The organism is Patulibacter minatonensis DSM 18081 (assembly GCF_000519325.1).
Taxonomy (GTDB): domain Bacteria; phylum Actinomycetota; class Thermoleophilia; order Solirubrobacterales; family Solirubrobacteraceae; genus Patulibacter; species Patulibacter minatonensis.
Map to the genome: position 1 here is coordinate 1,651,252 of NZ_KI912613.1, position 56,319 is coordinate 1,707,570.

General features: G+C 74.6%; 49 protein-coding genes. 26 read left to right on the forward strand and 23 right to left on the reverse strand.

Annotation, left to right across the window (positions count from 1 at the left end):
* Positions 1–2,223: RecQ family ATP-dependent DNA helicase (locus tag PATMI_RS28225; RefSeq protein WP_342673037.1), on the forward strand; the 2,223-nt coding region annotated here is incomplete at its 5' end.
* A gap of 1 nt (position 2,224) precedes the next feature.
* Here the strand turns inward: PATMI_RS28225 and PATMI_RS0107455 are convergent.
* Both PATMI_RS0107455 and PATMI_RS0107460 read right to left on the reverse strand, forming a co-directional pair.
* A complete protein-coding gene (locus PATMI_RS0107455; protein WP_245604130.1) occupies positions 2,225–2,584 on the reverse strand; it encodes an ArsR/SmtB family transcription factor in 360 nt (119 codons plus the stop codon).
* Positions 2,581–3,045 carry an SRPBCC domain-containing protein gene (locus PATMI_RS0107460; RefSeq protein WP_026910432.1) on the reverse strand — a complete coding sequence of 155 codons (465 nt, stop codon included), beginning with the start codon at positions 3,043–3,045 and terminating at the stop codon, positions 2,581–2,583. The genes PATMI_RS0107455 and PATMI_RS0107460 overlap by 4 nt, the downstream gene beginning before the upstream one ends.
* A 217-nt stretch (positions 3,046–3,262) precedes the next feature.
* Between PATMI_RS0107460 and PATMI_RS0107465 the strand changes: the two genes are divergently transcribed.
* Entirely contained in the window at positions 3,263–3,931 is a 669-nt protein-coding gene (locus PATMI_RS0107465; RefSeq protein ID WP_026910433.1) for an SDR family NAD(P)-dependent oxidoreductase, read from the forward strand.
* Positions 3,932–3,934: 3 nt separating this feature from the next.
* Here the strand turns inward: PATMI_RS0107465 and zwf are convergent, their stop codons facing one another.
* Complete coding sequence (gene zwf / locus PATMI_RS0107470) at positions 3,935–5,440, reverse strand: glucose-6-phosphate dehydrogenase (RefSeq protein WP_036725426.1); 1,506 nt, start codon at positions 5,438–5,440, stop codon at positions 3,935–3,937.
* A gap of 202 nt (positions 5,441–5,642) precedes the next feature.
* On the opposite strand from zwf, the gene PATMI_RS28230 reads away from it, so the two are divergent.
* Together PATMI_RS28230 and PATMI_RS0107485 are read left to right on the forward strand one after the other, a co-directional pair.
* Positions 5,643–6,095 carry a PaaI family thioesterase gene (locus PATMI_RS28230; protein ID WP_084269765.1) on the forward strand — a complete coding sequence of 151 codons (453 nt, stop codon included), beginning with the start codon at positions 5,643–5,645 and terminating at the stop codon, positions 6,093–6,095.
* Between the two features lie 98 nt (positions 6,096–6,193).
* Positions 6,194–7,261 carry a sigma-70 family RNA polymerase sigma factor gene (locus PATMI_RS0107485; RefSeq protein WP_084269766.1) on the forward strand — a complete coding sequence of 356 codons (1,068 nt, stop codon included), beginning with the start codon at positions 6,194–6,196 and terminating at the stop codon, positions 7,259–7,261.
* Positions 7,262–7,312: 51 nt separating this feature from the next.
* Here PATMI_RS0107485 and PATMI_RS0107490 read toward each other — a convergent pair whose 3' ends face one another.
* Positions 7,313–7,783 (reverse strand): pyridoxamine 5'-phosphate oxidase family protein, encoded by a 471-nt coding sequence (locus tag PATMI_RS0107490; RefSeq protein WP_026910437.1) that lies wholly within the window; start codon positions 7,781–7,783, stop codon positions 7,313–7,315.
* Between the two features lie 93 nt (positions 7,784–7,876).
* Here PATMI_RS0107490 and PATMI_RS0107495 point away from each other — a divergent pair, with 93 nt between their 5' ends.
* Positions 7,877–8,980 (forward strand): helix-turn-helix domain-containing protein, encoded by a 1,104-nt coding sequence (locus tag PATMI_RS0107495; protein WP_026910438.1) that lies wholly within the window; start codon positions 7,877–7,879, stop codon positions 8,978–8,980.
* Between the two features lie 54 nt (positions 8,981–9,034).
* On the opposite strand, the gene PATMI_RS0107500 is transcribed toward PATMI_RS0107495, so the two are convergent.
* Positions 9,035–10,189 (reverse strand): N(5)-(carboxyethyl)ornithine synthase, encoded by a 1,155-nt coding sequence (locus PATMI_RS0107500; protein ID WP_026910439.1) that lies wholly within the window; start codon positions 10,187–10,189, stop codon positions 9,035–9,037.
* Between the two features lie 333 nt (positions 10,190–10,522).
* Here PATMI_RS0107500 and PATMI_RS0107505 point away from each other — a divergent pair, with 333 nt between their 5' ends.
* From PATMI_RS0107505 to PATMI_RS0107520, 4 genes are all read left to right on the forward strand, one after another.
* Complete coding sequence (locus tag PATMI_RS0107505; protein WP_157260664.1) at positions 10,523–12,889, forward strand: Ig-like domain-containing protein; 2,367 nt, start codon at positions 10,523–10,525, stop codon at positions 12,887–12,889.
* Entirely contained in the window at positions 12,886–16,107 is a 3,222-nt protein-coding gene (locus tag PATMI_RS34090; protein ID WP_026910441.1) for a M14 family metallopeptidase, read from the forward strand. Before PATMI_RS0107505 ends, PATMI_RS34090 begins: the two co-directional genes overlap by 4 nt.
* Positions 16,108–16,342: 235 nt before the next feature.
* The gene (locus PATMI_RS36540; RefSeq protein ID WP_157260665.1) at positions 16,343–16,507 is read left to right on the forward strand and encodes a hypothetical protein; all 165 of its coding nucleotides are present in this window, start codon (positions 16,343–16,345) and stop codon (positions 16,505–16,507) included.
* A 59-nt stretch (positions 16,508–16,566) separates the two neighbouring features.
* Complete coding sequence (locus PATMI_RS0107520) at positions 16,567–16,908, forward strand: hypothetical protein (RefSeq protein ID WP_026910442.1); 342 nt, start codon at positions 16,567–16,569, stop codon at positions 16,906–16,908.
* Positions 16,909–17,059: 151 nt separating this feature from the next.
* On the opposite strand, the gene PATMI_RS28240 is transcribed toward PATMI_RS0107520, so the two are convergent.
* The 4 genes from PATMI_RS28240 to PATMI_RS0107545 all read right to left on the reverse strand — a co-directional run bounded on the left by PATMI_RS28240 (position 17,060) and on the right by PATMI_RS0107545 (position 21,141).
* The gene (locus tag PATMI_RS28240) at positions 17,060–18,544 is read right to left on the reverse strand and encodes an alpha/beta hydrolase (RefSeq protein ID WP_245604131.1); all 1,485 of its coding nucleotides are present in this window, start codon (positions 18,542–18,544) and stop codon (positions 17,060–17,062) included.
* 65 nt (positions 18,545–18,609) lie between these two features.
* Positions 18,610–19,209: a PRC-barrel domain-containing protein gene (locus tag PATMI_RS0107535; RefSeq protein WP_026910443.1), complete on the reverse strand. Its 600-nt coding sequence runs from the start codon at positions 19,207–19,209 to the stop codon at positions 18,610–18,612.
* A 29-nt stretch (positions 19,210–19,238) separates the two neighbouring features.
* On the reverse strand, positions 19,239–20,684 hold the full coding sequence (locus tag PATMI_RS0107540) for an MFS transporter (protein ID WP_036725433.1): 1,446 nt from the start codon (positions 20,682–20,684) through the stop codon (positions 19,239–19,241).
* An 88-nt stretch (positions 20,685–20,772) separates the two neighbouring features.
* A complete protein-coding gene (locus tag PATMI_RS0107545) occupies positions 20,773–21,141 on the reverse strand; it encodes a hypothetical protein (protein ID WP_026910445.1) in 369 nt (122 codons plus the stop codon).
* 35 nt (positions 21,142–21,176) lie between these two features.
* On the opposite strand from PATMI_RS0107545, the gene PATMI_RS0107550 reads away from it, so the two are divergent.
* On the forward strand, positions 21,177–21,668 hold the full coding sequence (locus tag PATMI_RS0107550; protein WP_026910446.1) for a hypothetical protein: 492 nt from the start codon (positions 21,177–21,179) through the stop codon (positions 21,666–21,668).
* Between the two features lie 4 nt (positions 21,669–21,672).
* On the opposite strand, the gene PATMI_RS0107555 is transcribed toward PATMI_RS0107550, so the two are convergent.
* Positions 21,673–24,141 carry a hypothetical protein gene (locus tag PATMI_RS0107555; RefSeq protein WP_157260666.1) on the reverse strand — a complete coding sequence of 823 codons (2,469 nt, stop codon included), beginning with the start codon at positions 24,139–24,141 and terminating at the stop codon, positions 21,673–21,675.
* Positions 24,142–24,229: 88 nt separating this feature from the next.
* On the opposite strand from PATMI_RS0107555, the gene PATMI_RS28245 reads away from it, so the two are divergent.
* The gene (locus PATMI_RS28245; protein WP_051471182.1) at positions 24,230–25,459 is read left to right on the forward strand and encodes a LuxR C-terminal-related transcriptional regulator; all 1,230 of its coding nucleotides are present in this window, start codon (positions 24,230–24,232) and stop codon (positions 25,457–25,459) included.
* Positions 25,460–25,500: 41 nt separating this feature from the next.
* Here the strand turns inward: PATMI_RS28245 and PATMI_RS28250 are convergent, their stop codons facing one another.
* Both PATMI_RS28250 and PATMI_RS0107570 read right to left on the reverse strand, forming a co-directional pair.
* The gene (locus PATMI_RS28250) at positions 25,501–27,075 is read right to left on the reverse strand and encodes an MFS transporter (protein ID WP_051471183.1); all 1,575 of its coding nucleotides are present in this window, start codon (positions 27,073–27,075) and stop codon (positions 25,501–25,503) included.
* A gap of 11 nt (positions 27,076–27,086) precedes the next feature.
* A complete protein-coding gene (locus tag PATMI_RS0107570; RefSeq protein WP_026910448.1) occupies positions 27,087–27,524 on the reverse strand; it encodes a hypothetical protein in 438 nt (145 codons plus the stop codon).
* A 347-nt stretch (positions 27,525–27,871) separates the two neighbouring features.
* Between PATMI_RS0107570 and PATMI_RS34095 the strand changes: the two genes are divergently transcribed.
* The gene (locus tag PATMI_RS34095) at positions 27,872–29,146 is read left to right on the forward strand and encodes a GGDEF domain-containing protein (protein ID WP_157260667.1); all 1,275 of its coding nucleotides are present in this window, start codon (positions 27,872–27,874) and stop codon (positions 29,144–29,146) included.
* Positions 29,147–29,331: 185 nt separating this feature from the next.
* Positions 29,332–30,537, forward strand: coding sequence for a hypothetical protein (locus tag PATMI_RS0107580; RefSeq protein ID WP_026910450.1), 1,206 nt, complete (start codon positions 29,332–29,334; stop codon positions 30,535–30,537).
* Positions 30,538–30,592: 55 nt separating this feature from the next.
* Here the strand turns inward: PATMI_RS0107580 and PATMI_RS0107585 are convergent, their stop codons facing one another.
* Entirely contained in the window at positions 30,593–31,135 is a 543-nt protein-coding gene (locus tag PATMI_RS0107585; RefSeq protein WP_026910451.1) for a cysteine hydrolase family protein, read from the reverse strand.
* A gap of 553 nt (positions 31,136–31,688) precedes the next feature.
* Between PATMI_RS0107585 and PATMI_RS0107590 the strand changes: the two genes are divergently transcribed.
* Both PATMI_RS0107590 and PATMI_RS0107595 read left to right on the forward strand, forming a co-directional pair.
* Positions 31,689–31,943, forward strand: coding sequence for a hypothetical protein (locus tag PATMI_RS0107590; RefSeq protein WP_026910452.1), 255 nt, complete (start codon positions 31,689–31,691; stop codon positions 31,941–31,943).
* Positions 31,944–32,191: 248 nt separating this feature from the next.
* Positions 32,192–33,460 carry a hypothetical protein gene (locus tag PATMI_RS0107595; RefSeq protein WP_026910453.1) on the forward strand — a complete coding sequence of 423 codons (1,269 nt, stop codon included), beginning with the start codon at positions 32,192–32,194 and terminating at the stop codon, positions 33,458–33,460.
* Positions 33,461–33,716: 256 nt separating this feature from the next.
* Here the strand turns inward: PATMI_RS0107595 and PATMI_RS0107600 are convergent, their stop codons facing one another.
* The 3 genes from PATMI_RS0107600 to PATMI_RS28260 are packed head-to-tail and all read right to left on the reverse strand — an operon-like array spanning position 33,717 to position 36,420.
* On the reverse strand, positions 33,717–34,565 hold the full coding sequence (locus PATMI_RS0107600; RefSeq protein ID WP_026910454.1) for a MetQ/NlpA family ABC transporter substrate-binding protein: 849 nt from the start codon (positions 34,563–34,565) through the stop codon (positions 33,717–33,719).
* Positions 34,566–34,585: 20 nt separating this feature from the next.
* Positions 34,586–35,266 (reverse strand): methionine ABC transporter permease, encoded by a 681-nt coding sequence (locus tag PATMI_RS0107605; protein ID WP_026910455.1) that lies wholly within the window; start codon positions 35,264–35,266, stop codon positions 34,586–34,588.
* On the reverse strand, positions 35,263–36,420 hold the full coding sequence (locus tag PATMI_RS28260) for a methionine ABC transporter ATP-binding protein (protein WP_084269768.1): 1,158 nt from the start codon (positions 36,418–36,420) through the stop codon (positions 35,263–35,265). Before PATMI_RS28260 ends, PATMI_RS0107605 begins: the two co-directional genes overlap by 4 nt.
* 133 nt (positions 36,421–36,553) lie before the next feature.
* On the opposite strand from PATMI_RS28260, the gene PATMI_RS34100 reads away from it, so the two are divergent.
* Positions 36,554–37,084: a hypothetical protein gene (locus PATMI_RS34100; RefSeq protein WP_051471184.1), complete on the forward strand. Its 531-nt coding sequence runs from the start codon at positions 36,554–36,556 to the stop codon at positions 37,082–37,084.
* Positions 37,085–37,385: 301 nt separating this feature from the next.
* On the opposite strand, the gene PATMI_RS0107625 is transcribed toward PATMI_RS34100, so the two are convergent.
* Positions 37,386–38,405: an MsnO8 family LLM class oxidoreductase gene (locus PATMI_RS0107625; RefSeq protein ID WP_026910457.1), complete on the reverse strand. Its 1,020-nt coding sequence runs from the start codon at positions 38,403–38,405 to the stop codon at positions 37,386–37,388.
* Positions 38,406–38,530: 125 nt separating this feature from the next.
* Between PATMI_RS0107625 and PATMI_RS28270 the strand changes: the two genes are divergently transcribed.
* The 5 genes from PATMI_RS28270 (at position 38,531) to PATMI_RS0107650 (ending at position 43,959) form a co-directional block, all read left to right on the forward strand.
* A complete protein-coding gene (locus PATMI_RS28270; protein ID WP_051471185.1) occupies positions 38,531–39,478 on the forward strand; it encodes an LLM class flavin-dependent oxidoreductase in 948 nt (315 codons plus the stop codon).
* A gap of 34 nt (positions 39,479–39,512) precedes the next feature.
* Positions 39,513–40,832: an LLM class flavin-dependent oxidoreductase gene (locus tag PATMI_RS0107635; RefSeq protein WP_026910458.1), complete on the forward strand. Its 1,320-nt coding sequence runs from the start codon at positions 39,513–39,515 to the stop codon at positions 40,830–40,832.
* A gap of 37 nt (positions 40,833–40,869) precedes the next feature.
* Positions 40,870–41,631 (forward strand): SDR family NAD(P)-dependent oxidoreductase, encoded by a 762-nt coding sequence (locus PATMI_RS0107640; RefSeq protein WP_026910459.1) that lies wholly within the window; start codon positions 40,870–40,872, stop codon positions 41,629–41,631.
* A 146-nt stretch (positions 41,632–41,777) separates the two neighbouring features.
* On the forward strand, positions 41,778–42,215 hold the full coding sequence (locus PATMI_RS0107645; protein ID WP_036725437.1) for a MarR family winged helix-turn-helix transcriptional regulator: 438 nt from the start codon (positions 41,778–41,780) through the stop codon (positions 42,213–42,215).
* Between the two features lie 229 nt (positions 42,216–42,444).
* Complete coding sequence (locus PATMI_RS0107650; protein WP_026910461.1) at positions 42,445–43,959, forward strand: hypothetical protein; 1,515 nt, start codon at positions 42,445–42,447, stop codon at positions 43,957–43,959.
* Positions 43,960–43,982: 23 nt separating this feature from the next.
* On the opposite strand, the gene PATMI_RS0107655 is transcribed toward PATMI_RS0107650, so the two are convergent.
* The 4 genes from PATMI_RS0107655 to PATMI_RS37885 all read right to left on the reverse strand — a co-directional run bounded on the left by PATMI_RS0107655 (position 43,983) and on the right by PATMI_RS37885 (position 50,907).
* Positions 43,983–45,560: a helix-turn-helix domain-containing protein gene (locus tag PATMI_RS0107655; protein WP_026910462.1), complete on the reverse strand. Its 1,578-nt coding sequence runs from the start codon at positions 45,558–45,560 to the stop codon at positions 43,983–43,985.
* Between the two features lie 195 nt (positions 45,561–45,755).
* The gene (locus tag PATMI_RS0107660; RefSeq protein WP_026910463.1) at positions 45,756–47,573 is read right to left on the reverse strand and encodes an NAD(P)/FAD-dependent oxidoreductase; all 1,818 of its coding nucleotides are present in this window, start codon (positions 47,571–47,573) and stop codon (positions 45,756–45,758) included.
* Positions 47,574–47,663: 90 nt separating this feature from the next.
* Positions 47,664–47,840: a hypothetical protein gene (locus PATMI_RS36545; protein WP_157260668.1), complete on the reverse strand. Its 177-nt coding sequence runs from the start codon at positions 47,838–47,840 to the stop codon at positions 47,664–47,666.
* Between the two features lie 52 nt (positions 47,841–47,892).
* A complete protein-coding gene (locus PATMI_RS37885; protein ID WP_026910464.1) occupies positions 47,893–50,907 on the reverse strand; it encodes a DEAD/DEAH box helicase family protein in 3,015 nt (1,004 codons plus the stop codon).
* A 153-nt stretch (positions 50,908–51,060) separates the two neighbouring features.
* Between PATMI_RS37885 and PATMI_RS28275 the strand changes: the two genes are divergently transcribed.
* The 3 genes from PATMI_RS28275 (at position 51,061) to PATMI_RS0107685 (ending at position 53,027) form a co-directional block, all read left to right on the forward strand.
* On the forward strand, positions 51,061–52,263 hold the full coding sequence (locus PATMI_RS28275; protein ID WP_051471187.1) for an acyl-CoA dehydrogenase family protein: 1,203 nt from the start codon (positions 51,061–51,063) through the stop codon (positions 52,261–52,263).
* 81 nt (positions 52,264–52,344) lie between these two features.
* Entirely contained in the window at positions 52,345–52,686 is a 342-nt protein-coding gene (locus tag PATMI_RS0107680) for a hypothetical protein (RefSeq protein WP_026910465.1), read from the forward strand.
* Positions 52,687–52,748: 62 nt separating this feature from the next.
* Positions 52,749–53,027 (forward strand): hypothetical protein, encoded by a 279-nt coding sequence (locus PATMI_RS0107685; protein WP_026910466.1) that lies wholly within the window; start codon positions 52,749–52,751, stop codon positions 53,025–53,027.
* Between the two features lie 19 nt (positions 53,028–53,046).
* Here the strand turns inward: PATMI_RS0107685 and PATMI_RS0107690 are convergent, their stop codons facing one another.
* Complete coding sequence (locus PATMI_RS0107690; RefSeq protein WP_036725442.1) at positions 53,047–54,039, reverse strand: NAD(P)H-dependent flavin oxidoreductase; 993 nt, start codon at positions 54,037–54,039, stop codon at positions 53,047–53,049.
* Between the two features lie 157 nt (positions 54,040–54,196).
* On the opposite strand from PATMI_RS0107690, the gene PATMI_RS28280 reads away from it, so the two are divergent.
* The gene (locus PATMI_RS28280) at positions 54,197–55,303 is read left to right on the forward strand and encodes a sensor histidine kinase (RefSeq protein WP_051471188.1); all 1,107 of its coding nucleotides are present in this window, start codon (positions 54,197–54,199) and stop codon (positions 55,301–55,303) included.
* 130 nt (positions 55,304–55,433) lie between these two features.
* Complete coding sequence (locus PATMI_RS0107700) at positions 55,434–55,628, forward strand: hypothetical protein (protein ID WP_026910468.1); 195 nt, start codon at positions 55,434–55,436, stop codon at positions 55,626–55,628.
* Between the two features lie 22 nt (positions 55,629–55,650).
* On the opposite strand, the gene PATMI_RS0107705 is transcribed toward PATMI_RS0107700, so the two are convergent.
* Entirely contained in the window at positions 55,651–56,307 is a 657-nt protein-coding gene (locus tag PATMI_RS0107705; RefSeq protein ID WP_026910469.1) for a response regulator transcription factor, read from the reverse strand.
* Positions 56,308–56,319 lie beyond the last annotated feature (12 nt).

A 56,319-nucleotide genomic window follows, 5' to 3' on the forward strand; every position in this document is an offset into this window, starting at 1 on the left:
GCGCGCGACGCGGAGCGACCCGCCCCGCCGTCCCCCGCCGTCGACGCCCGACCGGCCGCGGCGCCGCCCGCCCCCGCGCTGCCCGTCCCCACGCCGTCCGCCCCCACGCCGCCGTTGCCGCGCGCCCCCGCACCCGCCGCGTCGTCGCCCGACCACGACACCCTCTCGCCCGCCGAGGAGGCGTACCTCGCGTCGCTCGACGCCCTCGACGGGGACGACGCCGGGCCCGCGCGGTCCGGGGACGACGGGGCGTTCGACCCGGGCTCGTACGACGCGACCCCGAACTTCGACGATCCCGGCTCGTTCGACGACACGCCGGTCTTCGACGACCCGGGCGGGTTCGACAGCACGCCCGTGTTCGACGACCCCGGTGCGTTCGGTGACGCCCCCGGCGGCGGGCGGTCCTCGTTCTCCGCGACCGGCTCCGGGGCGTCCGCCTCCACCGGGTCCCGGTCCACCGCTTCCCCCGCCGGTCCGGCGCCCGACCGCGCTCCCCTCGATCACGTCGACCCGGACTCGCTGCTGCACCTGCTCGGGCTCGAGTCCTTCCGGCCCGGCCAGCGCGAGGCGGTCGAGGCCGCGCTGCACGGCCGCGACTCGCTGGTCGTCATGCCCACCGGCGGCGGCAAGAGCCTCTGCTACCAGCTGCCCGCGCTCGCCGGCGACGACCTGACGGTGGTCGTCTCGCCGCTGATCGCCCTGATGCGCGACCAGTGCGCGCGGCTGACCGACCTCGGCCACCCGGCGGTGATGCTCGCGTCGGGCGGCGACGGGGCGAGCAACCGGCAGGCGATCGACGAGGTCCGCGACGGCACGGCGAAGGTCTGCTTCGCGGCACCCGAGCGGTTCGCGTCCGGCGTGTTCCGGAACGCGCTCCGGACGAGGGCGATCGCGCTGTTCGTCGTCGACGAGGCGCACTGCGTCAGCGAGTGGGGGCACGACTTCCGGCCCGACTACCTGCGGCTCTCCGCCGTCATCGAGGAGCTCGGCCGGCCGCCCGTGATGGCGTGCACCGCCACCGCGACGCCGAAGGTCGCGGACGAGATCGTCTCCCGGCTCGAGCTGCGGACGGCGACCCGCGTGCGCTCCGGCTTCGACCGGCCGAACCTCTCCTTCGACGTGCTGCCGTTCGACGGCCAGGGGTCGGTGGCGAAGAAGAAGGCCACGCTCGTCGCGGGCGTGTCGGACCCGGCCAACCGTCCCGCGATCGTCTACTGCGGCACCCGCAAGAGCACCGAGGAGGTCTGCGACCTCCTGAACGCGACCGGCGTGACCGCCGTCGGGTACCACGCGGGCATGTCCGCGGACGTGCGGGCGAGCCGCCAGGACGCGTTCATGCGGGGGCAGGCCGAGGTCGTCGTCGCGACCAACGCGTTCGGGATGGGCGTCGACAAGGCCGACGTGCGGTCCGTCTGGCACTGGGCCCTGCCGTCGTCGCTCGAGGCGTACTACCAGGAGGCCGGCCGCGCCGGGCGCGACGGGGCGCTGTCCCGCGCGGTGCTGCTGGCGTCCAGGTCCGACCTCGGGCGGCTCGTCCGCTTCATCAACGAGGCGGAGGTCACGGTCGAGCAGGTCGGAGGGCTGGTCGGGCGCCTGCGCGCGCAGGCGGACCAGGACGGCGTGGTCGACGCCGACGCGGGGCAGGACCGCGACCGGATCGCGCTGGCGATCGCCGAGCGCGCGGGAGCGATCGAGCTGGCGCCGGGGCCGGGCGGCCGCCTCCGGGTCCGCGTCCATCCGGGCGGCCTGGACCACGGGCGCGTCGCCCAGATGTGCCGTGCGGCGAAGGACCGCCGCTGGCAGGCGTACCGCTCGATCGAGAAGTACGCGGCCGGCGACAACGAGGTCTGCCGGCGCCGGCAGCTGCTCGACCACTTCGGCGATCCCGAGGACGGCGCGCCGCTCGGCCGCTGCTGCGACGTCCACGACCCCGTCGACTGGCTGCCGCCGATCCAGGTCGCTTCGGGGCGCTCGCGCGGCGGGTCGAGTCAGGCGGAGGAGACCGGCCGCCCCGTCTCCGACGACGAGCTCGCGCCGCTGAAGGCCTGGCGCCGCGAGCGCGCGGACGGCAAGCCCGCCTACACGGTGGCGACGGACAAGACGCTGCGCGAGGTCGTCCGGCAGCAGCCGTCGACCCCGGACGAGCTCGGTGCGATCAGCGGCATCGGTCCGTCGTTCCTGCAGAAGCACGGCGACGCCCTGCTGGAGCTCCTGCGGGGCTGAATCACGTCGGGTTCCGGCGCTGGATCGCTTCGGCGATCGCCTTGATCCGTCGCAGTCGGGCGTCCCATCCCGACCCGACCAGCGCGAGCTGCGCGGTCGCGTCGGCCATGCGTCGCGGGTCCGCCTCGTACCGTCGCTCCCGGCCGACCGTGGTGCCGTGGACGAGCCCCACGCGGTCGAGGACCGCCAGGTGCTTCGCCACCGCCTGCCGGGTCACGGGCAGCTGCTCGCTGAGCGTCGTCGCCGTCCCGCCACCGTCGGCGAGCAGCAGGTCGAGCATGCGCCGCCGGGTCGGGTCCCCGATCGCGGACCACAGGTCGTCGTCGACCTCGTCGGCCACCCGGTCGACCGCGGTGCTCACGACGCCGTCGCGAGTCGGCCGGCGTAGTCCGCGACGCTCGGTACGAAGCGGGCCCAGCCCTCCTCGTGGGACGCGTAGGTCGCCTCGAGCTCCTCGACGCTCCAGTCCTTGCCCTGGTAGCCGGTCTCCGAGAAGCGGATCGTCGTGCCGGAACCGGTCGGGACGAGCTCGAACGTCGCCAGCAGCGAGTTCTCCGCGGTGGCCGGGGCACCGCCGTCGGCGACCCAGCGGAACGAGAACAGGCGGTGCGGGTCGGCGTCGACGACGGTGAGCGTCTCCACGTGTGGCTCCGGGGACTCACGGCCCCAGGCGATCTCGGTGACCTGCCCGGGCGTCGCCGACAGCCCGGTCTCGGCGCCGTTCCACCACTCCAGGATGTGCTCCGGGCTCGTGATGACGTCGAAGACGATCTCGGGGCTCGCGTCGACGTGGATCTCGTGGGTGATGCTCTCGCGGGTCATGCCTGCTCCTTTGTGCAACGTTCGGTTGCGCAAGCGTAGCGATGGTCGGCGAGATGTGCAACTGCATGTTGCGTCCTGTCGCTGCGGTGCACGCCCCGGCGCTGCGCCGCGGCGTGCGGCCCGCTGTCCGCCGGCGTCGACCGCCCAGCCGGGCCGGTCCGCGTCCTGCCCGCCCCGCCACCGTGTGCGGGGGTCGTTCACGGGGCAACGGTTGGGTATGACCACCATCGCGATCATCGGTGCCGGACGCGGTCTCGGGGCGGCCGTTGCCCGCCGCTTCGGCAAGGAGGGCTTCGCCGTCGCCCTGATCTCTCGCAACCAGGACCGCGCGGAGGGCCTCGCCGCCGACCTCCGCGGCGAGGGCGTCGAGGCGAAGGGCTTCGCGGCCGACGTGCGCGACCCCGACTCGATCGCCGCGGTCCTGGAGTCTGCCACCGAGACCCTCGGCCCGATCGAGGTCCTCCAGTACAGCCCGCTCCCGCAGAAGGACTTCATGCGCCCGGTGCTCGAGACGACGCCGAAGGACCTCGTCGGCCCGGTCGAATTCTCCATCTACGGCCCGGTCGCCGCCGTCCACGCCGTCGTTCCGGGCATGCGTTTCCTACCGGGCGAGAACCGCGGCACGATCCTCTTCGTCAACGGCGGCTCGGCCGTCAAGCCCGGTCGCAACGTCACCGGCACGAGCGTCGCCTTCGCCGGCCAGGCCGCCTACGCGGAGCTCCTCAACGAGGTCCTCGGCGAGGAGGGCATCCAGGTCTCGCAGCTGATCATCGGCGGCCGGATCGTCGAGGGCGACGAGGAGAAGGGCCCGGACGTCCTGGCCGAGAAGCTCTGGGACCTGCACGTGAAACGCGACCGCTTCCGCGTGCAGGTCTCGAGCGACTGACGCTCAGCCGCCGTCGGGCAGCCGCCACCCGCGCGGGTGCGGCAGCGCGACGGCCTCCTCCGGGCCCCACGAGCCCTGGGCGTAGGGGAGGGGCGCCGGTCGGTCGTCGCCCTCGAGCACCGGCGCGCAGACCTCCCACAGCCGCTCGATCTCCTCGGCGCGGGTGAAGAGCATGTGGTCGCCCTTCATCACGTCGTGGAGGAGCCGCTCGTAGGCCTCCAGGCCGTGGCGGTCGTAGAAGTCCTGGTCGATGTCGAGCTTCATCGACACGGCGCCCAGGTCCATCGTCGGACCCGGGACCTTCGCGAGCATCTCGATCGAGACCGTCGGGTCCTCCGAGAGCTCGAAGACGATCTCGTTCGGCCGGGCCCGCTTGTGGCCGTCGAAGTCGTTCACCACCGCGCCGTCCCCGTCGTGGTCGACGTCGCGGTGCAGGGGGAACATCCGCATCGGCGGCTCGTGGAAGCCGACCGTGACGACGCGGCGGCCGTCGGCGAGGGCCTTGCCGGTGCGCAGGAAGAACGGCACGCCCTTCCAGCGCCAGTTGTCGACGTGGGCCTCGAGCGCGACGAACGTCTCGACGTCGGAGTCGTCGGCGACGTCGTCCTCGTCGCGGTAGCCCTCGTACTGCCCGAGGACGGTGCGCTCCGGATCGAGCGGACGCAGCGACTGGAAGACCTTCGTGCGCTCGGCGTGCAGCGCGTCGGCGTTGAGCGCGACCGGCGGCTCGAGCGCGACGAACCCGAGCAGCTGCAGCAGGTGCGTCGTGATCATGTCGCGGAACGCGCCGGTGCCCTCGTAGAACGCGGCGCGGCCCTCGATCGTGAGCTTCTCCGGCACGTCGATCTGGACGTAGGCGATGTGGTCGCGGTTCCAGATCGGCTCGAAGAGGCCGTTGGCGAACCGGAAGGCGAGGATGTTCTGCGCGGCCTCCTTCCCGAGGAAGTGGTCGATGCGGAAGATCTGCTCCTCGCGGAGCGTCTCGTGCAGCGCGGCGTTGAGCGCCTTCGCGCTCGCGACGTCGTGGCCGAACGGCTTCTCGATGACGAGCGCGGCGTCCTTCGCGATCCCGGTCTCGCCGAGCATCCCGACCATCGACTCCATCGCGGACGGCGGGACCGACAGGTAGACGAGCCGGGAGCCCGTCGCCCCGATCTCGTCCTCGGCGTCCTTCACGGCCTTCGCGAGGTCCTCGCCGTCGTCGGCGGAGGAGACGACGAACGAGAGCCGCTCCGAGAACGCCTCCCACGTCTCGTCGGTGAGCTCCTTGCGCCCGAACTCGGAGAGCGCGTCGTGGATCCGCTCCCGGAACTCCTCGTCGGTGCCGGGGGAGTGCCGGCCCGAGCCGATGATGCGGAAGTCCTCCGGCATCAGGCCGGCGAGCATCAGGTGGAAGAAGCCGGGATAGAGCTTGCGCTTGGCGAGGTCGCCCGTCGCGCCGAACAGGACCAGCACCCGGTTCTCGGGGCGCTGCGCCCTGGTGGTCTTCGCGTCGCGCTGGTCGGGCATCGGTGTCCATGTTCCCGATCGGGGCGCGCGCGACGCAGGGGACGGGCGATCGGCGGGGCGCGGGCGTCAGGTCGCGGAGCCTGCTCGCGTCCGGTGCGGCTCCGGTGCGGTTCCGGTGCGGCGTGCGCCTGTCGATCCCGACGACCCCGCGCGACGTCGTGCCGGGCGTCCCGCCGCCGGCGAGGTAGCGTCCCGGGAACGTATGGACGATGCAACCTTGCGGGCCCTCGCGGAGCACAACCCGTACTGCCTGGGCTGCGGGAGCGACACCCCGGCCGGCGTCGGGTTCCGGATGATCGGGCTCGAGCCGGGGAGCCTGCGCGGGACGGTGTCGTTCTCGCGGATCCACGAGGGCGCGCAGGGCCGGACGCACGGCGGGGCGATCGCGACGGCCCTCGACGAGACGGTCGGCCAGCTCGCGCAGATCGAGTTCGAGGGCGGGTGCGCGACGGGCGAGCTGACCGTCCGGTACCACCGGCCCACGCCGGCGGACGGCAGCGTCTACGACGTGACCGCGCGGGTCACCGGTCGCGAGGGGCGGAAGATCTTCATGGCCGCCGAGCTCCTGCTGGGCGACGAGGTGCTGGCGTCCGCCTCGGCGGTCATGTTCTCGATGACGGGCGCGGGGGCCGGCGAGGGCGCCCCGGTCGCCTGATCCGCCCATCACGGGCGCCGGGCGGTCCGCCGGTCGGCCGGCCGGCGCCGGCCCCCCGCACCTGGCGCCCCGCCGCTCGCGCTGGCAGCATCACGGCGGTGAGCCCCGGCCCCGTTCCCCCGACCGCGCTGGAGCGCCGCACGCTGGCCGCGGCCAAGGGCGGCGACGAGCACGCCTACCAGCGGCTCGTCGCACCGTTCGAGAAGGAGCTCCACGCGCACTGCTACCGGATGCTCGGCTCGGTCCACGACGCCGACGACGCGCGGCAGGACGCGCTGCTGCGGGCGTGGCGGTCGCTCGGGCGGTTCGAGGGCCGCAGCTCGCTGAAGTCGTGGCTCTACCGGATCCACACGAACACCTGCCTGGACGTGCTCGCGAAGCGGAAGAAGCACCGCGTGATGCCCGCCGAGCACGGACCCGCCGGCAGCGCGGTGCCTGGTCCGGGGACGCCGCTGGCCGAGTCGGTCTGGATCGAGCCGTACCCCGACGAGCGCTACGTCGACGAGGACGCGCTCGCCGGTCCGGACGCGCGGATCGAGCAGCGCGAGGGCGTCGAGCTCGCGTTCGTCGCGGCGCTCCAGCACCTGCCGGCCCGCCAGCGCGCGGTGCTGATCCAGCGCGAGGTCCTCGGCTTCTCCGCCAAGGAGGTCGCCGCGTCGATCGAGACCACCGTGCCGGCCGTCAACAGCGCGCTGCAGCGGGCCCGGGCGACGCTCGACGACCTGCTCCCCGAGCGCACGCAGCAGGCGACCCTGCGCTCGCTCGGCGACGACGAGCTCGAGCGGATGGTCGGCGACTACGTGACGGCGTGGGAGCAGGGCGACGTCGAGGGGATCGTCCGGATGCTGTCCGAGGATGCGACGCTCGCGATGCCGCCGATGCCCACCTGGTACCGCGGCGAGGACGTCGTGATCTTCCTCCGCGACTGGGCGTTCTCCGGTCGCGCGTACGACGCCGAGGGTCGGCGGCGCGTGAAGGTCCTGCCGACCCGCGCCAACGGCCAGCCCGCGTTCGGGACGTACAGCTGGGCCGTCGACCGCGGCGTCCACCTGCCGACGGTGCTCCAGGTGATCAGCCTCGACGGCGACCGGATCAGCGAGATCATGGGCTTCGTCAGCCCCGCGCTGTTCCCGCACTTCGGGCTGCCCGAGTCCCTGCCCGCGTAGGGCGCGCACCCGGCGGATCGAACACCGCGACGACCCGGGGCAGGCGGTCGCTCACGCGCGCTCCAGGGTGCGCAGGCCGCGGTCGGGCGTCCACGAGGTGATCACGACCGCGGTCCCGTCCGCGTTCGCGACGACGGTCGACGCCTCGCGGACGTCCAGGCAGAACAGGTGCGTCGGCCCGAGGTCGGCGATCTCGCCGTTGATCTCGCGGACCCGCACCGGATCGGTGATCTCCTCGACCACGCCCGCGACCTTCGTGTCGCCGGCCCAGTCCGGCGGGTCGATCGAGCCCGAGTGCAGCGCGTACCGCGGGTCCCGGCGCAGGTCGAGCGCCTTGCGGGCCTCCCACATCGAGCCGATCCAGAGCTCCCCGTCGACGACCCGCGCCTCCGTCCCGCTGATCCGGGGCGACCCGTCCTTCCGGATCGTGGCGATCGTCTTGTGGACGTGCGCGTCGAGCAGCGCGCGCACCTGCGCGGCGAGCTCGGGGGCGGCGGACTGGAAGGCGGACCACGACGGCATGGCCGGACCATCGCGCGCCGGCGGCGGCGGGGCGAGCGACGTGTCGAGGACGATCAAGCGGCGGGTGTGGCGATCAAGCGCGAGGATGTCGCCGTGGCCGACCGCCTCCGCGACCTGATCGACCTCGTCGCCGGGTCCCTCGACGATCCCGAGGGGGACGGCGCGACGCTCGCGCGCGCCGCCGGGTTCTCGCGCGACCACCTCGACCGGCTGCTGTCGGCGGCGACGGGGGAGACGCCGGTCGCGCTGCGCCGGCGACTGCTGCTCGAGCGTGCCGCGTGGCGGCTGCGGGACGGGGCGTCGGCGTCGGAGGCCGGGACCGAGGCGGGCTACGGGTCGCTCGCCGCGTTCTCCCGCGCGTTCACGCGCGCCCACGGGGTCGCCCCGAGCACCTTCGCCGCGTCGGGTCGGCCGGTCGAGCTCGACGCGCCCAACGGCGTCCACGTCCTCGGGCCCGCCGGCCTCACGGTGCCGGGACCGCGGCGCGGTGGCGCGGCGCCGCGCCCGTCGGCCGGACCCGGCGCGCCCGGCCCACCGACCGGGTCCTCCTCGCGGGCCGTTCCCGCCCCGTCGGCCGTGCTTCGCCGACCCGCCCCCGCACCCCGCGACCTGACCGAGCGGATGGTCCTGCACCACCTCGCCCGCGTCGGGGAGCTGCTCGACGCCGCCGCCCCGCTGAGCCGGGAGGACCTGGCCCGGCCGCTGCGCCCCGGGTTCGTGGCCTGCGGGTTCGAGGGCGAGGAGGCGAGCGCCGGGCTGATGGCCGAGCGGCTCGTCTTCACGCTCGAGGTCTGGGTCGCGGCGATCCTCGGCGAGCCGGCGCCCGAGCCCGGCCCGTCCCCGTCGCCCGCGGACGCGACCGCGGCCGCCGCGATCGCCGGCCGGGCCGCGTCGGGCCCGGGCGCTCTGCTCGCCGACCGCTCGGTCCCGGACCACGCCGAGCTCCGCGCCCGGTTCGACCGCGCCGGGCGCGCCTTCTCCGCGATCGCCCGCCGGGTCCGCGACGAGGACGCGTGGGACGACGGGTTCGTCGACGCGCTCTGCGAGCCGCCGCAGGCGTTCACGCTCGGCGGGGTGCTCTCGCACGTCCTGACGTACGGGGCGGTCCGCCGCGAGATGCTCGCCTCGGTCCTGCGAGAGCTCGGCGCCGAGGTCCCGTCGTCCGGGGACCCGATCGAGTGGGAGGCGGGGAGGTAGCCGTCGGACCCCGGGCCCCGACCGGCGCGTTGCCCCGCGCGGGCGTCCCGCGACTCAGGCCACCGCGTGCGGGTACTCCGCCGCGCGCCCCTGGAAGGACAGGATCCGCGGGTTCCGGATCACGCCGTCGCGGATCTCGATCGCGCGGCGGATCGTCTCGCTGCGGTCCCACGCGTCCGGCCCGCCCATGACGACGGGGAGGTACTCGAGGAGGGCCTCGCTGTTCTCCCACGTCGCGCTGTCCCACAGGAACGACGGGCTGTGGTCGACCGCGTAGTGGTGGACGCCGTCGCCGACCTCGTACATCGGGTCCGCGAATGATGTCGGCCGCGCCCACGAGAAGCCCATGCCCTCGTCGCACGAGACGTCCACGATCAGGGTGCCCGGCCGGAACAGCGGCAGGTCGGCGTCGGTCGCGAACATCAGCGGGTCGTCGGTGTCCTGGAGGATGCAGTTGACGACGATGTCGTAGCCGGCGAGCTCCTCGGCCAGGGGCCGCGGGCCCGACGGGTGCAGCAGGACCATGCCGCCGGGGCCGGTCCCGGCGACCTCCTCGCCGCGCGCGAACTTCTCCATGCGCACCGAGGCGAACGGCGACGCGACCGCGTTGCTGCTGCGCTGGGTGAGCACCGTGACGTCGGAGACGCCGAGTGCGGAGAGCCCGCGGACCGCCCCGCGGGCGGTCGCGCCGAAGCTGATGACCGCCGCCCGCAGGCGCCGGCCGTAGTCGCCCGTCGCCCCGCGCAGCTGCATGGCGTGCAGCACCGAGCAGTAGCCCGCGAGCTCGTTGTTCTTGTGGAAGACGTGGACGCTGAAGGAGCCCTCCTTCGTCCAGTGGTTCATCGCCTCCCAGGCGATCAACGTGGCGCCACGGTCGATCGCGAGCTGCGTCAGCGCGGTGTCCTGGACGCAGTGCGGCCACCCCCACACGACCTGGCCGGGACGCAGGGTCTCGAGGTCGGCCGCCAGCGGCTTCGGCAGCAGGACGATGTCGCTCTGCGCGAACAGCTCCTCGCGGGTCCGCAGGCCGGCGACCAGCGGGGCGATCTCGGCGTCGGGACGACCGAAGCGCTCCCCGTACCCGTGCTCGACGAGCATGCGCGCGCGGAGCCGCTCGTCGATCCGCTCGAGGTGCGCGGGGTGGATCGCCACCCGGTGCTCGTCGGCCTTTCGGGAGGAACCGACGACACCGATTGAGAGTTGTGGCACCCGACGAGTCTACGGGCGCCGCGTGGCGACCCTCCCGCGTACGGCGGAAAGCGACGGGTGTACGGCGGATCGCGTCGAGGGACGTTGTACACGGACGGTCCTGTTGTACAGCGGGCCTCCCGGGTGTCCTCCGGACTTGTACGAGGTGGCGCCCGGACGAGCTTATGCCCGCATTAGCTTGCTCCTCGGCGCTTGTCGCGCGTCTGCACCGGAGCCTCACCGGTGGCGCGACGCGGCGTCCTCCGCGCGTCACCGCACGTCGACCTCGCGCGCCCCGACGGGGCGCGCGGCGTCGTCGTGCGCATCCGAACCACCGACGAGGGACCTCGTTTCGTGAACACCAATCCCCTGCGGCCATGCGTCGCACTGATGGCGGTCGCCGGGAGCCTCGCGCTCGCGTCATCGGCCGGAGCGGCGACGCTCGCGGTCGACGACGACGGCAGGGACTGCCCCGCCGCGACCTACTCCTCGATCCAGGCGGCCGTCGACGCGGCGGCCCCGGGCGACACGGTCTCCGTGTGCGCCGGCGCCTACGCCGAGGGCACCGGCGAGGTCGGCACCAACGCCCTGACGATCGCCAAGGACCTGACGATCAAGGGTGCCGGCGCGGACCTCGTCACGATCTCCCCGAAGGCGTCCTCGCCCTCCGGCGGCCGGATCATGGAGACCACGCCGGACCTCCGCAACGGCCTGGGCGACGTCGTCGCGGTCGTCGGCGCGCCGACGAAGCCGATCGACGTCGCGATCAGCGGCGTCACGGTCGACGGCTTCGCGCCCGGCGACAAGCCGGTCGTCGTCGAGGCCGGCGTCGTGTACCTCGACGCGAAGGGCTCGATCGTGAAGAGCCGCGTCACGAACACGGTGACCTCCGAGGGCGACGCCGCGTACACGAAGCCCGGCGGCTACCGCCACCCCGACGCGATCGGCATCGGCATCGCGCAGACGTCGCAGACGCTGATCCAGCCCGTCGACGGCACGCGCACGCTGACCATCGAGCTGACGCGCGTCGACAAGTACAACAAGTACGGCGTCCTGATCGACGGCGCCACGAACGACGCCCCGCCGTTCACCGCGTCCGGCGTCATCGACCGCGGCGTCCTGTCGGCGTCGACGATCGTCGGCCGCACGCAGTGCAGCAACTTCGCCGGCTCGGGCAACTGCTCCGTCGTCGGTCCCGTGACCACCGGCCCGCTCTTCGGCCAGGACGGCGTCCGCGTCACCGCCGGCGCCCGCGCCCAGATCGCGGACTCGCAGATCACGCAGAACCTCGTCAACGGCACCGGCGCCCCGACCCGCGGCAACGGCACCACGACGGGCACGAACAACCAGAACCTGAACCTCGCCGCGGGCATCCGCCTGATCGGCGCCCGCATGACGACGGCTCCGGTGTCCACCGGCCTGCCGCGGACCTACAACACGTCGGTCACGCGCTCGAACATCGTCGACAACGGCTACGGCGCGATCAACGTCGCGGCGGACGGGGTGACGCCGAACACCGGCGTCGCGAACGTCTTCCTCGCCGAGAACAACTGGTGGGGCCTGCGCATCGCCGCCGGCGCGACCACGAACCCCGGGCCGCTCGTCTCGCCGACGATCAACCCGCCGTGGCCGGAGAACCCGGTCAACGGCACGGTCGCCGCGGACGCCACGGTGCCGACCCAGAACACCTCCTCGGCCGTCGACTACTACCCGTTCCGCAACGGCGTGCAGTCCGACCCCGACGCCGGCATGTACACGATCGCCGACGCGCCGCTGCCGATCGCCGACGCCGCACCGACCGACGTGACGATCGCGCCCGACGCGAGCACCGTCGCCCCGGGCGGCACGGTCACCCTGACGGCCGGCGCGACCGACGACTTCGGCGTCGCCCGCGTCCGGATCTACGACGGCGGCACGCTCGTCGGCGACCTGGCGAAGCCGTCCTACGTCCAGGCCGTGACGCTGCCCGCCGACGCCACCTGCGGCGCGACGCACAGCTACACCGCGCTGGCGAGCGACTCGCTCGGCCAGACCACCCGCAGCGCGCCGGTCGTCGTGACCGTCGCCTGCCCGGTCCCGCCGGTGACGACGCCGACCACGCCCACGACCCCGACCACGCCGGCCCCGCCGGTGACGCCCGCGCCCGCCGCTCCGACCGTCGCGTTCAGCGGCAAGCCGGTCACGATCTCGGGCTCGTCGAAGGTCCGCCTGACGGTCAACGCCGCAGCGGGCGTGCAGCGCGTGACGGTCCGCCTCGGCGACCGCCTCGTCTGCACCCAGGTCAAGGCGCCGTACGCCTGCACGGTGAAGGTCACCGGTGCGGACGTGGGCAAGCAGGCCCTGACCGCCACCGCCACCGTCACCGACGCCGCCGGCTCGACCGCCGTCACGTCGACCACGGTCACGGTCGACAAGTTCAGGCCGACGCTCGGGCTGAAGGTCAGCACGAAGCGCACGGGCAGCCGGACGACCCGCACGATCCGGGGCACGCTGAAGCTGCCCACGGGCGTGACGAAGGCGCAGGGCTGCAAGGGGACCGTGACCGTCGTCATCAGGCGCGCGGGCCAGTCGGTCCTCAACCAGCAGGTGAAGCTCGGGAAGGGCTGCACGTTCAGCCGCTCCGTCACCGCGCCCAGGTCCAAGCAGAGGTTCACGGTGAGCGCGCGCTACGGCGGGTCCGCCGTGCTGCGCTCCAACTCGATCAGCCGGAGGTTCTCGTGAAGACCCGTCGATCCCAGGTCGCGCGGGGCATCCTCGCGACGGCCGCGACCGTGACCGCGCTCTTCGGCGCGGCCGCGATGCCGGCCGGCGCGCTGGCGGCGGACGATCCCGCCGCGCAGTGCTCCGCCGGCGTCGCCTACGACCCGACCGTCCTCTCGTGGGACGCCTTCTGGACCGCCGTGAAGGCCGGCAACGCGCCGGCCGGCACCCCGGCCGCCGACGTCGCGCTGGCGTCGAAGGCCGTCGTGCCGCTCGGCTTCGGCGCGGCCACGGCCGGCGGCGGCGCGACCGCCGGCGGCGTCGGCTCCGATCCCGCCAACCCGCAGGGCCGCAACCAGAGCGACGTGCTCCTCGCCTACGGCGACTACCTCGTCCGCGCGACCGCGCTGAACCCGCGCGTGCGCGTCGTCCCGAAGGAGATCGGGACCTCGTCGCTCGGCAAGCGGATGGCGTTCTACGCCGTCGGCACCCCGGTCAACATGGGCAACCTCGACGGCCCGTCGGGCGACGCGGCCTACTGGCGTGGCGTCCGCGCCGGCGACATCCCGGAGGCGGACGGCCTCGAGGCCGCGATCACCCGGCCCGCGTTCGGCTGGATCACCGCCACCCCGCACGGCGGCGAGTCCGCGGCCGGCGAGTCGATCGCCCGCGAGCTCTACGAGCTGGCGGCGCGCACCGACTGCGGCAACCTGCAACGCATCGGGACGATGGACCTGTTCCTCCAGCTCGTCCGCAACCCGGACGGCCGCGACGCGGTCACCCGCACGACGGCGTTCGCGTTCGACCCGAACCGCGACTTCGGCACGCGGAACTACGTCGAGAACGGCGACTTCATCCCGAAGATGAACGAGTACCCGGGCCTGTTCTTCATCGACGCCCACCAGCAGGGCGGCTCGGCGTACTTCTTCCCGCCGAACGAGGACCCGGTCCACCACGAGATCTCGAGCTTCTCGCTCGACACGATCCAGAACAAGATCGGCCCGGCGCTCCAGAACGCGTTCAACGACACCTCGACGCTCTACCAGAACTACAACCAGTACGACCTGTTCACGCCCGAGTACGGGGACACCGTCCCGTCGCTGATCATGGGCGCGGCCGGGATGACGTACGAGAAGGGCAACGCGGAGGCCTACTCGAAGCAGGTCTACGACCACTTCCTGGCGATCGACCAGACGATCAACACGATCGCGAAGGACAAGATCGCGACGACCCGCGACTGGGTCCGCCAGTGGAAGCAGGCCGTCGACCAGGGCCAGGCGTGCACGCTCCAGCCGAACAAGCTGGTCTCGCCGCTCCACGACGAGCTGACCCCGGTCCCGGCCGACAAGCGCGTCTGCGGCTACTTCTTCCGGCCCGGCGCGCACGCCGGTGACGTGGCGAAGCTGCTGACGGAGATGCAGGAGGTCGGCGTCAAGGTGTTCCGCCTGAACTCCGACACGGCGCTCAAGGGCGTCCGGGAGTACGGCAAGGACGCGTCGTCGACGACGCTGCCCGCCGGCACGCTCTACATCCCGATGAACCAGGGGATGAAGCACTGGATCCAGGCCGTGATGGGCGAGAACCCGTTCATCCCGTACCCCTTCTACTACGACGTCGTGACGTGGTCCTACGGGCTGCAGCGCGGCCTCGCGGGCGACGGCTTCCTGACGGACTCGACCTCGGTCCCGACGGACCTGACGCAGATCGGGACCCCGGACCTGGGCGGCGCGCCGAGCGCGACGTCCGCGGTCTACGCGTTCAACACCGACTCGGTCAAGGGCCTCGCGCTGACGGCCGACCTCCTGGACAAGGGCGTCGACGTCTCCCGCGCGACGACGGCGTTCACGTCGGGCGGCACGAAGTACTACACCGGCGCGGCGCTCGTGAACGGCCCGTCGCTGGCCTCGGCCGGCGTCGACCTGAACGCGCTGGCGAAGAAGCGGCAGACCCCGGTCGCCGGCCTCGACCGCTACCCCGTCGCCCGCAAGCGGATGACGACCCCGAAGATCGGCCTCTACACCGGCGGCACGGGCATCCCGTCCAACCCGCTGAACGTGTCGGGTCCGAACGTGACGGGGCCGGCGTCGACGCCGGGGACCCCGGGCGTGCCCGGCCACTGCGCCCTGGTGACGCAGTCCGGCGCCGCGTCGTTCTGCGAGGCGTACTTCACGCTCCGCGAGAAGGACGAGCTGCCCGCGTCGGTGGTCGTCCCGATCACGTCGACCGAGGTCGCCGCGGGTGACCTCGCGTCGAAGGGCTTCACGGCGATCGTGAACCCGGGCACGACGATCACGGGCGCCACGGCCGACGCCGTCAAGGCGTTCGTCAACGGTGGCGGCCGCTACGTCGGCTACGGCACGAACGGCGCCGCGACGGGCCGCAACGCCGGGCTGACGAACCTGAACGTCACCGCGGTGCCCTCGTCGATGAAGACGCCGGGCTCCACGTACGACGCGACGTTCGACACGACCGACCCGGTCGCGTGGGGCTTCGACCTCGGCGGCTGGATCTACCGCTCGTCGAGCACGGACCCGATGTTCGATCCGGCGACGCTCCCGGGTGCGGGCGCGGTGCCGGCCTCGAAGGCGGCGGTCAGCTACGCCGACGACCTGAACTCCGCGAAGTCGCTGAACGGGCAGAAGTACGGCCTGTCGGTCAACGCGACCGGCCCCGGGCTGCTCGACGGCCGTCCGGCGGTCGTGAGCTCGGACCTCGGCGCCGGTCACTCGACGGTGTTCGGCTTCAACCCGTTCTTCCGGGCCTGGAAGGACCAGGACGAGCGGCTGGTGCTGAACGCGGCGATGTACCCGACGACGGCCGACATCCCCGCCGACGCCGCGCCGGCGCCGAAGGTGACGCCCGCGACGGTCGCGGCCGCCCCGGACGCGCTGACGGCGCGGACGACCACGGAGGAGACCCCGGCCCTGCTGGCCAAGAAGCTCCCGGTCGTGAAGAAGAAGACGGCGCCGAAGGCGGTCCACGACGTCACGAAGGACCTGGTCGTCGTCGTCAAGGCCCGGTACGGCACGAAGCTCAAGCTGGCCGTCAAGGCGGCGAAGCTGCCCAAGGCGGTGCGCAGGAAGGTCACCTTCAAGACCTCGGGCAAGAAGGTCAAGCTCGTCACCCTGACGATCAGGAACGCCCGCACGGACGACTTCCACGACCGGCAGGAGTGGGTCTCGAGCCTGATGCAGCAGGTGGAGAAGCGGAAGATCAAGGTGAAGCTCGGGCAGATGTAGCCCGCACCCGGGCGCAGGTCGCCCGGCACCACGCAGCACCCGACGCCCCCGGCCGCCCCGCGCGACCGGGGGCGTCGGCGTCCCGGCCGCGCCGCAACCACACACACCCCGCGCGCACCATTCCCAGCCCTCGTACATACGCGATCCAGAAATACGCGCGCAGAACCAACGCGATCCCCCCGCGCTGATACGAACCCGATCGAACCACGGTCCCGACCTGATCCACGACCGCCGCATGATCCATCACATGGTCATCGCGCTCGTCCTCCTCACCGCCTGGGTCGTCCTGAACGTCGCCCTCCTCGGTGCCGTGGCCGCCGCCCACCACCGCGGCACCAAGAACGCCCAGCAGACCACCCCCGCCCGCCGCACCCCCGTCTTCGCCGCCACCACCGCCTGAGGCCCGGGCCGCCGCACTCCGCCCGCCCGCCGCACACCGCCGCACACCCGGATCCGCCCATGTTCCACGCACCGCACGACCCCGCCCAGCACGACGCCGCGATGGCGCACTACGGGTCGCGCGTCGCCCGGGCGCTCCTGCGCGACGAGCCCGGCGACGCCGAGGGCGGCTCCGGCTGGCGCGGACACCTCCAGATCGCCGCGGACCGCAGCGGACAGGACGCGGGGATCCTCCAGATCGCCGACGACGTCTACGCCGCCTCCACCCGCCTCGCCGGCCAGGGCGTCCTCCGCGCCTACGGCGAGGTCGCGCTGATGACCGTCGGGACCGTCGCCGGCGAGTCCTTCCTCCGCGGCCTGCTGCACCGCGCCGGCGTCGTCGGGCACGAGTTCACCCGCTGAGTCCGGCGGGCGCCGCTCCGGCCGCCGCCGCCACCGCCGTCGACCGCCGGTCGCCCGCGCTGGGCCCGCGCCGGGCCGCGGTCGCCCGCGTCGTGCCGCGCTCGCCCGAGCCGGGGTCCGCCCGGCCCGCGTCGAACCGCCCGCCCCGCCCTCAGGCGCCCTGGTCCGTCAGCCAGCGGTCCATCGCCCGGCGGAACGCCTCGTGCGTCCGGCCGAGCGTCACCGCGTGGCCGGTGTCCGGGAGCTCGACCGACGAGACCTCGCGCGACCGGGGGTAGGCCGTCGACGCCTGGATCCGGTTCGTCGGCGGGGAGAACAGCGCGTCGTCGGCGCCCGAGATCACCAGGACCGGCGCGGTGATCGACGTGCGGGTCGCGACCTGGTCGACCGCCAGGGCCTGGAGCGCCGAGAGCAGATCGCCGCACGGATCGAGGTTGTGCCGGCGGAGGACGTCGCGCGCGACGACGGGATCGATGTCGTGGAAGTGCCCCGCGGCGAAGTCGGCGTCCGTCCGGCCGAAGGCCGCGTACCCCGGGGCACCCGTCGCGCCGTGCGACCGCTGCGGGTTCAGCGCACAATCCGCACCGGCGTTCGCGAACGTCCCGAGCGCCAGGCCCGAGGGCACGTCCGTGTAGCCGATCACGGCGAGCGCGTCGCCGCTCCCGAAGCTGTACTGCGCCACCTGCGCGATGAAGCCGCCGAGGGAGTGCCCGGCGAGGACGACCTTCTTGAAGCGCGGCGTCTCCGGGATCCCGGAGACCCGCCCCGTCCGGAGGCCCCGGACGACCTGGTCGACCATGTCCGCCTGCGCCGGGATGCACGTCGCGTTCCCGTCGGGCAGGTCGTCGTGCGCCGGGTTGCCGAGCCGGTCGAGGACCACGGATGCGTGCCCGGCGCGCGCCTGCGACAGCCCGTAGTCGTACCCGGGGACGTCGCCGAACCGGAAGAAGAAGGACGAGTACCCGAGGCCGTGCACGTAGACCGAGACCGCCGGGTTGCCGGCGGTCAGCGCGCTCCGCGGGGCGACGACGCTGCCGCGCACCGTGTACGTCTTCCCGTCCGGCGCGCCGAGGCACGGGATCGCCGTGCGGTTCTGGTTGACGACCTTCACGGAGATCGGCACGTCGACGATCTCGCCGACGCCGATCCGGGCGTAGACCGGGGTGCCGGTGCGCCCGGCCTTCGTCCGCGAGCGGACCCGCAGGTCGCCGGTCGCCTCGGTGCCGGTGACGATCCCCGCCGACAGCGCGCGCCTCCGGGCCCCGAGCGTGATCGTCCGCAGCGGCTTCCAGACGCCGTTCTCGCACCGGTCGACGACGACCGCCGATCCCTTGCGGGCCGTCCGCGCGGCACGCGACCGCGCCGCCGGGGCGACGAGGCGGAGCGCGCCGCCGGTGTCGACGCGGTGCACCGGTGCGGTCCGCCCGCAGACGGGGAGCGACGCGACGGTGCCGCCGTCGAGGGTCACGCGCGGGGCCGCGCCGGCCGTCGGGACCACGACGCCCGCGGCCGTGAGCGGCAGGAGCAGCGCGGCGGCGCGTCCGGCGAGGCGCGGTCGCACGGCGCGGCGCGCGGTCGTGACGGCCACGCCCCGGCGGACGGGCAGGGCGCGGAGGACGGACGACGGGCGGCGCACCGGACGACCCTACGCCGCGCGCTTACCCGGGACGGTGTGTCGGGGCGACACGCGCCGGCCGGCGGTCAGTCCTGGACGCCCGAGGGGATGGAGGCGCGGGTCTCGGGGACCTTCGCCGCGTCGGCCTTCGAGCGCAGGTCGCGGGCGTGGGCGGCGGCGTCGACGCTGCGCTGCTTCGCGGCCTCCGCCTCGGCGATCGCGGCCTCGGCGCGGTCGGCGGCCTCGGTCGCCGCGACGGCCTGCGCCTCGGCGTCCTGCTCGGCCTTGTCGGCTGCGGCCCGGGCCTCGCGGGCCGCCCGGATCCGCGCCTGCCGGGCGTCGCCGGACTCGAGCTCGGCGTCCTGCGCGCCGTCGACGTCGACCCCGTAGTACGCGATCACGGCGGCGAGCTCGTCGGCGGAGAGCCGCGCGTCGTCGTCGTTCTGCGGGGCCCCGGAGACCTGGTCCTCGGTGAACGCGACGCGCACGAAGGACCGGGTGACCGTGGAGCCCTGCAGCGGGACCAGGTGCCGCTTGCGCCCCAGGAGCCCGCTCTTGACCGAGATCAGGACCGGGTCGGCGGCGTCGGCGCGGAACCAGACGTCCTCGAGCTTGCCGACCTTCTGCTCGGCCACGTCGACGACGTCCTGGCCCTTCCAGTCCTCGATGGCCTCGATCTCTTGCATGCCGCGTCTGTACCCCGTGACGGGAGGCCTCACCCCCGGTGACGGCGCAATCCCAGCGCGAGGAGCCCGACCAGCACGGACTGGCCGACGAGGCACCAGGAGGCGACCGCGAAGGCGTGGGCGACGTCGCCGCCGGTGCCCAGCGCGCCGTAGAAGACGATCGCCAGGAGCGCCACGCCGACCGCGCCGCCGATCTCCTGGACGGTGGTGATGACGCCGGAGGCCTCGCCGGAGCGTCCGCCGTCGGTCTCGGCCAGGGCCAGGCTGACCGACGGCGCGAAGACCATGCCCATGCCGATCCCGGCGACGACGAGGCCTGGGATCAGCGCGGCGGCCGAGCCTCCGGCGTGCACCTCGCCGGCGGTCAGCGCCAGGGCGGCCTCGCCGACGGCCGACACGGCCGCCCCGCCGAGCAGGATCCCGCGACCCCAGCGCGCCTGCAGCGCCGGCGCCGCCATCGACGAGGCGACGTACCCGACCGCGAGCGTCGTGAAGACCAGCCCGGACTCGAGCGGGTCGAGGCCCAGGCCGCCCTGCAGCGCCAGCGCGAGCACGAAGAACGACGACGCGATGCCGGTCTGCACGACGAAGCAGACGACCGTCCCGACCCCGAAGGTGCGGTCGCGGAGCATGGCGAGGTCGACGAGCGGGTCGACGGCGCCGCCACGGGCGAGCGACCGCTGCCGCAGCGCGAAGTCGAGGAGTAGCACCACGCCGGCGACCATCGCGACGACGCACCAGAGCGGCCAGCCGCGCTCGCGGCCCTCGGCCAGCGGCAGGACGACGAGGCCGAGACCGAGGGCGAGCATCGCGACGCTCGACGGGTCGATCGACAGGCGGCGGGCCGCGCGGGTCTCGGGCACCGCGCGGCCGGCGAGGACGAGCGCGACGATCCCGACCGGCACGTTGACGAGGAAGCACGCGCGCCAGCCGAGCCCGAACAGGTCGACGTCCAGGAGCACGCCGCCGAGGAGCTGGCCCGAGACGGCGGCGAGGCCGGCGGTCAGGCCGTAGATCGTGAGGACGCGGACCCGCGCCTCGCCCTCGGTCGTCGCCGTCAGCGTGCCGAGCACCTGGGGCGTCAGCAGCGCGGCGCCGAGACCCTGGGCGATCCGCGCGACCGAGAGGGTCGTCGGATCGGGTGCGGCGCCGCACGCCGCCGACGCGAGGGTGAACGTGGCGAGGCCCCACAGGAACATCCGGCGTCGTCCGAGCCGGTCGCCGAGGCGCGCCCCGAGGACGAGGAAGGCGCCGAGCGCGATCGCGTACCCGGCGACCCACACGGTCAGCGCGCCGCTGCCGGCGGTGAGGTCCGCCTGCATCGACGGGAGCGCCACGTTGACGATGAAGAAGTCGAGCGTGACGACGAAGAACGCAGCCAGCAGGACGACGAGCCCGAGGCCGGTCGTGGCGTCGGGCACGGGGCCGCTGCGGGCGACGCCGGCGATCTCGCGGGTGGGTGCGGTGGTGCTCATGCGGGGCTCCTCGATGGGTCGGTGACCCGAGGGACCCTGCTCCGCGGAGCGCTCCGGGTCGATGACCCGTGGGGTAATGCTCCCGCCGTCAGATGGCGCCGAACTCGGCCGTCGCGCCGATGCGCTTGAGCTGCGCCTGCAGGTCGTACTCGACCCGCTTGCGGCTCGTGAAAAGCAGGCCCAGCTTGGCCGTGAACGTCTCGGCCGTCCGCGACTTCGAGGCCCGGATCAGCGTGCCGGCGCCCTCGGGCTCCAGCGTCAGCTCGAGGCCGTCCTCGAACCGCACGTACGTGTACGCGCGGTCCTCGACGACCTCGCCGTGCTTCTCCCAGCGGTCGCGCCACTGTCCCTGCTGCGCGGGGTCGGCGAGCATCTCGAAGATGTCCCACGGGGTCGCCGCGATCACGTGCTCCGCGGCGTAGGTGCGCGTGTACGGCTTGCTCTCGGCGTCGGCCATGCGGTACGCCGAGCATAGACGGGTACGGTTGACGCATGGCTTCCCTCGACCCGGCGCTGACCCCGATCCTGATCCGCATCGCGGACGCGGACGGCGGGGCCGGACACCGCTTCGCGCCGATGTTCATCGCGACCAACCCCGGCCCGATCGCGATCGCGCCGTACGTGCAGGACCCGCAGGACCTGCTGCCCAAGCCGATGCAGGCGCTCGCCGGGCTCGGCTACCTCGCGCTCGAGGAGCCCGCCCCCGGCAAGGGCGGCTACGGCCCGTTCCAGCTGACCGACGCCGGGCGGCAGGCCGCGAAGGAGGCCGCCGCCGCCGAGGCCGCGGGCCAGACGGCGGAGCAGCGGGCGGCCGACGAGCGCACGCTGCGGCGGTTCCTCACCGCGCTCGGCGCGGCGGCGGAGGCCACCGGCGACGCGGGGGACCAGGCGCGCCTGCAGCGGATCGCGGAGTCCGCGGAGGGCGTCGCCCCGTCGGTCATCGCCGACGTGATCCGCGACGCCGTGGCGGCGTCGAAGGGCTGAGGCCTCAGCGCCCGCGGCGCCGCGCGTAGGTCGCCTGCAGCGCGGACCGCACGCTCGCGGCGTCCGGTGCGTGGCGGACCGCGGCGCCGGTCCGCCACCGCATCCGGAGCGTGCCCGACCGGGCCTTCAGGACGACCTCGCGCCGGCCCGTCGGCACGCCCGGGATCCGCACCGCGGTCGTCCCGGCGGGGGCGCGGAACCGGAGCGGCACGCTGCTCGGCACGTGCGCGTTCCAGCGCAGCGTCGCGCCGGTCCGGGTCGCACGCAGCTCGGCGTCGACGCTGCCCTGCTCGACCCGCGCGCCCCGCACCTTCGCGACCTTCCCGGGCCGGAGCCACGAGCGCGGGACGGCGTCGAACAGCCGGACGGCGTCGCCGTCCTCGCGGACGAGCACGTCGTGCACGAGCGACAGGAGGTCCGCCGCCGCCCAGGCGTGCGGGCCGAGCGCGCGGTAGACCTCGCGCGACCCGTTCGGCGACGACGCCTGCTCCCAGGTGCCGCCCGTCGACGTCAGGTGCGCGAGGGTCGCGTAGAGCCCGTCGACGACGTCGTCGCGATGGCCCGCAAGGAGCTCGGTGTGCAGGCGGCGGAGGCCGAGGTACAGGTGCAGTCGGCCGCCCCAGAGCGCGAGGCCCTCGCGCTCGGCGACCTTCGCCGCGGCCATCGTGGCCCGCACGAGCGGGTCGTGCGGGGAGTACAGCCGCGTCGGCCACGCGATCCACTGGTCGCCCCAGCGTCGGCCGGCGGGGTTGTCGAGGACGGGCGGCACGACGCCCGCGACCGCGGCCTCGGAGATCCGGGCCTTCGCGACCGCCGCGACCCGGTCGGCGAGCTGCGACCAGCGGGCCGCGCGCTCCGGGTCGTCGAGCAGCCGGGCGATCGAGCCGATCCGCCGCGTGCCGCCGGCCAGCCACGCCAGGTCGCCCGCGGCGTGGCCGGGTGCGTGCTCCTGGTCGTCCTTCGGGTCCGACGGCGGCATGATCCACCGCGGGTCGGCCTCCAGGCGCTCGGCGACCCACCGCATCGCGGCGTCGGCCGCGGGCAGCAGCCGCTCGGCGAGCGCGCGGTCGTGGCTGCGGGCGACGTGGTCGCCGAACGACCACAGCGCCTGGCCCATCCCGTCGCCCTGACCCGCGCGGGACTCGAGCAGCCCGCTGCCGTCCTGCCACCGGGTGAGGAACTCGACGTCCTCGCCGGCCTCCTGCCGGAACCCGAGGAGGTCCAGGGAGTGGGCGATCATCGCGGTGTCGCGGATCCACGACGCCTGGTACTGGAACTTGTTCGCGGTCTGCACCCAGCGTCCGTCGGGCAGTCGGTACCGCGAGACGAGCATCGTGAGGATCCCCGACCGCACCGCGGTGTCGAGGTCCGGGTCGGGGGTGCTGACGCGCATCCCGCGGCGCAGGACCGGGCGCCACGTGGCGGTCAGGCGCCGCAGCCCGGCCTCGAACGTGTCGCGCAGCGCGGGGTGGTCCGCGGCGACCGTGCGCAGCGGGACGACCAGGTCGATCGTCCGTCGTGCCCCGGGCGCGAGCGTGCCGCGGATCCGCACGGCGCCGGTCGGGGCGTCGGGGGTGGTGGTCGGGGCGGCCGTGCGCAGGACGGTGACGCGTGTCCCGGTCGACCCGGGGGCCCTGGCGGCCGGGCCCGGTCCCAGGCGCGCCGAGAGCAGCGGCGAGCCCGAGCGCAGCAGGACGTTGCCGGTCCAGCTCGTCGACCACGTGGGGTCGAACGGCTCGCCCGGCTGCTCGAGCAGGCCGACGCCCTGGCTGGGGATGCCCCGCGGGAACCGGAACGGGGCGCGCAGCAGCCCGGCCTTGGGCGTCTCGGCGAGCCCCCTGCCGAGCCAGCCGACGTCGAGCCCGACGCCGAACGGCAGCGCCTTCCGGGTCGGGTTGCGGACCGCGAGCCGGACCTGCACGGTGGGGACACCGGAGGAGGCGACGGCGAAGGCGGTGGCGCGCACCGCGACCCCGCGGACGTCGCCCTCCCAGCGGTAGACCGGGAGCCCGCCGTCGTCGAGGCGCCGCGGGCCGCCGGTCCATGGCTTCATCGCCGTGCCGACGCGGAACGCCGCCTCGAGCCGGCCGGTGAAGAGGCTGCCGTTGGGCGTCAGCTCGCCGGTCTCGATGTCGCCCGGGACGCCCAGCTGGTCGGTCGGGTAGCGCAGGAACCACGGCCCGCCGTCGGTGTACGGCGACGGCGCGCCGGCGGGCGGCGGGGTCGGGGCGGTGGTCCCGGGGACGGCGGGCGTGGTGGTCGTCGGCACCGCCGGGGAGGTCGCCGTCGGCTCGGCGGGCGTGGTGCCCGGTGCGACCGTCGTGGGCGGGGTCGCGGGGACCGGTGGGTCCGCGGCGCGGGCGCCGGCGGGGACCGCGAGCAGCAGCGCGACGAGCGGCAGCGCCAGTCCGGGGACGACGGTGCGGGGGGCAGGACGACGGCCGGATGCCGATGGCCGGGGGACGGGGGACACCACGGCCATGCAAGCAGGTCCGTCCGCACGACGAGCCGGACGGGCGGGAGGGGCCACGCGGACCGGTCCGGCGGCGTAGTGTGGGCGGATGATGCGCGAGGTCGCGACCACGGACGAGGACTGGAGCGTCAGCGCCGAGCCGATCCGCGACGTCGAGTTCCGGAGCGCCGTCGAGGACCTCGCGACGCGGAGCGCCGAGCTCCTGCGGGAGGACGCCCCGGGCGGTGCGGTGGCCCTCGACGTCGTCGGCGCGGCGGAGTTCCTCGAGGCCGCCGGCGCACGGCTCACGGCGACGCTGCGGACCGGCCGGTCCGGCGAGCGGGCGCGCGGCTCGAGCCGGGACGACGTCGTCGACCTCCTCGACGAGCTCCGCGACGCCACCGGCCGGCTGCGCGGGCTGCAGGAGGCCGCGCGGATGTCGGCGTTCTCGAGGGTGCGCGAGGCGATGGGCCTGCTGCGCGGCGTGTCGACGGTCGAGCAGATGCTGGCGCGGGCCCCCGTCGCCGCGGCCCGCCTGGGGTTCGACCGGACGTTCGTGTCCGCCATCGAGGACTCGTACTTCGTGCCCCGCACGTGCTTCATCGACGGGGACACCGAGTGGGAGCAGGCGGTCGTCCGCGCCGGGCGCGAGAAGCCCCGGCGCCTGGATCGCGACCTCCTCGAGACCGAGATGCTCCGTCGGCGGCGACCGATCCGCGTCCTCGACGCGCAGAACGACCCGCGCGTGCACAAGGAGATCGCCGAGGTCTCGATGTCCCGGTCCTACGTGGCCGCGCCGGTGATCGTGCAGGACAAGGTGATCGGCTTCATCCACGCCGACTACTTCGGGCAGCGCAAGCTCGTCGGCCCGATGGACGCCGACGTCCTCTGGATGTTCGCCGAGGCGTTCGGCTTCGCGTTCGAGCGGATCGCGTACGGCGAGCGGATCACGTCGCTGCGCTCGTCGTTCTTCCAGACCATGGCGCTCGCCGAGGAGCAGTTCGCGCGCGCGACCGACGGCGAGATCTCGTTCGACATGGGGAGCGCCTCGGCGACGGTGCCCGACGGGCCGGTCGTCCCGCGGCGGGCGCCGATGCCGGTCGCGTCGATCGGGCACGGCCGCTCCGAGCTCGCGGACCTCCTGACGAAGCGCGAGCTCGAGGTCCTGCGCCTGATGGCCGCCGGCGCCACGAACGAGGGCATCGCCTCGCGCCTCGTGATCTCGCACGGCACCGCGAAGACGCACGTCAAGCACATCCTGCGGAAGCTCCGCGCGGCCAACCGCGCCGAGGCCGTGTCGCGCTGGTTCCAGCTCGAGCGCGGGGCCGGCGGCGCCTGAGCCCGCGCGCGCCCGGCGGCGCGCGCGGCCTCCCGGTGCGGTCAGTCCCCGGAGCCGACCGGCGTCGGGCGACGATCGACCGAGGAGCCCGGGTAGTCCGAATGGCCCTTCGGGTCGTTCGGCAGCCCGCGGATCGCCGCGGCCAGCGCGGGGGAGTCGAACGCCGGCTCCTCGCCGCCGAGCCAGCGGTCGATGTTCGGGTGGTGCGGCTTCGCGCGCGCCAGGACGAACAGGTAGACGGCGACGAACGCCCCGCCGACGGCCAGGCCGAGGCAGATCCAGATCGCCGTCCGCGTGCCCGTCGCCGGATCCCCGCCGGTCGTCAGGGCGACGTGCGCGAGGATCGGCGCGACGCTGAACGCCGCGACCGCGCGCAGCAGCTCGATCAGGGCGAAGATCTGCGGCACGTTGTTCGACGGCAGGGAGAAGCCGGCGATGAACAGCGCGGGGGCGACCGAGGCGCCGACGCCGAAGCCGAGGAGCCCGGAGCCGACCCACACGAGGCCCTCGCCGCCGTTGGAGACGCCGGTGAGGATCGCGGCGGCGCCGGCGACGCAGACGAGGCCGGAGAGCGCGATCACCTTCGTCCACTTCGTGTGGAAGAGGACGCCGAAGAGGCCGGCGGCGACGACGGCGCCCACGAACTGCGGCCAGAACAGCGTGCCGACGTGCCCGGGGTCGGTGCCCTTCGCGAGCAGCGCGCTCTGCGTCAGCTCGATCACCGCGACCGACGACGCGCCGGCCGTGATCGCGACGATGATGCCGACCACCGGGAACGTGCTCGACAGCTCGCGCACCGGCATCAGGGGGCGTTTCGCGTGGTACTGCTGGAGCACCAGGAGGACGATCAGCGAGATGCCGAGGATCAGCGGCAGCAGGACCCAGGTGCTGACGAACGCGTGCGACGTCAGCTCGGCCGAGCCGAAGAACGTCGCGCCGCATCCGGCCGCGGCGAGCAGCAGCGCACCGGGCGCCCACGGCGCCTGTGGGTTGGCGGGGTCCTGGTCGTGGAAGGTCAGCAGGGTCAGCAGGAACGCGCCGAGCCCGAAGCCCGCGACGATCCAGAACAGCGGGCGCCACGCGTGCTCGCCCGCGCCGGCGACGGTGCCGCCGATCACCGGGCCGAGGGCCACGGCGCCGAAGATCCCCATGTTCATGACCATCGCCGTCGACGTCAGGCGGGCCGGCGGCCAGCCGATCACGAGCGGCGGGACGGCGGCGATCAGCATCAGGCCGGTCGTCGCGCCCTGCAGGATGCGCCCGAGGACGAACAGCCCGGAGGTCGGGGCCCATGCGGCGAGCACGGACCCGATGACGAACGTCGCCGCGTAGGTGACGAGCAGCCGGCGGCCGCGGAGATGGACCGTCAGCTGCAGCGCGACGACGGCGCCCACGGCGTAGGCGGCGTTGCTCATCCCGTTGGTCAGGGACATCGCCTGCTCGCCGAGCCCGACGTCGCGGCCGATCGAGGCGCCGACGGCGCCGACGGTCGTCGAGAGCACGAGGTACGGCACGAGGGCCAGGACGACGAGGATGGCGGCCGACCAGTAGCTGTCGGCGAGGAAGCCCCGGACCTGCCAGCCGGTGGAGTGGTGGCGGTCGGGTGGGGAGGGCATCGTGGCGGTGCTCATGCGGCGACTCCCGGGTTCGGCACGGCCGAGCGGGCGCCCGTGCCGTTGCGGTGCTGGTCGGCGCGGGGGTCCGCGGCGGCGATGAGGGCGGCGAGCCGCGCTTCGCGGTCGCGCTCGTGGAGGATCAGGCCGAGGGCGGCGAGGACGACGAAGGCCCCGCCGGACCCGAACGAGAGCCAGCGCAGCGTCTCGCCGTCGAACACGCGGGACTCGACGACGGTCCAGGCGCCGACGACGGCGGTGAGGGCGTCGAGGCGGCGCTGGGCGGACCCGCGGGTCAGACCGGGGAACCCGACGGCGGCGATCGCGAAGGCGACGGCGCCCGCGCCGAGGGCGATCCACGACGCGTTCGCGAGGCCGAACGTGAGCGCGGCCGTCAGGAGCAGGCCGCCGACGACGGCCAGGAGGAGGTTCGTGGTGAAACGTGCGTGCATGCAGGTCTCCGGTCGGGGTCGTTCACGCGGGGGCGACGGGGGAGGAGGAGCGGAGGAGCGACCTCCGATTACTGGTTGTACCCCACATGCACCCTGGGCACGCGTGAGACGGCGCTCACGACGGGTCGTCCGGCGGCGTCCGCGTCGGGGAAGGTGGCGCGCAGGAGCGAAGTTGGCGTCACGGCGGCCGCGTGCGGTGTCCGCGTCGACGTTCGGGCCCGCGGCGACGGGTGCCGCGCGGCGGAGGCCGTCTGGACGCCTGGCGACGGTCGGTCTCGGCGGACGGTCGAGGCGTGGTGCGAATCCCCCGCGCGTCCGGGCGGTCGACGATGATGTCGGTCCGCCCGATGTCCGCCGCCGACTCCCCGATCGGACCCCTTCCCGGATCGACCGCCGACGACGTCATCGCGTCGACGCTCCTCCTGATCCCCGATGCGGCGCTGTGGATCGCCGCCGACGGTCGGGTTCGCGCGGCCAACGCGCGCGCCGCGGCGATGTTCCGCGGCGACGTCGTCGGGACCGCCTACGCGGAGCTCGTCGGGCCGGCGGGTGGCGACGGTGGCGACGGTGGCGCGGGTCACGTGGACGGCACCGGTCACGGCACGCCGGGGCGGACGGCCGGCGGCGGAGCGCGGGACGGCGCGACGCCCGGGGGCGAGATCGCGGGACGTGGCGTCGGGGTCCGGCTCGACGGCATCCCGTTCGCGGTCGACGCCCGCATCGGCGACGCACCGGGCGGGGCGCTCTGCACGTTGCGCGAACCACCGCCCGACACCGTCCTCCGGTTGGCGGAGCAGCACTTCGACGTGGCGTTCGACTCCGCCCCGATCGGCATGGCGCTGTTCAACCCGGACGGCGAGTACATCCGGGCCAACGCGGCGCTCGGCGCGCTGCTCGGCGAGGAGCCGGGCGCGCTCCTCGGCCGTCGCGACCAGGAGTTCACGCACCCCGACGACCGCGCCGCCGACGTCGCCGCCGCGTGGGAGATCCTGCGCGGCGAGCGCAGCACCCACCAGTGCGAGAAGCGCTTCGTCCGTGGCGACGGGACCGTCGTCTGGGTGATCGCGAACATGGCGTTCCTCCGCGACGAGCTGGGCCGGCCGATCAGCTGGGTCGGGCAGTTCCAGGACATCACGGAGCGCCACCGCGCGGCGGAGGACCTGCAGGAGATGGCGGACCGCGATCCGCTCACCGGGCTCCTGAACCGCCGGGCGTTCGACCGCGAGCTGCACCGGCACCTCGGCGCCGACCCCGACGGCGTCAGCGGCCTGCTGGTCCTCGACCTCGACGGGTTCAAGGCGATCAACGACGCGCACGGTCACCGCGCCGGCGACGACGTCCTCGTCCGGTGCGCGGAGGGCCTGCGCGAGGCCACGCGGTCGGGCGACCTCGTCGCGCGACTGGGCGGCGACGAGTTCTCGATCTTCGTGCCGGGCGTCGACGGCCCGGGGCTCGCGGCGCTCTGCTCGCGGGTCGAGGACGCGGTTCGGCAGGCGTCCGGTGCGCTCGCCGTGACCGCGTCGATCGGCGCCGCGAGCACGTCGGAGGTCGGGGCCTGCGCGGACTCCCTCCTGGCCGAGGCGGACCGCCGGATGTACGCGGTCAAGGCGTCGGGGCGCTGAGGGCGCGCGTCGATGGACGGTGCACACGCGCGACCTGGACGGACGGCCGATGTCGTCCCGGGGTACCGACGCAAGCGCACGTTCGGGCGGGTACAACATCGCGCATGTCGCGTGTGACACCACCGTCCCGTCAAACCCTCCGTCGCCGGGTCGGGTCCGTCGCGGTCGCCGGATGCGCGGCGGCCGTGATCGTGCCGCTCGGCATCTCGTCGGCCGCCGAGCCGGCCGGATCCGCCGCCCCGCCGGCGTCCGCGTCCGTCGTCGACCAGTCGCTCCTGCGCGGCAAGTCCGGTCGCTGTGCCAAGTCCTACTCGAGCGGCCGCAACCTCCAGGCGAAGCAGCGCATGATCGCCCGCACCCCCACCGGTGGGGTCCCGGACGGTGTCGCCTCGGAGCCCGTGTTCTCCCGCGACAGCCGCCGCAACAAGTTCGTCGCGTACACGTCGACGACCACGAGCACCGCCGGCATCGTCACCCCCGGCAAGCGCAACGTCTACACGGTCGAGCGCACGGGCAAGATGACCCGCTTGGCGAACAACTGGAAGGTCGGGCGGCAGCACCTGCTCTCTGACGGCCTCGGCGGCGCGCCGGCCAACGGCGACTCGTACTCGCCGTCGATCTCCGGCTTCACCGGCCGCAACGACCGCCCGAGGGGCCCGCGCCAGGTCGCGTTCCTGTCGAACGCGACGAACCTCGTCGGCGCCGGCAACCCGACCGGCACGAGCGCGTTCGTCACGGGGACGCGCGGCGGCAAGACGCGCCGCGTCGACGTCCCGGGCGCCGCGCAGAGCGTCGCGATCTCGGGCGACTCGAAGGTCGTCTACGTCGCCACCGATCGCGGGCTCTACCGCGAGGACGAGGGCAAGGTCAAGCGCCTGGTCCTCGCGCCCGGGATCACGAACGTCACGACGACGCTGAACGGCGTGCAGGCCGCCTACGAGCGGGGCGGCTACATCTACGTCGTGAACATCGGCGGCGGCGTCAAGGGCGTCGTCGCGGGCCACGAGCCGCGTGCCGACGGCGGCGTGCCGAACGGCGGCCCGCGTCTGGGCTTCATCCGCGCGATCGCCTACCAGGCGGGCAACGGGGCCTTCCGCGCCGCGCTCGACGGCAAGAAGCGCAACATCCAGCGGATGGGCACCTCGACCGGCACGTCGGTGGCGACGAACGTCGGCGGCAACGGCGTCGTCTTCGGCAACAAGGGCTACCTCTGCCTCGAGGTCAGCCTGCTGGACTCCACGCACCGCCGTGGCGGCTACAACATCCCGCAGGGTGCGTGCCCGGCCGGGCAGGGGAACGTCGCCGACGTGACGGTCTCCAGCCGCTACAACTACACCGCCTTCAGCTGCACCGGCGGCGGCCTGTTCCTGCACTACGTCGGGCCGAAGTAGGCGGCGGCTCCGGGCCGGCGACGGCCCGGGCCTCGGCCGTCTCCCGCGGCGGACGTCAGCCCGCCAGCACCGCGTCCGCGTCGACCACCGTCGCGTAGGCGCTGCCGAGCGCGCCCAGGAACGCGGCCTGGACGTCGGCGGCGGCGACCTTGCGTCCCGCGTGCTCGAGCGCGGGGCAGGCGCAGGCATCGGCGACGACCGTGACGTCGTACCCGAGGTCCGCGGCGGTGCGGACGCTCGCGTCGACGCACATGCTGGTCATCATCCCGGCGACCACGAGCTCGCGGACGCCGTCGTGCCGCAGCCGGGCGTCGAGGTCGGTGTTCAGGAAGGAGTTCGGCGCCTCCTTCACGACGACCTCCTCGTCCTCGGTCGGCGCGACCGACGGGTGGATCTCGGCGCCCGGGGTGTCCTTCACGAGGAAGCCGCCGGACGCGTCGCCGGCGTGCCGCACGTGGAAGACCGGGTCGCCGGCGTCGCGGAACGCCGCGAGCAGCCGGGCGGCGTTCGCCGCGGCCGCGTCCGGGCCCTCCAGCGGCAGCGCACCGCCCGGGAAGTAGTCCTGCTGGATGTCGATCAGGAGCAGCGCGCGGGTCATGCGGGCAGCCTATGTGGGCGCGCGGGCCGGGCGCTCCCGGCGCCGGGTGCGACCCGGGCGGCGTCCGCCCCGAACTACGCGGATCGCTAAATGTGTAAATACGGATCAAATATTTGCACATTGAGACGTCCGGCGCTATGGTTCTCGCCGTGGTCCGCTCCCCCGACACCCGACCGACGTGTGCGCTGCGGTGGCCGACGTGCGGTGGAGCGGGCCACGCTCCTCGATGTCGGTGCGCCGCGTAGGAGTCGGCCGCAGGGCCGGGGGATCGAGCGCGGCGTGTCGTGAGGGGCGCGCCGCCGTCTGCACCCCGACCTCCTCGGCCCCCGGCCGTCCTCCTTCACCCCGCGTGCTCCACGGTGCCGGACGCCGAGGTCACCGCCCACCGAGACCGCCCCGACGGGTACTCCGCCGCGGCGGTGGCGGGCGGCCCACGGCGACCGCGCCGGGGGCCCGCACGCCCGGCGTCCGCCGGGCCGCACCCACGCCCACAGGAGACGAACGACATGCACACCGCAGTGCCGCCCACCGACCACCGATTCCCCGCCGACCGATGAGCCAGGGCCGCCGTCCCCGCGGAGCGTGGCTCGGCGGGGTCCGCGACGGCGACGACCTCGTCGCCGGCCGCCCCCTCCGTGACCGGCCGGACCGGACGACCGGCCGGTACTTCGACGACGACGAGCCGGCGGAGTCCGTCGTCCGGGCCTCGCGCTCACGCCGCGAGGGCTGGAACCGCCACGTGCCCTCCGGCCCCGCGGTCCGCGCCACCCCGCGCGGGCGGGCCCGCAGGGCCAGAGCCGCCGACTGACCGCCTGCGGCGCGAGCGCCGCGACCGAGCGTCCCGGCCCGTCGTCCCCCGGACGGGACGGGACGCTCGTGCGGACCACGGCGACCGCACGGGTCCGAGCCCCACCGGTCGCCGTGGGTGCACGTCCCGGCGCCGCCACGGAGCCGGAGGTGGGCGACGACGCCCCGTCACGCGTCGATGGCGGGAGCAGGTGGTCCGATGGCCTCCCTCGCGGGTTAGGGGTCGTGTCGTCCCGACCAGGAGCTCCCGTGCACCCAGACCAACGTCCGAGGACCCGCCGTCGGAGGACGGTCGTCCTGTCGCTCGCCATCGCGCCGGTCGTCGCCGCGTCGGCGGTCGGCGAGGCCTCCGCAGCGTCGCTGTCGAGCTGGTCGGCGTCGCCGGCGACGTTCTTCCAGGACTCCTTCGAGGCGTCCACGACGACCGTGGCGAACGGCCGCGTGTGGCAGGTCTCGTTCGACCGGCTGACGAAGCCGGTGCTGCGCTCGCGGCGCCTGGCGGACGGCCGGGCCGCGGCGGTGCCGGTGCGGATCCCGCGCCCTGCCGGCGGCGAGCTGGTCTCGGCCGGCGACTCCCTGCTCGAGGACGAGGCGGACGGGCGGGACACGACCCTGTTCGTGGCCGGCCGTCGGGGCTTCGTGGCCGGCGACTGGTGCACCGCCCAGAACGACGACGGCGACTGCGAGGCCTCGCGCGGGTTCGAGGTCCAGTTCGACGTCCGGACCGGGAAGGTCCTGCGGTCGTCCCGGCCACGCAGGTCCCCGGTCCTCGTCGGGGGGACCCGCGTCTCGTACCTCGAGGTCCCGAAGGCCGGATCGATGCTGCTCCGCGACGCCGTCACGCGGCGCGTGGTGCGCCGCCTCCCGCGGCAGGCACGGGAGGTCCAGGGCGCGGGGCCGTTCGTCTCCTGGAAGGACCCCGACGCCTACGAGCGCGAGAACGGGCGGCGGGGCGAGGTCGACATCGGGCCCGGTTGGAGCGCGATCCACGTCCGCAGGCGGGCCACCGGGCGCGTCGTCTACGACCTGCGCGAGAGCACCGTCATGAACGCGATCCAGCGCCGCGGCGCGGGCGGTCAGGACGCGGACCTGCGGCCCGACGGGTCGCTCCGGCTCGCGATCGACCTGGACTTCGAGCGTCCGTTCCGCCCGGTCGTCGTCGACGGGCGGGGTCGCGTCCTGCGGGTCTCGGAACGGCCGATGCGGAAGCCCGGGCAGTTCTGGTCGGAGATCCGAGGCGGTCGCGTGTCGCTCCAGGTCTCGACGAACTTCGGGACGTGCGGGCCCGAGGCGGGCTGGCTCACCGACGTCGGTGGTCATCACGGGACGATCTTCCGGGACCTGCCCCACAGCGGCGGCTACGTGATCTCCTCCGCACCGGAGCTCCTGACGCCCACGACGATGGCCTGGGGCGAGCGGCCGACCGACCCGGAGATCCCCCGGGCGCGCTCCCGCGTCCGCGTCGGCCGCGACCTCCGTACGCTGCCGTTGACCACGAAGGACCGCCCGCGCTGCTGACGGGCCCGTGACGTCGGGGCGGTGTCCCGCTCGTCGCGGCCGACCGTCACGCCCGGCTCGGCGCCGGCGGCAGAAGGCGCTCTGCGCCGCCACCGGGTGGACGCAGAGCCGGATGTCGAACCACGGGGGGCGCATGGAGCGCCGCGAGCTCGTCGTGCGCGACGTGGACCTCGAGACCGGCGACCTGCGCATCCGCGTCACGGACGAGGGGCACCGGCTGCTCTCGCTGGCCGTCGGACGACGCGCCCGCGTCCGCTCAGAACGAGGGGATCACGGACCCCTGGTACTTGTCCTCGATGAACGTCCGGACCTCGGGCGAGTGCAGGAGCTGCTCGAGCTTCACGACGCGCGGGTCGTTCCGGTTCTCGTCCTTGACGACCACGAGGTTGGCGTTCGGGTTGCCGTCGGCCTTCTCGAGCACGAGCGCGTCCTTGGCGGGCGTGAGCTTCGCCTCGATCGCGTAGTTGCCGTTGATCACCGACAGGTCGGTGTCGTCGAGCGTGCGCGGCAGGTTCGCCGGCGCGATCGTCGTGAACTTCAGCTTCTTCGCGTTCGTCTCGATGTCACGCGGGGTGGCGTTGTCGGGGGCGTCGGCCTTCAGCGTGATGAGGCCGGCCTGCTGCAGGAGCTTCAGGCCGCGGGCCTCGTTGGCCGGGTCGTTCGACAGCGTCACGGACGCACCGTTCGGGACGGCCGCGATGTCCTTGATCTTCTTCGAGTAGATGCCGAGCGGCTCGAGGTGGACCGGCTGCAGCGACACGAGGTCGGAGTACGACGGGTTGTCCTTCTTCTGGGCGTCCAGGTACGGGACGGTCTGGAAGTAGTTCGCGTCGAGCTTGCCCTCCTGGAGGGCGACGTTCGGCTGGATGTAGTCGTCGTAGGTCTTGATCTCGAGCTGCAGGCCGGCCTTCGGGGCCAGGTCCTTCTTCACGTACTCGAGGATCTCGGCGTGGGGGACGGGGCTGGCGCCGACGACCAGGGGCTTGGACGCGTCTGCCGTGCCGGAGGACGAGTCCTTGTCGTCGTCGCTGCCGCAGGCCGTCAGCCCGAGGCCGAGGACGACGGCGGCGATGAGCGCGAGGAACGCGCGAAGACGTGCGGACATGTGGGACCTCTCTGTGGTGTTCATCGGTGCGAGATGCGGCGGACCAGGAGGTCGCCGACGAGCTGGAAGAGCTGGACGATCACGACGAGCAGCACGACGGTCGCGAGCATCACGTTGCCGTCGTAGCGGTTGTAGCCGTAGTCGATGGCGAGGGCCCCGAGGCCTCCGCCGCCGACGGTGCCGGCCATCGCGGAGAAGCCGACGATGGCGACGAGCGTGATCGTCAGGCCGCCGACGAGGCCGGGCGCGGCCTCGGGCAGGACGACCTTGCGGACGGTCTGGGTGCGGGACGCGCCGGCGGCGCGCGCCATCTCGACGAGGCCGCGGGGGACCTCGCGCAGGGCCTGCTCGACGACCCGCGCGTAGAACGGCGTCATGCCGACGACGAGCGGCACGATCACGGCGCTCGTGCCCAGCGACGTGCCGACGACGAGGCGCGTGAACGGGATGATCGCGGCGAGCAGGACGATGAACGGCACGGACCGGCCGATGCCGACGACGAGGCCGAGCAGGGCGTTGACCGGCGGCAGCGGCCGCAGGCCGTCGCGGCCGGTGGTGTGGAGCAGGACGCCGAGCAGCAGGCCCAGGAGCCCGGTGATCGCGGTCGAGATCACGACCATCTGCAGGGTCTGGCCGAGGGCGGGCTCCAGGAGCTCCCAGATCTCGTCCCAGGGCGTCGCGTCGGCGAGGGGGAGGGTCATGCGCGCTCCTCGGTCGGGGTGGGGGCCGCCGGCAGGTCCGTCGCCTCGGCCGGATCGCCCGCGGGCTCGCCGGTCGGGTCGCGGTCGGTGGCTGCGACCGCCCCGGGGTCCTCGCCCGCAGCCGGCGGGGCGGCGACGAGGTCCGCGACCGCCGCCGGCGGGGCGTCGGCTGCGGTCTCGTCCAGCCGGGCCGCGTGGAGTCCACGGCCGCGGAGGCGCTCCGCGAGGTCGATCGTCGGGTCGTCGAGGGCGACGGTGACGTGGCCCGCGGGCCGGCCGTCCACGGCCTCGACGCTCGCGCCGAGCAGCGCGACCCGCGTGCCGAGCTCGTGCTCGAGGCGCCCGATCCACGCGGGGTCGACGTCGTCGGCCGTGTACGTCACGCGCCACGACTGCCCGCCGCCGGGGGCCACGGCCACCGGTCGCGCCGGCACCAGTCCTCGGCCGAGCGCGGAGTCCGGGTCGGTCACGAGCGCGCCGACGTCGCCCTGCTCGACGATCCGGCCGTCGCGCAGCAGGGCGACCTGGTCGCAGACGTCGCGGACGACCTCCATCTCGTGGGTGATCAGCAGGATCGTCAGCCCGAGGTCGTCGCGCAGGCCGCGCAGCAGCGCGAGGATCGAGCGCGTCGTGTCGGGGTCGAGGCCCGAGGTCGCCTCGTCGGACAGCAGCACGTCGGGGCGCAGCGCGAGCGCCCGGGCGATCCCGACGCGCTGGCGCTGGCCGCCCGAGAGCTGCGCCGGGTGGGTCCGGGCGTGGTCCTCCAGCCCGACCCGGGCGACGAGCTCGGCGACGCGCGTCCGCCGCTCGGCGCGGGGGACGCCGGCGATCTCGAGCGGCAGCGACACGTTGCCCGCGACCGTCCGCGACGACAGCAGGTTCGCCGCCTGGAAGATCGTGCCGATCCGCCGGCGTGCGGCCTGCAGCTCGCGGTCGCGCAGCGCGGTCAGGTCCTGCCCCCCGACGACGACCCGGCCGGACGTCGGGCGCTCGAGCAGGTTGACGCACCGGGCGAGGGTGCTCTTCCCCGCGCCGCTCGGCCCGATCACCCCGGCGATCCGTCCCGCGTCCACGCGGAGCGACACGGCGTCCAGCACGACGTGGTCCCGGCCGTTGCGACGGAACGCCTTGGTGAGGGTGTCGACCTCGATCATCCGCCACGCAATTTACCGTAAAGCGGATCCGAATTTGATTCCGGGCTCGCGGAGGGGTACGTTCGGCCTCGCACGCCGCCCGTCCGCCTCGCACGCGGACCGGCGCGCCCCACCCCGTCCGGAGACCGCGCCGATGACCCGACCCACGCCGCCCGCAGCCCCGCTCGACGTCTCCGACGCCCTCCCTCGGCGCACCGCGCCGGTCGATCCGTTCGCGACGACGCCGCTGACGAACGCGGAACGCCGCGCCCGCCGCCTGGCACGCAACGTGCATCGGGGGCAGCTCGACGAGCGGGGCCGGCCGCTGATCGAGCACGTCGAGCGGGTCGCGGCCGACGTCCCGCCGAGCGCGCGGACGGTCGCGTTCGTCCACGACGTCTGCGCGCGGTCCGGTGCCTCGGCCGCGCAGGTCGCCCGGGTCCTCGACCTCGACGAGGACGAGCGCGAGGCCCTGGTGCTGCTCACGCGGCGCGGCCGCGAGCCCCTGACGCGTCACGTCCGCCGGGTCGTGCGCGCCCTGCCCGATCCGGCACGCGAGCTCGCGCTCGTCGTCCTCCGGGCCGACGTCGAGGACCTCGCCGCCCGGGCCGCCGACGGCGACGGCCCCTACGGCCCGGCGCTCGAGGCCCTCGACGAGGCGGGCTCCCCGCTGGCGGTGCGGTGATGTCCGGGTGCGGCTGCGGGCCGGACGACGGGCCGCGGGGCGTCGATGCCCGCGACCGGGGTGACGCGGACGACCCCGGCACCGGCCTCGTGGACGACGGCGCGGCGGACTGTCGCAGCGACGGCGGGCGCCGCGCCGACGACGCGCGAGGTGCCGCCGACCCGCCGCCCCGCGACCCGGACGCGCCCGCGTGGCCGCCGCTCGTCCGGGCGGCCGGCTGTGACCGGGAGGCGCTCCTGCGCCGGATCGTCGGCGGCTGACCGCCGGTGGTCCGCGTCGCGGTCGGCCCGCGCCGGACCGCTCAGGCCGCCGCGAGCGCGAAGACCCGCGACAGCCGCGCGACGGCCGCGCGACGCTCGACGGGGTCGGGCGTGTTCGAGATCGAGATCACCTCGTCGGCGCCGGACGCGGCGACCGCGGCCTCGAGGCCCGCCCGCACCGTCTCCGGGTCGCCGACGACGTCGGCGCGCGTGTCGATGTGCTGCTCCTCGGCCGCGCGCTCCTCCGCGGTCCAGCGGTGCGCGAGAGCGTCCTCCACCGACATCAGCGCGGCGTGGTGGCCGAGCCGTGCCTGCGCCATCCCCAGGTGCATCGGGGCGGCCAGCGCGCGGGCGTGCTCGTCGTCCTCGCCGACCATCACCTTGACCGCGAGCATCGCGTGCGGACGGTCCCCGGGGCGCGCCGGGACGAAGTTCTCGCGGTACGCCCGCAGCGCGTCGGCGGCGCCCTGCGTGTTCGTGTGCGCCGCGAACCCGTAGCGGAGGCCCTTGCGCGCGGCGGTCGCGGCGGAGCCCGCGCTGGACCCGAGCAGCGTCACGGGCGGCAGCGGCACGTCGGTCGGTGCGGCGCGGGCGGTCGCCAGCGGGTGGCCCTCGGGCCACGGGTGGACCTCGCCGAACGCCAGGAGCTCGTCGAGCTGCTCCTCGAACCCCGCGCCGTGCGCGTTGTCGACGGGACGCCCGAACGCCCGGACGATCGCGTCGTCGATCGCGCCCTCCGAGCGCCCGATGCCCAGGTCGATCCGGCCGGGGAACAGCGCCTCGAGCGACCGGAACTGCTCGACCACGTGGATCGGCCGGTGGTTCGGCAGCAGCATCCCGCCGGAGCCGACGCGGATGCGGCTCGTCGCGCCGGCGAGCGTCCCGAGCAGGACCTCCGGCGCCGAGATCGCGACGCTGCCGATCGCGTGGTGCTCGGCGACCCAGAAGCGGTGGAAGCCGAGCTCGTCGGCGGCGCGGGCCAGGGCGATCGCGTCGTGGAACGCGTGGCCGGGGGCTCCGCCGCGTCGCGTCGGGGCCTGGTCGAGGATCGAGAGGAGCATGTGGAGGTCGGTCGTGGACGGGCCGGGGTCCCGCCGCCGGAGGGCCGCGAAGCCCCGTGGTGGCGGAAACCCGATCGGGATTCCCTACGGTCACCGTAGAGCAGTCCGATCCCCGCCCCGTACCCATGAGCCATCGCCCCCTCCTCCTCGCCGCCGCACTCGCCGACCGCCGGCCGCTCCCCGACCGCGGCGCGCTCGTCGACCGGGCCCGGACCGCCGAGGCCGCCGGACTCGAGCTCGTCACGATCGAGCCCGGACCGTTCGACCCGCTCCTCGTCGCCGCGCACCTCGCCGCCAGGACGTCCCGCATCGGCATCGCGCCGGTCGTGTCGACCACGACGACGGAGCCGTTCCACGTCTCGACCGCGCTCGCGACGATCGACGTCGTCGCGCACGGCCGCGGCGGCTGGGTCGCGCAGGTCGACGATCCCGCCGACGTGGACGGCACGGTCACCTGGGACGTCACGGCCGACGCCGCGGGCGACGCGGCCGAGCACCTCGAGGCGGTCCGCGCGCTCTGGGACAGCTGGGAGGACGGCGCCGAGATCCGCGACGTCGCGACCGCGCGCTTCATCGACCGCGACCGCGTCCACCACGTCGACCTCGTCGGCGAGCACCTGTCCGTCCGCGGGCCGTCGATCACCCCGCGCCCGCCGCAGGGGCACCCGGTGGTGCTCGCGCGGGCGGACGGTCCGGCGGCGGAGCGGCTCGTCGCGGCCGGGGTCGACGTCCTCGTGGCAGCGGAGGGCGCTCCGTCCGCCGCCCCGCGCCGCTTCGTCGACGTCGTCGTCGCGGCGGACGCGCACGACGGACTCGCCGCACGCCTGATCGCCCTCCACGCCGACGGCGCCGACGGCGTCGTGCTCCACGCGGAGGACCTCGCCGGGGCGCTGGCCGCCGTCCTGCCGGAGCTCGAGCGCGCCGGGGTCCGCCCGGCGGCCGACGACCGGGACGGCCCGCCGCCCGGCGGTCCCGCCGACCCCGAGGACCCGGCCGGACCGGCTGCCCCGCCCACCCTCCGCGAGCGCCTCGGCCTGGCGCCCGCCGTCAACCGCTTCGAGGCCCGCGCATGACGCCGCCGACGACGCCCCGGGAGGGGACCCGCGCATGACCGCCCCCCGCAAGCAGGTCCGCCTGGCCGCCCACTTCCCGGGCGTGAACAACACGACGGTCTGGGGCGACCCCGCCTCGGGCAGTCACATCGACTTCGCCGGGTTCGCGCACCTCGCGCGGACGGCCGAGCGGGCGATGTTCGACCTGTTCTTCCTCGCCGAGGGCCTCAGCCTCCGCGAGCACGCCGGGCACCTCCACGACCTCGACGTCGTCGGCCGCCCGGACGCGATGACCGTCCTCTCGGCACTGGCGGCGGTCACCGAGCGGATCGGCCTCGCGGCGACGCTGACGACGACCTACCACGAGCCGCTCGAGGTCGCCCGGCAGCTCGCGACCCTCGACCACCTCTCCGACGGGCGCGCGGCCTGGAACCTCGTGACGTCCACCGACGCGGTGTCGGGCGCCAACTTCCGCCGCGGCGCGTACCTGCCCTACGACGGGCGCTACGACCGGGCGGGCGAGCTGCTCGGGCTGGCCGACCGCCTGTGGCGCGACGGCCCCGGTCCGTTCCGGGCGGAGGGCCGCCAGGTCGACCTGCACGGCGAGTGGGACCTCGCGTCCCCGCCGCAGGGCCGCCCCGTGATCCTCCAGGCCGGCGACTCCGACGCCGGCCGCGAGTTCGCCGCCCAGCGCGCCGACGCCGTCTTCACCCGGCACGCGAGCGTCCCCGAGGGCCAGGCCTTCGTCCGCGACGTGAAGGGCCGGCTCGCGAGGTACGGCCGCCGGCCCGAGGACCTGCTCGTCCTCCCGGGCGCGACGTTCGTCCTCGGCGACACCGACGAGGACGCGCGGGAGCAGGCCGCCCACGTTCGTCGCCAGCAGGTCTCCGGGCCCACGGCGATCGTCTTCGCGGAGCAGCTCTGGAACCGCGACCTCTCCGCCTACGACCCCGACGGCCCGCTCCCCGACGTCGACCCCGTCGAGGGCGAGATCACGATCGCGCCGGGCAGCATCCCGGCCCGCGCCTTCGCCGGGAAGCGCCACGAGACCGTCGAGCAGCTGCGCGCGCTGGCGGCGAGGGACGACCTGTCGCTCCGGGACGTGATGGTCGAGACCCGCGCGCGGCACTCGTTCGTCGGCTCGCCCGAGACCGTCGCCGACGAGATCGACCGCCACGTCCAGCTCGACGCCTGCGACGGCTTCATCCTCGTCCCGCACATCACGCCGGGCGGGCTCGACGCGTTCGCCGATCGCGTCGTGCCGCTGCTGCAGGAGCGCGGGTCGCTGCGCACCGCGTGGGAGGGCGGCACGCTGCGCGACCGGCTCGGCCTGCCGCGCTGGTCCCCGGCGGAGTCCGCGGTCCGCGCGGACTGACCACCCCGCGCCGGCACCCGCGACGTAGGCTGGCCGCGTGAGCATCAACGAGCTGTTCTCCCTCGAGGGCAAGGTCGCGATCGTCACGGGGGCCTCCGCGGGCCTCGGCGTGGCGTGCGCGAAGGGCCTCGCCGAAGCCGGCGCCGACGTCGTCGTGGCCGCCCGCCGCGCCGAGGCGCTGCGCGAGACCGCCGCGCTGGTCGAGGCGAGGGGGCGACGGGCCCTGGCCGTCCCCACCGACGTCAGCGACCCCGATGCCTGCGCGGCGCTCGTCGCCGCGGCCGTCGCCGAGTTCGGCCGGGTCGACGTCCTCGTCAACAACGCGGGGGTCGGGACGGCGGTCCCGGCGCTGAAGGAGACGCCGGACCAGTTCCGCCAGGTCATCGACCTGAACCTCAACGGCTGCTACTGGATGGCCCAGGAGGCCGCCCGGGCGATGACGGACGGCGGCAGCATCATCAACATCTCGAGCGTGCTCGCGCTCACGACGGCCGGGCTCCCGCAGGCCGCCTACACGGCCAGCAAGGCCGGGCTGCTCGGCCTCACCCGCGACCTCGCCCAGCAGTGGTCGCGCCGGAAGGACATCCGCGTCAACGCGATCTGCCCGGGCTTCTTCCCGTCGGAGATGACCGAGCAGTACCAGGACGGCTACCTGGACGGCATGACCGAGCGCGCGCCGATGGGTCGCGGCGGGAAGCCGGAGGAGCTGGCCGCCACGGTCGTCTTCCTCGCGGGCGCCGGGGCCGGGTACATCACGGGCGCGACGGTGGTCGTCGACGGCGGGATCGCGATCACCTGAGATCCCCGGGGCACCGGCCCGGATCGTAATACCGGATATCGGATAGGAAATATGCGGTCCGGCGGGGATTCCGGTACCGTGGCGGGGGTGCGTCCTGCCCCGTACACCGCGCTGCGACCAGCGATCCGCCCGACGGGGGTCCGGTCGTGAGCAGCTCGCTGGGCCCCGAGGAGCTTGCCCGCTGGGAGGCGTGGAAGCGCTCCAGCGACGCCGTCATCGAGCGCGTCCGCCGCGAGGTCCGCACCGCGACGGGGCTGTCGAACGCCGACTTCGGCGTCCTGAAGATCGTCGCCGCCGCGGGCGGGACGGTCCGGCAGCAGGCGCTGTGCGACGGGCTCGAGTGGACCCAGAGCCGGACCTCGAACCACCTGTCGCGGATGGAGCGCCGCGGGCTCGTCGTCCGCGAGACCCTCGAGGGGGGCGGCGTCGAGATCACGGCGACCGCGCGCGGCGCCGAGCTGATCGGACGGGCCGTCCCGGTCCACGCCGCCGCGGTCCGCGAGCACCTGCTCGAGCGCCTCGACGACACCGCGCACGGCGCGATCGCGGAGCTCGCGGCCGACCTGACGACGTCCCCGGGCTGACCGACCCCCGCACGCGCCCGTCGCACCGGACCGGGGCGCGGGGAGCAGGACCGGTGTCGTCCGGGCGTCCGCGTGCGGGCCCCGGACGACGTCCCGGGATCGCGTACCGTGGTGGTGTCCGCCGCAACAACGGCCGTTGTCGCGGGTTTCAGACGTCATACCCCGTAGTGCTTCGACGCGGCCGGCCCGGCCGCGACCCCTACGGATGTCCCTCGGAGAACGCACCCCGATGACCCCTCGCCTCCTGCGCACGGCCCTCGTCGCCGCCACCCTCGCGGTCCTCGCGGTGCCATCCGCGGCATCGGCGGCGAACAGCCTCGAGGTCGGGATCGCCGACGAGAACGTGCTCAACGGCAACACCCCGGGTGGCGCCGACGCGACGGTCGCCCAGTGGAAGGCCTCCGGCGTCCAGGACGTCCGGATCTTCGCCCAGTGGGACAAGCTCGTCCCGCAGGACACGAAGGACGACACGAAGGCACCGGCGGGCTTCAACGCCGAGGACCCCGCGTCCTACGACTTCGCGAACCTGGACGCGAAGATCGACGTGGTCGCCAAGTACGGGCTCAACGTCACGCTCGTGGTCACCGGACCCGGGCCCGTGTGGGGCTCGTCCGAGCCCGCGCGGAAGAACGGCACGTGGAAGCCGGACCCCGCGCAGTTCGCGAAGTTCGCGGCGGCGATCACGAAGAACGTCGGCCCGAAGGTCGCGCGCTACATCGTCTGGAACGAGCCCAACCAGGGCTACTGGCTCCAGCCGCAGTACTCGTGCGTCGCGCGGAAGACCACGATCCCGCCCTTCAAGTGCACCTCGGTCGCCCCGCACCTCTACCGCGAGCTGGCCCGGGCGGGCTACGACGCCATCCACGCCAACGACCCCGATGCGCGGGTGGCCGTCGGCGCGACCTCGTCCACCGGCATCAAGCTCCCCGACCGCGCCAACTCGACGACCGCGCCGCTCACGTTCCTGCGGAACATGGCCTGCGTCAACTCGAAGTACCGGAGCGTGCGCAGCGGCGACTGCAAGGGGTTCAAGGCCGTCACCGGCGACGCGCTGGCGTACCACCCGCACTCGACGACGAAGTCCCCCGGCCAGGCCGACCCCGTCTCGGGCAACGCGCGGATGGCCGACCTCCCCCGGCTGATCAAGGTCATCGACAAGCTGACCGCCCGCAAGCGCCTGAAGGTCTCCGGGGCCAAGCGGCTGCCGCTGTGGCTCGACGAGTACGGCTACCAGACGAATCCGCCCGACAAGCGGGACGGTCACCAGTCGCCGGCCGTCGCCGCCGCGTACCTGCAGTGGGGCTGGTCGCTCGCGGCGCGCAACCCGCGCGTCGAGACGCTCACGCAGTACGAGTGGTTCGACGAGGAGCTCGGCGAGGACAAGAACGGCGACCAGACGTTCAACAAGTGGCAGTCGGGCCTGTTCACCGTCGACGGCAAGCCGAAGGCCCTGGCCGCGGTCTTCGCGAACCCGATCTTCGGCTGGTACACGAAGTCCAGCGGCTACATCTGGGGTCAGGTGCGTCCGGGGGACGCGGCGACGACCGTCCGCCTGCAGCAGGGCGGGAAGGCGTCGTCGTCGTTCAAGGACTACAAGACGATCACGACCGACAAGTACGGGATCTTCCAGGTCAAGGTGCCGAGGTCGACGACGACCCGGTACCGGTTCGTCTACACCGACCCGAACACGCAGGCCGAGGTCACGAGCGCGGCCGTGCCGCTGCGCAGGCCCACCGGGAAGTGAGGCGGCGGCCGGGCGCTTCCCGGTCAGTCCTGCATCGCGGCGAGGCGCGCGCGGATCGCCGCGGCGCGCGGGTCGTCCGCGGGCAGCAGGCCGAGGAGCCGGTCGTGCGCGCCCGGGTCCTCCCGCCCGGCGGCGGTGCGGGTCCAGGCCAGCAGGGTGGCGGCGTCCGTCGCGATCGCGGCGCCCGCCCGCATCGCGCGGTCGAGCTCCTCCCGCAGTGCGACGACGGCCGGTGCGCCGGATCGCGGCAGGAGCGGCGCCGGGCAGCGGTGCATCGCCTCGGCGAGCCGCCCGCGGCGGGCGGCGTCGAGGCCGCGGGCGAGGTCCGTGTCGACGGTCGCCGCGAGGCGGTAGGGCCGCGTGCGCAGGTGCGGTCCGAGCAGCCGCCGGAGCCGCGACAGCTCCGCCCGGACGGTGACCGGGTTCCCCTCGGGCCCGTAGAGATCGCGCGCGAGCTCGTCGCCCGTGCGTCCACCGGGATGCGCCGCGAGGACGGCGAGGATCTCGGCGTGCCGGAGGCTCAGGTCGTGCCGCTCGCCGGGGCGCCGGAGTCCCGGGGTCGCACCGTCGGGGACGAGCTCGATCGAGAGGCGGTCGACCGCGGGCGTGCCCGTGGGGTCGTCTCCGGCGAGGAGCGCGGCCGGGACGCGCGGGGCGACGCCTGCGCTCGCGGACGCCCCGTGCGGGAGGCGGTCGTCGGTGCCGCCGCGTGGGGCGACGTCCGCGGCGCGGACGAGGTGGCCGGCGCCGTCGGCGACGACGTCGGCCCGGGCGGTCGAACCGTCCGGCAGCGCGACGACGCCGTCGACCGGCGGATCGATGCGTCCCGTCAGCCAGCCGTGCGGCCAACAGGCGACGACGCGCCCGGACGGGCCGATGACCGCGGTGCGCGCGTGGCTGCGGTGCTCGAGGTCGGCGAGCAGCGCCTCGTGGAGCACGCGGTCGCGGCGGTGCACCCGCTCCGCCAGCAGGTGCTCGGCCATCCGGGCGGCGGAGGTGACGAAGCCGAGGATCATCGGGTGCGCCGTCCGGAGCGGCCCGCTGAGGTCGATCACGCCGAGGGGCGCGCCGGTCTCCGGGTCGTGGATCGGGGCGCCCGAGCAGACCCACGGGTGGTGCGTGCGGACGAAGTGCTCGCCGGAGAAGATCTGGACGGGGTGGTCGATCGCCAGCGCGGTGCCGATCGCGTTGGTGCCCACGGCGTCCTCGCTCCAGCGCGCGCCCTCGAAGAAGCCCAGGTCCGCCGCGGCCGCCTTGATCGCGCTGTGCCCCTCGGCCCACAGGAGCGTGCCCGTCGCGTCGGTGACGACGAGCAGATGGCCGGCGTCCTGCGCCACCCGGCCGACGGCCTGGTGGATCGCCGGGAGCGCGGCGGCCAGCGGGTGGGCCTGCCGGGCGTCGTCGATGTCGGACTCGCCGATGACCACGGGAGCGCGCTGGTCGTCGGGTGTGAGGCCCGCGCGGGTCGTGCGCCGCCACGAGTCGAGCACCACGCGGCGGACCTCGGACGGCACGCGGCCGTCGTGCTCGACGACCGTGCTGTGCGCGACCTGCAGCCGGCGGGCGAGGTCGAGCGGATCGGCCGAGGCGTCGAGGGCCACCCACGGGTTCCTGCGCGTCGTCTGCATCGCCGCGGGCCGTGCGCCGGGCGCCGTCGGTGGCGCCGCGGGCGGGCGCCGGCGATCCGGCGGGGGCCCGTCCTCCTCTCGACCCGAGTCTAGGAACGGGCTCGGGTGAGGGGTGGTGGATGCGACGGACGTGGCGCGTTGCCGCTCGGTGGGGGTAACGGCGAGGGCCTACGACAGGTGGTGGACCTCCTGCGGCGCGTAGACCGGGGTGTCGATGCCCTCGTAGCGGGCCTTGAGCTGGAGCGCCAGGTAGAGCGAGTAGTGGCGCGACTGGTGGAGGTTGCCGCCGTGGAACCAGAGGCCCGGCTGCTGGGTCGGCTTCCACATGTTGCGCTGCTCGCCCTCCCACGGGCCCGGGTCCTTCGTGGTCTCCGAGCCGAGGCCCCAGACCTTGCCCACGCGGTCGGCGACCTCCTGCGAGATGAGGTCCGCCGCCCAGCCGTTCATCGACCCGTAGCCGGTGGCGTAGACGACGAGGTCCGCGGGCAGCTCGGTGCCGTCGGCGAGGACGACCGCGTCCTCCGTCAGGCGCTCGACCTGGCCGTGCGCGAGCTTGACCTCGCCGTCGGCGACCAGCTCGGCCGAGCCCACGTCGATGTAGTAGCCCGACCCGCGGCGCAGGTACTTCATGAAGAGGCCGGAGCCGTCGTCGCCCCAGTCGTGGTCGAAGCCCGCGGCCTCCAGGCGCGCGTAGAAGTCCTTGTCGCGCTCGGCCATCTGCTCGTACAGCGGGATCTGGAACTCGTGCATGATCCGGTACGGCAGCGACGCGAAGATCAGGTCGGCCTTCTCCGTCGTCACCCCGTTCGCGAGCGCCTCCTCGGAGTACAGGGCGCCCAGGCCGATCTCCATCAGCGACGCCGACTTCACGATGTGGGTCGACGAGCGCTGCACCATCGTCACGTCGGCGCCCGACTCCCAGAGCGCGCCGCAGATGTCGAAGCTCGAGTTGTTCGAGCCGATCACGACGCACCGCTTGCCCGCGTAGGCGTCCGGACCGGGGTGCGCCGAGGAGTGGTGCTGGTCGCCGCGGAAGACGTCCTGGCCGGGGATCGTCGGCACGTTCGGCTTGCCGGACATGCCGGTGGCGAGGACGAGCTGCTTCGGGCGCAGCGTCAGCGGGACGCCGCCCTGCTCGAGCTGCACGGTCCACTCGCCGCGCGCCTCGTCGTACTGCGCGCTCGTGACGGCGGTGGAGCTCCAGTAGTCGAGCTCCATGACCCGCGTGTACATCTCGAGCCAGTCGGCGACCTTGTCCTTCGGCGCGAAGACCGGCCAGTTCTCGGGGAACTTGATGTAGGGCAGGTGGTCGTACCAGACGGGGTCGTGCAGGCAGAGCGACTTGTAGCGGCTGCGCCACTGGTCGCCCGGCCGCGGGTGCTTGTCGACGATCAGGGTCGGCACGCCCAGCTGCTTCAGCCGCGCGCCGAGCGCGATCCCGCCCTGTCCGCCGCCGACGACGAGGATCTCGGGCTGCGTCTCGTAGCCGAGCTCGCGGGCCTCGCGCTCGCGCTTCTCGGTCCACGTCTCGCGACCCGGGGTCGCGCCGTGCTCCGCACCCATCGGCCGGGCCGTGCCACGGGGCTCTTCGTGCCCCTTCAGCTCCTGCAGCGTCGTCAGGAGCGTCCACGCCCGGCCGTCCTTCAGCCGCAGGTGCCCGCCCCCGCGACCGGTCGCGGTCTCGAAGGCGATCCACGCCTCGGTGACGCCGTCGGCCGACGCGGCCGGCTCGGTCGTGCGGAAGCCCCGCGGTCGCGCGGTGGCGAGCGTCGCCTCGAGCAGCTCCTGCACGCCCTCCCGGCCCTCGACGGTCTTCAGGTTCCACGTCAGCGCGACGAGGTCCCGCCAGAAGCAGGTCTCCACGAAGAGCCCGGCGGCCGCGGCGGCGTCGCCCTGCTCGAGCGCGTCGTTGAAGGCGTCCAACCAGCGGCCGACCTCCTGGTCGGCGGTGGTGCTCTCGGGGCGGATCTCGGTCTCGGGCGTCATGGTGCTCCTCGGAGGACGGTGGAACTCGATCCTGGTCCGCCGCGGAGGGCGCTGCCGACGGCGCCGTGCAACGTCGGTGCAACGCGGCCGCTACAGCCCCTGTCCCACCGTGGGCGTCACCTTGAAGCGCTCCTCCGGGTACATCGCGTGGATCTGCTTCCAGAACGCCGACGGGGAGGCCGCCTCGACCGACGTGGTCGTCGTCCCGCGCGCGATCCACGGCTTGCCCGGCTCGTACTCGGTGACGTCGAACGTGTAGGTCTCCATCGGAGGACCATCGCAGCGCGCGGGGTCCACCGGGTGACGGTTCCGGTCGCGGTCAGTGCCAGAGCGTCCGACGGCTCGTCACGTAGGCCGCGTCCGCCGATGCGGCGGCGGTCAGCGCGTCGCGGCCCGTCGCGCCGGTGCGCCCGGCGAACCGGAGCTCGCCCGGGCCCACGTGGGCCTCCCACGACCGGTGGTAGACCGTCGCGCGGTCCTTGTGCGTACCGAGGTCGGAGGGCACCGCGTGCCACGCGACCTCGAGCGGCGGCCGGCCGGTCAGGGCCCGCCACGCGACGCTGCGTCGGCGGCGGTCCGGCGGCCACACCGGCCGGCCGAGGACCCAGCGCTGACCTGCCGCGGGGGAGAGCGCCTCGTCCAGCGCGTCGGCGAAGCGGCGGTTCTCGTCGGCGTCGCCGGCCGCCAGGGCGCAGCGCACGAGCCCGCCGGGGCGCGGGGCGATCACGAGCGAGTCGGCCGCGGTCGGCGACAGCTCGCCCAGCTCGCGGTAGGCGTCGACCACGGCCCGCGCGACGCGGTCCAGCGGCAGCACGGCCGGGTACGCGGTCCGCAGCGACCCCGCGAGGAACAGGGACCGGGACCTCGTGATGCGCGGCGGCGGGCCGTCGGGCGTGGCGTCGGGCAGCAGCGCCTCCGCCCCGAGGGGGCGCCCGACGGCGGTGCTCGGCCGGACGGCGCCGGTGGATCCTCGGGGCGCGCCGGCGGTCCCGACACCGCCTCCGAGCCGGGCGCCGGCACCGGACGCACCCCCGACCGACGACCCCGGCCCGGCCGCCCCGGGCTCGAGCAGCCGCGTCGCGCCCGCCCCGGTCCGCCCGGCAGCGGCGCCGACGAGCAGCACCGGGACGTCCTCGCCGACGTACGGCTCGCCGACCCGCCAGCGCTCACGCGCGGCGTGGTGGTCGGCGGTGCGCGCGGCGGCGGAGGCGTTCAGCGCGGCGTGGTCCTCGTCGGCGGGCGGCAGGTACGGGGACAGCGTCGGGTGGACGTGCGAGACGCCCGACTCGATCGACCCGTCCTCGCACGGTGCGCGCAGGTGCGCATGTCGGCGGACGAAGCGGTCGTGGTCGGCGGTGCCGCGCGCGAGGTCCGCGGCGATGCAGACGACGTCCCAGTTGGACGAGATCTTCCCGTCGTCGGCGGGGTCCAGGCGCAGCGTGCGTCCGCGCATCTGCCGGACGGAGACGTCGGCGGCGACGCTCGTGAGGTCGAGGAGGACGTTCAGGACCGGCGCGTCCCAGCCCTCGCCGAGCAGCCCGCGGGTGCCGATCAAGCACTGCGTCGTCCCGTCGGCGAGCGCCCGCCCGGCGGCGGCGACCCACGCGCGGCTGTCCCACCCCGGGGCGCCGAGGACGACGAGCCCGTCCTCCTCGCGGCGCTCCGTCGCACCGAGCGCGGCGGCGAACCGTTCGGCGTCGTCCGGCAGGCAGGCCACGGTCCGCCCGGTCACGAGCAGCGGCCGCAGCGCGGCGGTCCGGACGTCGTCGGCGAAGGTGCGCAGGACGGCCCGCGCGCCGCCGCTGAGCGCGAGCGCCGCGTCCTCGCCCGACGACGGCGGGTGCTCGGTGTCGCAGAGGACCGCCGCGCGCAGGGCGTCCCCGCGGGTCTCGGCCTCGACGCCCAGGACTTCGATCGCGGCGAGCGGCTTGGCGGCGCTCTGGAGCAGGACGCGGTCGACGTCGGACGCGGCCCGCCGGACGCCGCCGCGGGTGAGCCCGAAGCCGAGGTCGCGCAGGCCGACGCCGAGCTCGTCGAGCCGGCGCTCGGCCGCGTCGCCGGGGTGCGCGCGCAGGCAGCCGACCGCGTAGTCGCCGATCAGGACGAGCCAGTCGTCGAGGGTCGGCGGCTCGCGCCAGCCCTCGCCCCGGGGCGCGTCGTCGGGGAGCTCCAGACCGGACGACGCCAGGTAGCGCAGGCCTGCGCGGGCGAGGTCGGGCCGGCGGGCGGCGAGCGTCGAGAACGGGATCCGGGCCGTGCCGTCGCCGGTGTCGCGGTGCCGGATCCGGCCGATCACCCAGGGGCCGAACGCGAGGTCCTCCTCCTCGGCGACCGCCGGCTCGTGCAGGCGGTCCAGGAGCTCCGCGAACCGGACGTGGCGCTCGGCGAGCCACGCGCGCTCGCCCGGCAGCGGCGTCGTGAACCACGCGAGCTCCTGGTACGGCGCGAGGTGCCCGTCACGGACGACCGCGGGGGTGGAGACCTCGAAGTCCACCGGCCCGAGCAGCCCGGCGTAGAGGTCGGCCTCGTCGCCGCGCAGGTCGGCCGGCGACGTCGCCGTCAGCGCGACCACGTGGACGTCGTCGCCGAGCGAGCGGACGAGCGCCCGCACGAGGTACCCCCACATCGACGCGAGGTGGTGGCACTCGTCGAGGACCAGCGTGCGGACGCCGGCGGCACGCAGGATCCGCAGCCGCTCGCGGGCCTCGGGGGCGATCAACGCGTCGAGGGCGGCCTCGGCGTCGCGGGCGGCGGGGCCGGTGGTCGACGTCGGGTCGCCGTCGGCTGCGGCAGACGCGTCCGAGTCGACGGTCCCGCCACGCGCGATCGTCTTCTTCAGCCGCGCGACCTCGGCCCGGACCTCGCGGTCGTGCCGTCTTCGCGCCGCGCCGGTGAAGGCGTCGGCCGTCGCCCGCGCCTCGGCGATCGTGACCGCGGTCGCGCGGGCGCGCTCCTCCGCGAGCCGGGCCTCGGCGGCCTCGCGGAGCGTCTCCCCGGGGTCGCCGGTGCGACAGACCGCCTGGTAGGTCAGGACGTGCAGCGGGCCGGCCGGCGCGAGCGTCGCGGCCGGATCCGCACCGAACAGCGACAGCTTCTCGGCCCACTGCGCCTGGATCGTCGCGGTCGGCGCGAGCACCAGCGCGGGCCGGCCGAGCCGCCGCACGATCTCCATGCCGACGACCGTCTTGCCCGACCCCGGCGGCGCGACGATGTGCGTCTCGGTGCGCCCGGCGTCGCGGTCGGCCTCGAACGCGTCGAGGGCCCGCCGCTGGTACGGGCGCAGGGGGCTCGACAGGGCCAACGCGGCGAACGGGTCGGCGGCTGGTCCGGGCACCGGGCCAGCCTAGACGGGCCGGGCGGGGATCCTCGGAGAGGGTCGGACGGTGCCCGACGCGACGCGCGTGCCGTCGACCGCACGGCCATCCCCTCCCGCACGAGGTTCCACGAGTGCTTAGATGACGCAGCCGTCACCGATGCCCGAGGACTCATGAAGCGCGACATCTACACCGACGACCACGACATGTTCCGCGAGGCGGTGGTCCAGTTCGTCGCCCGCGAGATCACGCCGCGGGCCGAGGAGATCCGCGAAACCCGGCGGATCCCCAAGGAGGTCTGGCTCAAGGCCGGCGAGGCCGGGTTCCTCGGCATCGGCGTGCCGGAGGAGTACGGCGGTGCCGGGCTCGAGGACTTCCGCTTCAACGCGGTCATCCAGGAGGAGCTCGCGAAGGTCGGGATGGCCTACGGGTCGAGCTTCGGCATCCACGCCGACGTCGTCGCGCCGTACCTCGTCGAGCTGTCGACGCCGGCGCAGAAGGAGCGGTGGCTCCCGCGCTTCTGCACCGGTGAGCTCCTCACCGCGATCGGCATGACGGAGCCCGGCGCGGGCTCCGACCTCGCCGCGCTGCGCACGAACGCGAAGCGGCAGGACGACGGCACCTGGCTGCTGAACGGCTCGAAGACGTTCATCACGAACGGCCTGCACGCCGAGCTCGTCGTGGTCGCCGCCCGCACGTCCCCCGGCCCGTCGCGCAGCGCGATCTCGCTGTTCGTCCTCGAGGAGGGCATGGAGGGCTTCGTCCGCGGCCGCAAGCTCGACAAGGTCGGCCAGCCCGAGGCCGACACCGCCGAGCTGTTCTTCGAGAACGTCCGCGTGCCCGCCGAGAACCTGCTCGGCGAGGAGGGCCGCGGGTTCCCGTACATGATGGAGCGGCTCGCGCAGGAGCGCCTGAGCGCGGCGTGCGTGAACATCGCCCACGCCGACATCGCCGTCGAGCGCACCCTGGAGTACGTGAAGGAGCGCCAGGCGTTCGGTCGGCCGATCGGCACGTTCCAGAACAGCCGCTTCAAGCTCGCGTCGATGGTCACCGAGATCGAGGTCACCCAGGCCTACGTCGACCGCTGCCTGAAGGCGCACCTCGACGGCGAGCTGACCGCCGTCGACGCCGCGAAGGCGAAGTACTGGACGGCCGAGGTCCAGAACCGCGTGATCGACGACTGCGTCCAGCTCTACGGCGGCTACGGCTACATGAACGAGTACGAGGTCGCCCGCGCCTGGACCGACGCCCGCGTCACCCGGATCTGGGCCGGCTCCAACGAGATCATGCAGGAGCTGATCGGCCGCGACCTGGGCCTCGGCGACCCGCGCCCGGCGAAGCCCGAGACCCGGCCGGTGGCGGCGAACCCGGCGTAGGACGGACGCTCGGCGCACGACCGGGATGCCCGTTCGGCCAGCCCGGTTGCCGGTCGACGGACGGAGGCCTACGTTCGCGGGGTGAGCCACCATCCACCCCGCTTCCTGTGGGACGAGATGCGTGACGGCCCGGAGAAGGACGGTCGTCGCGTCGTCGCCGTCCCGGTCGACGTGACGGCGCTCGACGCCCGGGCCGTGGCGCTGCTCCAGGCCCGCCTCGTGACGCGGTGCGCCGCGACCGAGACCCGCCTGGAGGGCGGCGAGCGGACGGCGATGACCTTCGTCGGGCCGCCCGCGATGGAGCCCGGGGCGGACTTCCGCCGGGCGGCCGACGAGGCGATCGCCTCCGTCTCCGCGGACAGCCACGCCGGGTGGACGGCCGCGGACGAGATCGAGCGCACGCGCCCGTTCCGCTGGGAGTGACGCGGCCGGTGCCGACGCTCCGATCCGCGGTGGGCCTCGGCCGGAGGGGGAGGCTCGGGCGGATGCAGCGCCCGGACGAATCGCTGCCCCACGCCGACCGGATCCGGGCGCTCGCCCGCGCCCGGGAGGAGCGCGGCGTCGCGCGGGCGGTGCCGGAGGACGCCGACGAGGGCCCGACGGACCGCCGTCGCCCGGCGGGACCGCTGCCGCCGGGACTCGCCGCGCACGTCCGGGGCTCGGGCGGCGGCGCGGACGGTGACGCCCCCGACGCTCCCGATCGAGCGGACGACGGGACCGGGACCGGAGCCGCCGAGGACCCGACGGACGTCGCCGGACCCTGACGCGCGGCGCCTGTGCGCGCTACGCGGTCGCGCCCTCGAGCAGCCCGGTGAGTCGTCCGCGGATGAGTTCGTCGGATTCGGCGATCATGCGTTCGACGAGTTCGGCGCAGGTGGGGATGTCGTTGATGATGCCTTGGACGAGGCCGACGGACCAGACGCCGCGCTCGGGGTCGCCCTGTTCGTAGACCTCGCGGCCCCTGCTGCCGGCCACGAGGGCCTGGACGTCCTTGAACTCGCCGCCCTTGTTGAGGATGTCGACGACCTCGCGCGACACGGTGTTGGACGCGACGCGTGCGGTGTTGCGGAGCGGCCGGAACATGAGTTCGGTGTCGCGTTCGGTGTTCTGGACGATCTGCTGTTTGACGTTGTCGTGGATCGGCGCTTCGACGGTCGCGAGGAACCGGGAGCCCATGTTGACGGCGTCGGCGCCGAGGGCGAGGGCGGCGACGAGGCCGCGGGCGTCGCCGATGCCGCCGGAGGCGATCATCGGGATCGTCAGCTGGTCCGCGGCGGCGGGGAGGAGGACGAGGTTGGGGACGTCGTCCTCGCCGGGGTGTCCGGCGCATTCGAACCCGTCGACGGAGACGGCGTCGACGCCGAGCTGCTCGGCCTTGACGGCGTGGCGGACGGAGGTGGCCTTGTGGATGACCTTGATGCCGTGGGGCTGGAAGTCCTCGAGGTGTTCCTTGGGGTTGGAGCCCGCGGTCTCGACGATCTTGACCCCGGCCTCGATGATCGCCTGGCGGTACTCCGCATAGGGGGGCGGGGTGATCGCGGGGAGGATCGTGAGGTTGACGCCGAACGGCTTGTCGGTCAGCTCGCGGGTCCGCGCGATCTCCTTCGTCAGCTCCTCGGGGGTCGGCTGCGTGAGCGCGGTGAGCATCCCGAGGGCGCCGGCGTTGGCGACCGCGGCGACGAGGGGTGCGCGGCCGACCCACTGCATGCCGCCCTGCACGATCGGGTGCTCGATCCCGAACGTCTCCGTGAACCTGGTCTTGATGCTGGCGCTCATGGTGCCTCCTCGGGCTCGCAGCCCTCGGGTGCGGGCTGGTGATCGGCGGCCCCGACGATACTGCGCGAGGCCTGTCGGTACTGCGCGAGAGATCCTACCGACGGTCGGGTGCGGGCAGGTCTCGGGCGCGGCGCCCCGGTCCCCGTAGGGTCGTCCGATGTCCGCAGACCGTGCCGGCGACGGCGGAGCGCCGGCCCCCTGGTTCGCCGGGACCGACGCCGATCCGCCGCCGTCCGCGGTCGGTGCGCTCCTGGCGAGCATCGGCGACGCCGTCTACGCGGTGGACCACGACGGCCGCGTCCGGTTCGCGAACCCCGCGGCGCTCGCGGTCCTCGGGTACGACACGACCGAGGAGCTGCTCGGCCGGCCCAGTCACGCGACGATCCACCACCGTCGCCCCGACGGCACGCCGTTCCCGGAGGCCGAGTGCCCGCTGCTCCGGCCGCGGACGGACGGGGAGGCGGTCCGGGTCGAGGAGGACTGGTTCGTCCGCCGCGACGGGACGATGGTGCCCGTGTCCTACTCGTCGGCACCCCTCGACACGGGGGAGGGCCGCGGGGCGGTCGTCGTCTTCCGCGACGAGACCGAGCGCCGGGAGGCCGAGCGGGTCCGGCGCCGGGAGGCCGTGGAGCGGGCACGGGCCGACGCCGTCGACGCGTCCCGGGCTCGCATCCTCGCGGCCGCCGACGGGGAACGGCGACGCCTCGGGCGGGACCTGCACGACGGGGCGCAGCAGCGGCTGATGACGGTGGCGCTGACCGTCCAGCAGGGACTCGGCGACCTCGAGCGCGACCCGGCGCGGGCGCGGGCCACCCTGGAGGACGCGGTCACCGAGGCCCGGGCGACCATCGCCGAGCTGCGCGACCTCGTCGCGGGCATCCACCCGTCGATCCTCACGAACCGCGGACTCGCGGCCGCGGTGGCGTCGCTGACCGCGCGCAGCCCCCTGCCGGTCGTCGTCGACGTCCCCGAGCGGCGCTGGGCCGAGCGGGCGGAGGCGACGGCGTGGTTCGTGATCGCCGAGGCGCTCGCGAACGTCGCCAAGCACGCCGGCGCGACCCGCGCGGTGGTCGCGGTGACGGACGAGGACGGCGCGCTGCAGGTGCTCGTCCGCGACGACGGTCACGGCGGCGCCGACCCCGCGGCGGGCGGCGGGCTCCAGGGCCTGCGGGACCGCGTCGAGGCCGTCGGCGGCACGTTCGCGGTCGCCGGTGGCGCCCCCTCGGGGACCGTCCTGACCGCGCGGATCCCGCTGCCGGCCTGAGTCCGGCCCCGGACCTTCGTCGAATCGGCGGTGCGCTCACCCCGTTACGGGCTAGGCTCCGCCACGTGAGCGGCCCCCACCGCACGCCGCCGGTCCCGGCGGCCTCCCATCGTTCCCCCGCGCCCTGCCGATGACGACGTTCGCCGCCCTGCTCGTGCTCCTGATCGGGCTCGCCCTCCTGGGCGGAGCCGGCGAGCTCGGCACCTGGTACCGCCGGCACCGGATCCCGGGCGAGGTGATCACGCCGTACGTGCGGTTCTCGCAGGCCGTCGGCGTCGCGCTGATCGCCATCGGCGCCCTCGGGCTCGCCGGCGCCGGGCTCTGAGCCCCGGCGCACCAGGGGACCGCTACCCGGCGCGCAGCCAGGTCAGGACGGCCATGACCCGGCGGTGCTCCGTCGGCTCGGTCCCCAGGCCCAGCTTCTGGAAGATCCGCGTGGCGTGCTTCTCGACCGCCGGCCCGCCGACGCCCAGCGCCTCGGCGATCCCCCGGTTCGAGTTGCCCTCCGCCATCAGGCCGAGCACGTCGCGCTCCCGGGGCGTCAGCCCGCCGAGCGGATCACCCGGCCGGCGCCGGCCGACCATCCGGGCGACGACCTCCGGATCGAGCACCGACCCGCCCGCCGCGACACGCCGCACGGCCCCGACGAACGCCTCGACGTCGATCACCCGGTCCTTCAGCAGGTACCCGACGCCGCGCGGGTCGTCCGCGACGAGGTCCAGGGCGTAGCGCTCCTCGAGGAACTGCGAGAGCACGAGGATCCCGAGGTCGGGCAGCTCGCCGCGCAGCAGGACCGCGGCGCGGAGCCCGTCGTCGGTGTGGTCCGGCGGCATCTGGACGTCGACGATCGCGACGTCCGGCCGGTGCGCCCGCGCCTTGCGCACCAGGTCCTCGGCGTCCCCGGCCTCGGCGACGACCACGATCCCGGCGTCCCCGAGCAGCCGCGCGATGCCCGAGCGCAGCAGGACCTGGTCCTCCGCGATCAGTGCGCGCAACGGCTCCATGGCGGGAACGGT

What these genes read in the sequence shown, in the direction of transcription:
- PATMI_RS0107550 (WP_026910446.1), top strand. Translation starts at nt 21,177, where the DNA reads ATGGCTTCCCTCGACCCGGCGCTGACCCCGATCCTGATCCGCATCGCG.
- PATMI_RS0107570 (WP_026910448.1), bottom strand. Translation starts at nt 27,524, where the DNA reads ATGCACGCACGTTTCACCACGAACCTCCTCCTGGCCGTCGTCGGCGGC.
- PATMI_RS0107650 (WP_026910461.1), top strand. Translation starts at nt 42,445, where the DNA reads ATGACCCCTCGCCTCCTGCGCACGGCCCTCGTCGCCGCCACCCTCGCG.
- PATMI_RS0107590 (WP_026910452.1), top strand. Translation starts at nt 31,689, where the DNA reads ATGAGCCAGGGCCGCCGTCCCCGCGGAGCGTGGCTCGGCGGGGTCCGC.
- PATMI_RS0107490 (WP_026910437.1), bottom strand. Translation starts at nt 7,783, where the DNA reads ATGCCGTCGTGGTCCGCCTTCCAGTCCGCCGCCCCCGAGCTCGCCGCG.
- PATMI_RS0107600 (WP_026910454.1), bottom strand. Translation starts at nt 34,565, where the DNA reads ATGTCCGCACGTCTTCGCGCGTTCCTCGCGCTCATCGCCGCCGTCGTC.
- zwf (WP_036725426.1), bottom strand. Translation starts at nt 5,440, where the DNA reads ATGCCCGACCAGCGCGACGCGAAGACCACCAGGGCGCAGCGCCCCGAG.
- PATMI_RS28250 (WP_051471183.1), bottom strand. Translation starts at nt 27,075, where the DNA reads ATGCCCTCCCCACCCGACCGCCACCACTCCACCGGCTGGCAGGTCCGG.
- PATMI_RS0107535 (WP_026910443.1), bottom strand. Translation starts at nt 19,209, where the DNA reads ATGCAAGAGATCGAGGCCATCGAGGACTGGAAGGGCCAGGACGTCGTC.
- PATMI_RS0107605 (WP_026910455.1), bottom strand. Translation starts at nt 35,266, where the DNA reads ATGACCCTCCCCCTCGCCGACGCGACGCCCTGGGACGAGATCTGGGAG.
- PATMI_RS0107545 (WP_026910445.1), bottom strand. Translation starts at nt 21,141, where the DNA reads ATGGCCGACGCCGAGAGCAAGCCGTACACGCGCACCTACGCCGCGGAG.
- PATMI_RS0107465 (WP_026910433.1), top strand. Translation starts at nt 3,263, where the DNA reads ATGACCACCATCGCGATCATCGGTGCCGGACGCGGTCTCGGGGCGGCC.
- PATMI_RS28270 (WP_051471185.1), top strand. Translation starts at nt 38,531, where the DNA reads ATGAGCCATCGCCCCCTCCTCCTCGCCGCCGCACTCGCCGACCGCCGG.
- PATMI_RS0107625 (WP_026910457.1), bottom strand. Translation starts at nt 38,405, where the DNA reads ATGCTCCTCTCGATCCTCGACCAGGCCCCGACGCGACGCGGCGGAGCC.
- PATMI_RS34095 (WP_157260667.1), top strand. Translation starts at nt 27,872, where the DNA reads ATGTCCGCCGCCGACTCCCCGATCGGACCCCTTCCCGGATCGACCGCC.
- PATMI_RS0107585 (WP_026910451.1), bottom strand. Translation starts at nt 31,135, where the DNA reads ATGACCCGCGCGCTGCTCCTGATCGACATCCAGCAGGACTACTTCCCG.
- PATMI_RS36545 (WP_157260668.1), bottom strand. Translation starts at nt 47,840, where the DNA reads ATGGAGACCTACACGTTCGACGTCACCGAGTACGAGCCGGGCAAGCCG.
- PATMI_RS28260 (WP_084269768.1), bottom strand. Translation starts at nt 36,420, where the DNA reads ATGATCGAGGTCGACACCCTCACCAAGGCGTTCCGTCGCAACGGCCGG.
- PATMI_RS0107705 (WP_026910469.1), bottom strand. Translation starts at nt 56,307, where the DNA reads ATGGAGCCGTTGCGCGCACTGATCGCGGAGGACCAGGTCCTGCTGCGC.
- PATMI_RS0107460 (WP_026910432.1), bottom strand. Translation starts at nt 3,045, where the DNA reads ATGACCCGCGAGAGCATCACCCACGAGATCCACGTCGACGCGAGCCCC.
- PATMI_RS28245 (WP_051471182.1), top strand. Translation starts at nt 24,230, where the DNA reads ATGATGCGCGAGGTCGCGACCACGGACGAGGACTGGAGCGTCAGCGCC.
- PATMI_RS34100 (WP_051471184.1), top strand. Translation starts at nt 36,554, where the DNA reads ATGACCCGACCCACGCCGCCCGCAGCCCCGCTCGACGTCTCCGACGCC.
- PATMI_RS0107540 (WP_036725433.1), bottom strand. Translation starts at nt 20,684, where the DNA reads ATGAGCACCACCGCACCCACCCGCGAGATCGCCGGCGTCGCCCGCAGC.
- PATMI_RS0107685 (WP_026910466.1), top strand. Translation starts at nt 52,749, where the DNA reads ATGCAGCGCCCGGACGAATCGCTGCCCCACGCCGACCGGATCCGGGCG.
- PATMI_RS0107635 (WP_026910458.1), top strand. Translation starts at nt 39,513, where the DNA reads ATGACCGCCCCCCGCAAGCAGGTCCGCCTGGCCGCCCACTTCCCGGGC.
- PATMI_RS0107690 (WP_036725442.1), bottom strand. Translation starts at nt 54,039, where the DNA reads ATGAGCGCCAGCATCAAGACCAGGTTCACGGAGACGTTCGGGATCGAG.
- PATMI_RS0107700 (WP_026910468.1), top strand. Translation starts at nt 55,434, where the DNA reads ATGACGACGTTCGCCGCCCTGCTCGTGCTCCTGATCGGGCTCGCCCTC.
- PATMI_RS28280 (WP_051471188.1), top strand. Translation starts at nt 54,197, where the DNA reads ATGTCCGCAGACCGTGCCGGCGACGGCGGAGCGCCGGCCCCCTGGTTC.
- PATMI_RS28230 (WP_084269765.1), top strand. Translation starts at nt 5,643, where the DNA reads ATGGACGATGCAACCTTGCGGGCCCTCGCGGAGCACAACCCGTACTGC.
- PATMI_RS28275 (WP_051471187.1), top strand. Translation starts at nt 51,061, where the DNA reads ATGAAGCGCGACATCTACACCGACGACCACGACATGTTCCGCGAGGCG.
- PATMI_RS36540 (WP_157260665.1), top strand. Translation starts at nt 16,343, where the DNA reads ATGATCCATCACATGGTCATCGCGCTCGTCCTCCTCACCGCCTGGGTC.
- PATMI_RS0107660 (WP_026910463.1), bottom strand. Translation starts at nt 47,573, where the DNA reads ATGACGCCCGAGACCGAGATCCGCCCCGAGAGCACCACCGCCGACCAG.
- PATMI_RS0107520 (WP_026910442.1), top strand. Translation starts at nt 16,567, where the DNA reads ATGTTCCACGCACCGCACGACCCCGCCCAGCACGACGCCGCGATGGCG.